The sequence below is a fragment of the Kribbella qitaiheensis genome (assembly GCF_042657745.1).
GTDB lineage: Bacteria > Actinomycetota > Actinomycetes > Propionibacteriales > Kribbellaceae > Kribbella > Kribbella qitaiheensis.
Map to the genome: position 1 here is coordinate 392,430 of NZ_JBHSKE010000034.1, position 49,505 is coordinate 441,934.

Annotated in this window: 52 protein-coding genes and 3 pseudogenes (1 of these 55 only partly in view); 27 read left to right on the forward strand and 28 right to left on the reverse strand. The window is 68.4% G+C overall.

Going from position 1 to position 49,505, the window contains the following annotated elements; genetic code table 11:
* Positions 1 to 1,114 carry the 5' portion of an MFS transporter gene (locus ACFPJ1_RS24395; RefSeq protein WP_380107280.1) on the reverse strand. 389 nt of this gene lie to the left of the window's left edge, so only the first 1,114 of its 1,503 coding nucleotides appear in the window; the start codon lies at positions 1,112 to 1,114; the stop codon falls past the left edge of the window.
* A gap of 145 nt (positions 1,115 to 1,259) precedes the next feature.
* Here ACFPJ1_RS24395 and ACFPJ1_RS24400 point away from each other — a divergent pair, with 145 nt between their 5' ends.
* Entirely contained in the window at positions 1,260 to 1,844 is a 585-nt protein-coding gene (locus ACFPJ1_RS24400) for a TetR/AcrR family transcriptional regulator (protein ID WP_380107281.1), read from the forward strand.
* A gap of 60 nt (positions 1,845 to 1,904) precedes the next feature.
* Here the strand turns inward: ACFPJ1_RS24400 and ACFPJ1_RS24405 are convergent, their stop codons facing one another.
* Genes ACFPJ1_RS24405 through ACFPJ1_RS24420 form a run of 4 tightly spaced genes read right to left on the reverse strand, consistent with a single transcriptional unit; the run spans position 1,905 to position 6,144 of the window.
* Complete coding sequence (locus tag ACFPJ1_RS24405) at positions 1,905 to 2,456, reverse strand: dTDP-4-dehydrorhamnose 3,5-epimerase family protein (RefSeq protein WP_380107282.1); 552 nt, start codon at positions 2,454 to 2,456, stop codon at positions 1,905 to 1,907.
* A 58-nt stretch (positions 2,457 to 2,514) separates the two neighbouring features.
* On the reverse strand, positions 2,515 to 3,732 hold the full coding sequence (locus ACFPJ1_RS24410) for a DUF2786 domain-containing protein (protein ID WP_380107285.1): 1,218 nt from the start codon (positions 3,730 to 3,732) through the stop codon (positions 2,515 to 2,517).
* A 46-nt stretch (positions 3,733 to 3,778) separates the two neighbouring features.
* On the reverse strand, positions 3,779 to 4,723 hold the full coding sequence (locus ACFPJ1_RS24415; RefSeq protein ID WP_380107288.1) for a sigma-70 family RNA polymerase sigma factor: 945 nt from the start codon (positions 4,721 to 4,723) through the stop codon (positions 3,779 to 3,781).
* Positions 4,720 to 6,144 (reverse strand): MFS transporter, encoded by a 1,425-nt coding sequence (locus tag ACFPJ1_RS24420; protein ID WP_380107289.1) that lies wholly within the window; start codon positions 6,142 to 6,144, stop codon positions 4,720 to 4,722. The genes ACFPJ1_RS24415 and ACFPJ1_RS24420 overlap by 4 nt, the downstream gene beginning before the upstream one ends.
* Before the next feature lie 128 nt (positions 6,145 to 6,272).
* Between ACFPJ1_RS24420 and ACFPJ1_RS24425 the strand changes: the two genes are divergently transcribed.
* Positions 6,273 to 6,566 (forward strand): hypothetical protein, encoded by a 294-nt coding sequence (locus ACFPJ1_RS24425; RefSeq protein ID WP_380107291.1) that lies wholly within the window; start codon positions 6,273 to 6,275, stop codon positions 6,564 to 6,566.
* A 161-nt stretch (positions 6,567 to 6,727) separates the two neighbouring features.
* Positions 6,728 to 7,222 carry a DinB family protein gene (locus tag ACFPJ1_RS24430; RefSeq protein ID WP_380107293.1) on the forward strand — a complete coding sequence of 165 codons (495 nt, stop codon included), beginning with the start codon at positions 6,728 to 6,730 and terminating at the stop codon, positions 7,220 to 7,222.
* A gap of 78 nt (positions 7,223 to 7,300) precedes the next feature.
* Here the strand turns inward: ACFPJ1_RS24430 and ACFPJ1_RS24435 are convergent.
* From ACFPJ1_RS24435 to ACFPJ1_RS24455, 5 genes and pseudogenes are all read right to left on the reverse strand, one after another.
* Positions 7,301 to 7,518 (reverse strand): annotated as a pseudogene (locus ACFPJ1_RS24435) (IS5/IS1182 family transposase); the annotation flags it as partial.
* Positions 7,519 to 7,573: 55 nt separating this feature from the next.
* A pseudogene (locus tag ACFPJ1_RS24440) lies at positions 7,574 to 7,762 on the reverse strand (transposase); the annotation flags it as partial.
* Between the two features lie 319 nt (positions 7,763 to 8,081).
* A complete protein-coding gene (locus ACFPJ1_RS24445; RefSeq protein ID WP_380107295.1) occupies positions 8,082 to 9,947 on the reverse strand; it encodes an HNH endonuclease signature motif containing protein in 1,866 nt (621 codons plus the stop codon).
* A gap of 125 nt (positions 9,948 to 10,072) precedes the next feature.
* Positions 10,073 to 10,303: pseudogene (locus tag ACFPJ1_RS24450) on the reverse strand (hypothetical protein); the annotation flags it as partial.
* A gap of 29 nt (positions 10,304 to 10,332) precedes the next feature.
* Positions 10,333 to 10,710 carry a winged helix-turn-helix transcriptional regulator gene (locus tag ACFPJ1_RS24455; protein ID WP_380107297.1) on the reverse strand — a complete coding sequence of 126 codons (378 nt, stop codon included), beginning with the start codon at positions 10,708 to 10,710 and terminating at the stop codon, positions 10,333 to 10,335.
* 70 nt (positions 10,711 to 10,780) lie between these two features.
* Between ACFPJ1_RS24455 and ACFPJ1_RS24460 the strand changes: the two genes are divergently transcribed.
* Complete coding sequence (locus ACFPJ1_RS24460) at positions 10,781 to 11,494, forward strand: SDR family oxidoreductase (protein WP_380107298.1); 714 nt, start codon at positions 10,781 to 10,783, stop codon at positions 11,492 to 11,494.
* A 79-nt stretch (positions 11,495 to 11,573) separates the two neighbouring features.
* Here ACFPJ1_RS24460 and ACFPJ1_RS24465 read toward each other — a convergent pair whose 3' ends face one another.
* A complete protein-coding gene (locus ACFPJ1_RS24465) occupies positions 11,574 to 12,395 on the reverse strand; it encodes an LLM class flavin-dependent oxidoreductase (RefSeq protein ID WP_380107300.1) in 822 nt (273 codons plus the stop codon).
* A gap of 73 nt (positions 12,396 to 12,468) precedes the next feature.
* Here ACFPJ1_RS24465 and ACFPJ1_RS24470 point away from each other — a divergent pair, with 73 nt between their 5' ends.
* On the forward strand, positions 12,469 to 12,750 hold the full coding sequence (locus ACFPJ1_RS24470; protein WP_380107302.1) for a BBE domain-containing protein: 282 nt from the start codon (positions 12,469 to 12,471) through the stop codon (positions 12,748 to 12,750).
* A gap of 38 nt (positions 12,751 to 12,788) precedes the next feature.
* Here the strand turns inward: ACFPJ1_RS24470 and ACFPJ1_RS24475 are convergent, their stop codons facing one another.
* The 4 genes from ACFPJ1_RS24475 to ACFPJ1_RS24490 all read right to left on the reverse strand — a co-directional run bounded on the left by ACFPJ1_RS24475 (position 12,789) and on the right by ACFPJ1_RS24490 (position 15,347).
* On the reverse strand, positions 12,789 to 13,535 hold the full coding sequence (locus ACFPJ1_RS24475) for an SDR family NAD(P)-dependent oxidoreductase (RefSeq protein WP_380107304.1): 747 nt from the start codon (positions 13,533 to 13,535) through the stop codon (positions 12,789 to 12,791).
* Positions 13,528 to 14,784 carry an AMP-binding protein gene (locus ACFPJ1_RS24480; RefSeq protein WP_380107305.1) on the reverse strand — a complete coding sequence of 419 codons (1,257 nt, stop codon included), beginning with the start codon at positions 14,782 to 14,784 and terminating at the stop codon, positions 13,528 to 13,530. Before ACFPJ1_RS24480 ends, ACFPJ1_RS24475 begins: the two co-directional genes overlap by 8 nt.
* On the reverse strand, positions 14,781 to 15,032 hold the full coding sequence (locus ACFPJ1_RS24485; RefSeq protein ID WP_380107307.1) for an acyl carrier protein: 252 nt from the start codon (positions 15,030 to 15,032) through the stop codon (positions 14,781 to 14,783). The genes ACFPJ1_RS24480 and ACFPJ1_RS24485 overlap by 4 nt, the downstream gene beginning before the upstream one ends.
* A 126-nt stretch (positions 15,033 to 15,158) precedes the next feature.
* Positions 15,159 to 15,347, reverse strand: coding sequence for a hypothetical protein (locus ACFPJ1_RS24490; RefSeq protein WP_380107309.1), 189 nt, complete (start codon positions 15,345 to 15,347; stop codon positions 15,159 to 15,161).
* Positions 15,348 to 15,522: 175 nt separating this feature from the next.
* On the opposite strand from ACFPJ1_RS24490, the gene ACFPJ1_RS24495 reads away from it, so the two are divergent.
* On the forward strand, positions 15,523 to 17,985 hold the full coding sequence (locus tag ACFPJ1_RS24495) for a hypothetical protein (RefSeq protein ID WP_380107311.1): 2,463 nt from the start codon (positions 15,523 to 15,525) through the stop codon (positions 17,983 to 17,985).
* Here ACFPJ1_RS24495 and ACFPJ1_RS24500 read toward each other — a convergent pair whose 3' ends face one another.
* Positions 17,986 to 19,563 carry a glycoside hydrolase family 10-like protein gene (locus ACFPJ1_RS24500; RefSeq protein ID WP_380107313.1) on the reverse strand — a complete coding sequence of 526 codons (1,578 nt, stop codon included), beginning with the start codon at positions 19,561 to 19,563 and terminating at the stop codon, positions 17,986 to 17,988.
* 85 nt (positions 19,564 to 19,648) lie between these two features.
* On the opposite strand from ACFPJ1_RS24500, the gene ACFPJ1_RS24505 reads away from it, so the two are divergent.
* Both ACFPJ1_RS24505 and pseI read left to right on the forward strand, forming a co-directional pair.
* Positions 19,649 to 20,173 (forward strand): GNAT family N-acetyltransferase, encoded by a 525-nt coding sequence (locus tag ACFPJ1_RS24505; RefSeq protein ID WP_380107315.1) that lies wholly within the window; start codon positions 19,649 to 19,651, stop codon positions 20,171 to 20,173.
* Positions 20,170 to 21,228: a pseudaminic acid synthase gene (pseI, locus tag ACFPJ1_RS24510; protein ID WP_380107317.1), complete on the forward strand. Its 1,059-nt coding sequence runs from the start codon at positions 20,170 to 20,172 to the stop codon at positions 21,226 to 21,228. The genes ACFPJ1_RS24505 and pseI overlap by 4 nt, the downstream gene beginning before the upstream one ends.
* Here pseI and ACFPJ1_RS24515 read toward each other — a convergent pair.
* Complete coding sequence (locus ACFPJ1_RS24515; protein WP_380107319.1) at positions 21,225 to 21,794, reverse strand: hypothetical protein; 570 nt, start codon at positions 21,792 to 21,794, stop codon at positions 21,225 to 21,227. The two genes, pseI and ACFPJ1_RS24515, sit on opposite strands and share 4 nt — an antisense overlap.
* 263 nt (positions 21,795 to 22,057) lie before the next feature.
* Between ACFPJ1_RS24515 and ACFPJ1_RS24520 the strand changes: the two genes are divergently transcribed.
* From ACFPJ1_RS24520 to ACFPJ1_RS24530, 3 genes are all read left to right on the forward strand, one after another.
* Entirely contained in the window at positions 22,058 to 23,011 is a 954-nt protein-coding gene (locus tag ACFPJ1_RS24520) for a glycosyltransferase family 2 protein (protein WP_380107321.1), read from the forward strand.
* 90 nt (positions 23,012 to 23,101) lie between these two features.
* Positions 23,102 to 23,461 (forward strand): hypothetical protein, encoded by a 360-nt coding sequence (locus ACFPJ1_RS24525; protein WP_380107323.1) that lies wholly within the window; start codon positions 23,102 to 23,104, stop codon positions 23,459 to 23,461.
* Positions 23,462 to 23,533: 72 nt separating this feature from the next.
* On the forward strand, positions 23,534 to 24,505 hold the full coding sequence (locus ACFPJ1_RS24530; RefSeq protein ID WP_380107324.1) for a hypothetical protein: 972 nt from the start codon (positions 23,534 to 23,536) through the stop codon (positions 24,503 to 24,505).
* A gap of 29 nt (positions 24,506 to 24,534) precedes the next feature.
* Here the strand turns inward: ACFPJ1_RS24530 and ACFPJ1_RS24535 are convergent, their stop codons facing one another.
* From ACFPJ1_RS24535 to ACFPJ1_RS24560, 6 genes are read right to left on the reverse strand one after another with little or no spacing between them, the layout of a single operon-like run.
* Positions 24,535 to 26,298, reverse strand: coding sequence for a serine/threonine-protein kinase (locus ACFPJ1_RS24535; protein ID WP_380107325.1), 1,764 nt, complete (start codon positions 26,296 to 26,298; stop codon positions 24,535 to 24,537).
* A complete protein-coding gene (locus tag ACFPJ1_RS24540; protein WP_380107327.1) occupies positions 26,291 to 27,121 on the reverse strand; it encodes a hypothetical protein in 831 nt (276 codons plus the stop codon). Before ACFPJ1_RS24540 ends, ACFPJ1_RS24535 begins: the two co-directional genes overlap by 8 nt.
* Positions 27,121 to 29,442, reverse strand: a complete 2,322-nt coding sequence (locus ACFPJ1_RS24545) for a glycosyltransferase family 2 protein (RefSeq protein ID WP_380107329.1) — start codon at positions 29,440 to 29,442, stop codon at positions 27,121 to 27,123. Before ACFPJ1_RS24545 ends, ACFPJ1_RS24540 begins: the two co-directional genes overlap by 1 nt.
* Before the next feature lie 60 nt (positions 29,443 to 29,502).
* Positions 29,503 to 30,288 carry an N-acetyltransferase gene (locus tag ACFPJ1_RS24550; RefSeq protein ID WP_380107331.1) on the reverse strand — a complete coding sequence of 262 codons (786 nt, stop codon included), beginning with the start codon at positions 30,286 to 30,288 and terminating at the stop codon, positions 29,503 to 29,505.
* Positions 30,285 to 31,439, reverse strand: a complete 1,155-nt coding sequence (gene rffA, locus ACFPJ1_RS24555; protein ID WP_380107332.1) for a dTDP-4-amino-4,6-dideoxygalactose transaminase — start codon at positions 31,437 to 31,439, stop codon at positions 30,285 to 30,287. Before rffA ends, ACFPJ1_RS24550 begins: the two co-directional genes overlap by 4 nt.
* An 11-nt stretch (positions 31,440 to 31,450) precedes the next feature.
* Positions 31,451 to 32,446 (reverse strand): glycosyltransferase family 2 protein, encoded by a 996-nt coding sequence (locus ACFPJ1_RS24560; protein WP_380107333.1) that lies wholly within the window; start codon positions 32,444 to 32,446, stop codon positions 31,451 to 31,453.
* A gap of 59 nt (positions 32,447 to 32,505) precedes the next feature.
* Here ACFPJ1_RS24560 and ACFPJ1_RS24565 point away from each other — a divergent pair, with 59 nt between their 5' ends.
* Positions 32,506 to 34,842: a hypothetical protein gene (locus ACFPJ1_RS24565; protein ID WP_380107335.1), complete on the forward strand. Its 2,337-nt coding sequence runs from the start codon at positions 32,506 to 32,508 to the stop codon at positions 34,840 to 34,842.
* 97 nt (positions 34,843 to 34,939) lie between these two features.
* On the opposite strand, the gene ACFPJ1_RS24570 is transcribed toward ACFPJ1_RS24565, so the two are convergent.
* Entirely contained in the window at positions 34,940 to 35,938 is a 999-nt protein-coding gene (locus ACFPJ1_RS24570) for a PseG/SpsG family protein (RefSeq protein WP_380107336.1), read from the reverse strand.
* 137 nt (positions 35,939 to 36,075) lie between these two features.
* On the opposite strand from ACFPJ1_RS24570, the gene pseB reads away from it, so the two are divergent.
* From pseB to ACFPJ1_RS24610, 8 genes are all read left to right on the forward strand, one after another.
* Positions 36,076 to 37,059 (forward strand): UDP-N-acetylglucosamine 4,6-dehydratase (inverting), encoded by a 984-nt coding sequence (gene pseB / locus ACFPJ1_RS24575; protein WP_380107338.1) that lies wholly within the window; start codon positions 36,076 to 36,078, stop codon positions 37,057 to 37,059.
* Positions 37,052 to 38,188 carry a UDP-4-amino-4,6-dideoxy-N-acetyl-beta-L-altrosamine transaminase gene (pseC, locus tag ACFPJ1_RS24580; protein ID WP_380107340.1) on the forward strand — a complete coding sequence of 379 codons (1,137 nt, stop codon included), beginning with the start codon at positions 37,052 to 37,054 and terminating at the stop codon, positions 38,186 to 38,188. Before pseB ends, pseC begins: the two co-directional genes overlap by 8 nt.
* The gene (locus tag ACFPJ1_RS24585; RefSeq protein ID WP_380107342.1) at positions 38,185 to 39,618 is read left to right on the forward strand and encodes a methyltransferase domain-containing protein; all 1,434 of its coding nucleotides are present in this window, start codon (positions 38,185 to 38,187) and stop codon (positions 39,616 to 39,618) included. The genes pseC and ACFPJ1_RS24585 overlap by 4 nt, the downstream gene beginning before the upstream one ends.
* The gene (locus ACFPJ1_RS24590) at positions 39,618 to 40,448 is read left to right on the forward strand and encodes a hypothetical protein (RefSeq protein ID WP_380107344.1); all 831 of its coding nucleotides are present in this window, start codon (positions 39,618 to 39,620) and stop codon (positions 40,446 to 40,448) included. Before ACFPJ1_RS24585 ends, ACFPJ1_RS24590 begins: the two co-directional genes overlap by 1 nt.
* The gene (locus ACFPJ1_RS24595; protein WP_380107345.1) at positions 40,445 to 41,173 is read left to right on the forward strand and encodes a cytidylyltransferase domain-containing protein; all 729 of its coding nucleotides are present in this window, start codon (positions 40,445 to 40,447) and stop codon (positions 41,171 to 41,173) included. Before ACFPJ1_RS24590 ends, ACFPJ1_RS24595 begins: the two co-directional genes overlap by 4 nt.
* A gap of 38 nt (positions 41,174 to 41,211) precedes the next feature.
* Complete coding sequence (locus ACFPJ1_RS24600; RefSeq protein WP_380107346.1) at positions 41,212 to 42,018, forward strand: class I SAM-dependent methyltransferase; 807 nt, start codon at positions 41,212 to 41,214, stop codon at positions 42,016 to 42,018.
* A 90-nt stretch (positions 42,019 to 42,108) separates the two neighbouring features.
* Positions 42,109 to 42,450: a DUF485 domain-containing protein gene (locus ACFPJ1_RS24605; RefSeq protein ID WP_380107347.1), complete on the forward strand. Its 342-nt coding sequence runs from the start codon at positions 42,109 to 42,111 to the stop codon at positions 42,448 to 42,450.
* On the forward strand, positions 42,447 to 44,087 hold the full coding sequence (locus tag ACFPJ1_RS24610) for a solute symporter family protein (protein WP_380107349.1): 1,641 nt from the start codon (positions 42,447 to 42,449) through the stop codon (positions 44,085 to 44,087). Before ACFPJ1_RS24605 ends, ACFPJ1_RS24610 begins: the two co-directional genes overlap by 4 nt.
* A gap of 85 nt (positions 44,088 to 44,172) precedes the next feature.
* Here the strand turns inward: ACFPJ1_RS24610 and ACFPJ1_RS24615 are convergent, their stop codons facing one another.
* Positions 44,173 to 44,826 (reverse strand): winged helix-turn-helix transcriptional regulator, encoded by a 654-nt coding sequence (locus tag ACFPJ1_RS24615; protein WP_380107350.1) that lies wholly within the window; start codon positions 44,824 to 44,826, stop codon positions 44,173 to 44,175.
* A gap of 50 nt (positions 44,827 to 44,876) precedes the next feature.
* On the opposite strand from ACFPJ1_RS24615, the gene ACFPJ1_RS24620 reads away from it, so the two are divergent.
* From ACFPJ1_RS24620 to ACFPJ1_RS24635, 4 genes are all read left to right on the forward strand, one after another.
* A complete protein-coding gene (locus ACFPJ1_RS24620) occupies positions 44,877 to 45,317 on the forward strand; it encodes a pyridoxamine 5'-phosphate oxidase (protein ID WP_380107352.1) in 441 nt (146 codons plus the stop codon).
* Positions 45,318 to 45,552: 235 nt separating this feature from the next.
* Positions 45,553 to 45,915, forward strand: a complete 363-nt coding sequence (locus ACFPJ1_RS24625; protein ID WP_380107354.1) for a hypothetical protein — start codon at positions 45,553 to 45,555, stop codon at positions 45,913 to 45,915.
* Positions 45,887 to 46,318, forward strand: a complete 432-nt coding sequence (locus tag ACFPJ1_RS24630; RefSeq protein WP_380107356.1) for a hypothetical protein — start codon at positions 45,887 to 45,889, stop codon at positions 46,316 to 46,318. The genes ACFPJ1_RS24625 and ACFPJ1_RS24630 overlap by 29 nt, the downstream gene beginning before the upstream one ends.
* Positions 46,319 to 46,535: 217 nt before the next feature.
* Positions 46,536 to 46,691, forward strand: coding sequence for a hypothetical protein (locus ACFPJ1_RS24635; RefSeq protein ID WP_380107358.1), 156 nt, complete (start codon positions 46,536 to 46,538; stop codon positions 46,689 to 46,691).
* Between the two features lie 168 nt (positions 46,692 to 46,859).
* On the opposite strand, the gene ACFPJ1_RS24640 is transcribed toward ACFPJ1_RS24635, so the two are convergent.
* Positions 46,860 to 47,318: a tetratricopeptide repeat protein gene (locus ACFPJ1_RS24640; protein WP_380107360.1), complete on the reverse strand. Its 459-nt coding sequence runs from the start codon at positions 47,316 to 47,318 to the stop codon at positions 46,860 to 46,862.
* 261 nt (positions 47,319 to 47,579) lie between these two features.
* Here ACFPJ1_RS24640 and ACFPJ1_RS24645 point away from each other — a divergent pair, with 261 nt between their 5' ends.
* Positions 47,580 to 48,275 (forward strand): sensor histidine kinase, encoded by a 696-nt coding sequence (locus tag ACFPJ1_RS24645; protein WP_380107361.1) that lies wholly within the window; start codon positions 47,580 to 47,582, stop codon positions 48,273 to 48,275.
* A 296-nt stretch (positions 48,276 to 48,571) separates the two neighbouring features.
* Here the strand turns inward: ACFPJ1_RS24645 and ACFPJ1_RS24650 are convergent, their stop codons facing one another.
* Positions 48,572 to 48,808 (reverse strand): hypothetical protein, encoded by a 237-nt coding sequence (locus tag ACFPJ1_RS24650; RefSeq protein WP_380107363.1) that lies wholly within the window; start codon positions 48,806 to 48,808, stop codon positions 48,572 to 48,574.
* Here ACFPJ1_RS24650 and ACFPJ1_RS24655 point away from each other — a divergent pair.
* Positions 48,734 to 48,967 (forward strand): response regulator transcription factor, encoded by a 234-nt coding sequence (locus ACFPJ1_RS24655; protein ID WP_380107372.1) that lies wholly within the window; start codon positions 48,734 to 48,736, stop codon positions 48,965 to 48,967. The two genes, ACFPJ1_RS24650 and ACFPJ1_RS24655, sit on opposite strands and share 75 nt — an antisense overlap.
* On the forward strand, positions 48,898 to 49,323 hold the full coding sequence (locus ACFPJ1_RS24660; RefSeq protein ID WP_380107364.1) for a DUF3040 domain-containing protein: 426 nt from the start codon (positions 48,898 to 48,900) through the stop codon (positions 49,321 to 49,323). Before ACFPJ1_RS24655 ends, ACFPJ1_RS24660 begins: the two co-directional genes overlap by 70 nt.
* Here the strand turns inward: ACFPJ1_RS24660 and ACFPJ1_RS24665 are convergent.
* Positions 49,229 to 49,505, reverse strand: a 277-nt coding sequence (locus tag ACFPJ1_RS24665) for a hypothetical protein (RefSeq protein WP_380107380.1), incomplete at its 5' end; no start/stop codon positions are given. The two genes, ACFPJ1_RS24660 and ACFPJ1_RS24665, sit on opposite strands and share 95 nt — an antisense overlap.

The window sequence follows — 49,505 nt, forward strand, 5'->3', positions numbered from 1 at the left end:
CCACCACTCCGCTGAGGTAGCTGGTGTCGACTGTGGCGCGGGTCAGCCAGAGCATGCCGAGCAGCACCGAGATCGAGCCGGTGATCATCAGCCGACCACCGTCGATCCGGCCCAGCAGACGCGGTACCACCCGCGACGAGGTGAACAGCAGACCCGTCAGCGGCAGGAACGCCAGGCCCGCGGCCAGCGGACTGAAGCCGAGCACGCCCTGCATGTACTGGGTCAGGAAGAAGAACATCCCGAACATCGTCCCGACCACCAGCAGCATGGTCAGGTACGCCGCGACGCGGTCCCGGCTGCCGAACAACCGCAACGGCACGATCGGGTGGCTCACCCGGCGCTCGATCAGCACGAACGCCACCAGCAGGACCAGGCCCGCCGCGAAGGCGCCGAGCACCTCGGGCGACGTCCAGCCGACCTCGGCGACGCGGATGAAACCGTAGACGAGCGAGGTGATGCCGAGCGTGGAGGTGAGGGCGCCGGCGACGTCGAACTTGCCCGTCTCGGGCGGGGTCTCGCTAAGCACCTGCCGGGCGGCTACTACCAAGCCGATGCCGATCGGCACATTGATGAACAGGCCCCAGCGCCAGGACACCCAGTCGGTGAGCATGCCGCCGACCACCAGGCCGACGCTCGCGCCACCGGACGAGACCAGGCTGTAGAGACCCAGTGCCTTGAGCCGCTCCGGACCTTCCTTGAAGGTGAGCATCAGCAGAGTCAGCGCGGCCGGAGCCGCGATCGCGCCGCCGATGCCCTGCAGGACGCGGGCGCCGAGCAGCAGCTCGGCGGACGGGGCGAGACCACCGAGCAGCGAGGCCGCGGTGAACACGCTCACGCCGGTGATGAAGACCCGGCGACGGCCGAGCAGGTCACCGGCCCGCGCGCCGAGCAGCAGGAGACCTCCGAAGGCGAGGGCATAGGCGTTCTGCACCCAGGACAGACTGGACGGGCTGAAGTCGAGCGCGTGCTGGATCTTGGGCATCGCGATGTTCACCACGGTGCCGTCGAGGATGACCATCAACTGGGTGATCAGGATGACTGCGAGAACTACTCCCGGCCGCCGCGCGGGCGTGCCGGTATCGGCGCCGGACGGCGCCGCGGATGTTGCCGCCATAGTGTGACTTGCTCCTTACCCCGAAGGGGCTAGAGTGGAATCAGAATGAAGTGGAGCGCTCCTCCGGATACGATACGGAGGCTACCTCCGTTTTTTCAAGCGATTTTCAGGATGACTTTTCCGCGACGGCTGCGAGGAGGCCGGAATGATGTCGACACCGTTGCCGACCACGCGGCCGGCCCGCGCCGACGCGCGGCGGAACTACGACCTGCTGGTGTCGGCCGCGCGGGAGGCATTCGCCGAGCACGGCACGGACACCTCGCTCGAGGAGATCGCCCGCCGGGCCGGTGTCGGCATCGGCACGCTGTACCGGCGCTTCCCCAACCGGACCGCCCTGCTCGAGGCGGTCTACGTGGACGAGATCCAGTCCGTCTGCGACCGCGCCTACGGTTACGCCGACAAGCTCGGGCCGTACGACGCGCTGGCGGCCTGGCTGCGCAGCTTCGTCGGCTACAGCATCTCTAAGAAGAGCCTGGCCGGTGAGCTGACAGTTGCGCTGGGCAAGGACTCTGAGTTCTTCACGGCTTGCAAGGTGAACGTGCGCGAGGCCGGTGAGCTGCTGCTGAACGCCGCCAAGAAGGAGGGCACGGTCCGCGAGGAGCTGCAGCTGATGGACATCCTGCGGCTCGTCGGCGGCATCACCATGGGCCGCGACATGGACCGCGATCAGGCCGAGCGCCTGCTCGAGATCGTCCTCGCCGGCCTGAAGCCGGCCACCGCCCCCGCCTGAATCCCGATCGGCGGCGCGGGCTGAAGCCGGTACTGCGGCCTCGGCCGCCGCGCGAGTCGGCTAGTCCAGCTTGATCGGGGTCAGGGCGTCCAGGAACGGGGCGGTGGCGTCCTTCTCGGTGTAGAGCAACTGGTCCTTCGGCAGCGGCCACGGGACGGCGATCTCCGGGTCGAACAGGTTCAGCGCGATGCGCTCCGAGTCCGGCGTCCAGTGCTCGTTCAGCAGGTAGGTGTAGATCGTGTTCGGCTCGAGCGTGCAGAAGGCGTGCCCACAGCCGCGCGGCAAGTAGACCCCTTGGGCCGGCGTCAGCTCGAACGTCTCCAGTCGCCCGAAGCCCGGGCCTTCGCGCAGGTCGACGATCGCGGTGAACAGCCGTCCGGCTGCCGGGGAGATGTACCGATCCCAGGGTTCGGCATGGATGCCGCGGGTGATGCCGACGTCGGCGGTGTAGGCGATGTTGTTCTGGACGAACTCGACCACCGGCAGCCCGAGCTTCTCCAGCTTCTCCCGCTGGAAGCTCTCCTTGAACCAACCGTCGCCGTTCTCGATCACCTCAAGCTCGAAATGCAGCAGGCCCGGGATTGTGGTCTCGCTGAGCTGCGGTCCGGTCACGGCCGCCAACCCTAGCGGGCCTCGCGGCCAGCTCCGCGCGGGTCTGGCGGCACCCGGACTAGCGGGGCACCTGGCGGCGGGTTTCGAGGTGGGCCAGGTCGGCCGCGGTCAGGCCGGCGGCCCAGCCGGCGCCGTTGGTGATCCTGGTCCGCCGGACCACCGTGTCCGGGAACAGCTTCGTGAACAACGCGTCCACCTGCTCCTCCCGCTTGCTCAGCACCGGCAGCAGCCGCCCCGCGTCCACCTCCGGTACGGCGGCCTGCGTGGCTTCGGTGGTCCTCTGCAGCCGCTCCCCGATCCGCTGGGCATAGGCCATCAGGAACGACTGCCGGAACGAGCGCGTGCGGGACTCGCCGCGATGGCCGACGTGCTTCCCCGCCTCCAGCATGGCCCGATTCGCCTGTACCAGCAGGGAAGTCGCAAGCAGCTCGGTCAGTTGGAGGTCCAGCTCGGCGCCGACGATCGTGACCACGGCGAGCTGCTCCATCGAGACCGTGCGGCACCGGTTCGCGCTCGCCACCGCCCCGACCAGCTGCGCTTTCGCCGACACGTAAGGGGTTTCCACCCAGATCCGGCGGGCACCCGAGTCGTCCGGGAGATCCAGTTCCGGATCCGCGTCCACCAGGGCCCGGTCGAGCGAGAACTTCGCCATCAACTCCTGGGCCTTCGCCGACAACGCCTCCGCCTCTTCGGGGAAGTCCGTCCCCTCCGCCTTCGCCAGCAACGCCCGGATCCGCGCCAGCACCTTCCCACTCGACGCCGGTACTGCGGACGCGGCGCGCGCCGACACCGGAGTACCGGGGAGTGGGAACAGGCGGGCCAGACCCGGGAGGGTCTGGAGGAATCCGGCCAGGGCGAGGGCGGTGTGCAGGGCGAGGTACCGGCCGAGTCGCTGGTCTGCTCCCCAGTTGGTCAGATCGAGCGCCGACTCCGGACGCTTCACCCCGAGATCGGCCAACTGGTCGAGCCAGCGCGGGTCGATCGCCGAGTCGGGGTAGGACCGGTGCTCGGAGGCGATCACCGCGAGCAGCAGTGGTTCGACGGCCGGCTCGAGCTTGCGTCGAGCGTGCTGGACGACATCGGCCGGGGTCCAGCCGCGCTCCCAGGCCGAGCGGATCAACCCGTGCAGGAAAGCCTGCAGGCACCGATCCACCTGAGCTTGGTCGCGCTCGTCAAACCCACCGAGGCGCGCCAGATAGCCATCGGCGCGGCCGTCGTCGAGCGCCACGGCGGCTGAGGCGGACGGCAGCAGCTGCAGAATCTCCTGATCGCTCACCCGGCAAAGTCTGACACCCGGACCCAACCCGCCGCCCGCCGCGACCTCAGTCCTGTGGATAACGGTCGATCGGGAACCCGAAGGCCGGGAACAACGCCGGCTGGTGGAACGACAGGACGGAGGTCACGCCCGCTTTGGTGAGGGTGAGCACCTGCAGGGAGTGGCCGTGGAATCCACCATCGCGCCCGCGGGTGTACATCGCGAAAGCGGGCTGCCCGTTCGCTGCCGTCTCCACCATCATCCGCTTCCCTTCCCCGGGCGGAAGCTTCGCCTTGAGCAACCGCAGGACATCCACCCGACCGCTGAACCAGGTCGGGATCGGCGGCATCTCCCACCGGGTGTCCTGAGTCAGCAACCCTTCCAATGCGACCAGGTCCGCCTGCTCGAAGGCCTTGGCGTACTGGTCGAGCAGCGCACGGCGTACGGGCTCGTCCGGCTCGCTGAACTCGTCCTCGGCGGGTGAGAGTCGGGCAAGCTCCGCACGCGCCCGCTGGAGCGAACTGTTCACCGCAGCGGTGGTCGTCTCCAGCAATCCGGCGACCTCAGACGCCTGCCAGGCAAGGACATCCCGCAAGATCAGTACTGCGCGCTGCCGCGGCGGCAAGTGCTGCAGCGCCGCCACCATCGCCAGCCGGAGACTCTGCCGGGTTCCGACCACGGCAGCCGGGTCCAGCAGGTCCGGGAACGGTTCGAGCCAGCTGACCTCGAGCGACTGAGGCTCGATCTCGTCAGGGTCGTTGCCGGGGGCACCGAGGGCCGACGGGACGAGCCGGCGACTGCTGTGCTGCAAGGCGTTCAGGCAGACCCGGGTGGCGATCCGGTAGAGCCAGGTCCGGACCGACGAGCGCTGCTCGAAGTCCGCGAACCCCCGCCAGGCGCGCAGGTACGTCTCCTGCACCGCGTCCTCGGCGTCGTGCAGCGACCCGAGCATCCGGTAGCAGTGCGCGACCAGCTCACCGCGGTACTGCGCGAACTCGTCCTCCAGGTTCATCCCAGCTCCTCAACCGGCTCCTGCCGGGTGCCCACCAGCTCGGTACTGCGCGGCGCGCTGCTGCGCCGCCCTGTGATGGCAAGCCCTGCCGCAGCTCCGACCAACGACAGTACGCCGCACACGGCCAAGGCTCGGGTGAATCCCGTGCTGAACGACTCGTAGCCGCCGGCGGCGGCGAACACCGCGGCCAGCACGGCGACTCCGACGACGCCTCCGAGCTGACGCATCATGCTGTAGATGCCGGAGGCGATTCCGACGGCCTCACGCGGCAGTGCACCGATGCTGGCGCTCTGCGTCGCCGGCATGGCCATGGACACGCCGCAACCGGCTACGACCAGCGGTAGCACCAGCTCGGTGTACTGGACTGTGTTCTTGCTGACTTCGCTGATCCAGAACATCCCGACTGCTTGCAGAGCCAGTCCCGCCACAACGAACGGGCGCTCGCCCAGGCGGTCGACCAGGCGGCCCGCGATGGGTGCGACGAGGAAGAGGGTCGCTGTCCACGGCAGGAGCTGCAGGCCGGCCTTGAGAGGACCTGAGCCGAAGGTGACCTGCATGTACTGGGCCAGGAAGAACACTGCGCCGAACAACGCGGCAGTGAGGAAGAAGCCGGCGCTGTTACCGGCCGAGAAGGGCCTGGAGCGGAAGAACTCCAGTGGGACCATCGGGTGCTCCGAACGGGCCTCCCAGACCAGGAATCCCACCAGCAGAAGGACTCCCAGAGTGAACGAGGCGAGCACCTCCGGGCTGGTCCAGCCCGCGACGGCTCCGCGGACGACGCCCCAGACGAGGCCGAGTACTGCCAAGGTGATCAGGGTGGCGCCGCCCAGATCGAGCCGGCGGGCGACACCTCTGCTCTCGGGGATGTGACGCAGTACGAGCGGGATGGCGACGACGCCGACCGGGACATTGATCCAGAAGATCCACTGCCAGGCGAGGCCTTCGGTGACTGCGCCGCCGACCATCGGGCCGCCGAACACCGCGAGACCCGTGACACCGCTGAAGATGCCGATAGCCCAACCGCGTCGCTCCGGTGGGAACGCCGCGCCGAGCAAGCCCATCGAGAGCGGCATCACGACGGCCGCGCCGATGCCCTGGACTGTGCGGGCGGCGATCAGCCACGGCACCGAGGTGGCGAGCGCGCAGCCGATCGAGGCGACCGAGAAGAGCGCGAGGCCGGCCGCGAACGTCCGCCGGCGGCCCCACCGGTCACCGATCGCGGCCGCCGTCATCAGCAACATCGCGAAGCTGAGGCTGTAGGCGTTCACCGTCCACTCGAGCTGCTCGATCGACGCGTCGAGGTCCTGCCGGATCGTGGTCAACGCGGCGGCCACTACCAGCACGTCGAGCGCCACCATCACTGAACCGAGCGAGGTCAGCGCCAGCACCCAGCGCTGCTCGGTGGTCGTTCTTTCCTTCATCAGTGGTCCTCCAGAGATTTCGCTGTCACTGGTACTGACAGCGGCGGCGGACCGAACTCATCGCTGCGATGAGTTCGGGTGCCGGGGGCGGTCTGAAGGAGTGAGAGCACTTTCTTCGGAGGAGAACCATGAACGCAGCAGTGATCCGCTACCGGACCAAGCCGGAAGCAGCCGACGAGAACCAGCGACTGATCGAGAACGTCTTCGGCGAACTGGCCCTGAAGACGCCACCCGGCCTCACCTACACCGCCGTCCGCCTGGCGGACGGCGTCACCTTCGTCCACGTCGTCGACGGCGAGGGCGTCCCCGACCTGACCGCCTTCCAGGAGTTCCAGCGCACCTTGCCCGACCGTCTCGAAGTCGCCCCCGCCCGCGAGGAGGCCACCGTCGTCGGCACGTACTCCGCCGAGGTGCTCGTCTAACGTACGTTTCAAAAGTAGTCAGAGCGGTTGCGGCGACTGGTCCGCTTCGCCGGCGAACGAAGACCGATCCTGCCGGCGCCTATGGTGCGTTTCGGGCTCGCTGGACCACAGGTGTTGTCGTACGTCGATCGTATTGTCGGCGCATGGTATTTACGTCGCCTGTGGAGCGGGCCATGCCGAATCGTCTGGCTGACGAGCGCGACGCGCTGACACAGCAGCTCGACTTCCACCGCGCCACCCTGCTTCGCAAGCTGGAAGGTCTCGATGGCGAGCCGCTGCGTCGGCCGATGACGGCGTCTGGACTCAGCCTGCTGGGGTTGGTGAAACACCTGGCCGAGACGGAGCATGGCTGGTTCCTCAAGATCTACGGAGGGTTGCCCGAGCCAGATCTGTTCTCGACCGACAGTGACCCAGATGCGGAGTTTCGCGTCGGTCCCGATGAGACGGCCGACACCTTGGTCGGGCAGTACCTACGGACTTGCGAGCGGGCCCGGGCCGTCGTGGCCGCCGGCGGGCTCGACGACGTGGTCACGACGCCGTGGGGCGCGGAGGTCAACTTGCGGGCGATCCTGGTTCATATGGTCCAGGAGACCGCGCGGCACAATGGTCACGCCGACATCATCCGAGAGGCGATCGACGGCACAACAGGCCATTGAGGCCCGTCTCACAACTGGGTCGGAGACACTCGTTGATCGCGACGGTGTGGAGGGTGTGGCCTGGTCCCGCACGGCGAGTTTGTCGTATCGCGTCGCGATGGCGCGTGGCGTTTGAGCCGGTTTGATACCGCTCTCCACGGCGTGGCGCTGCTTGTAGATGTCCGGGTCGAAGCTCGGGGTCGTCCGCCCTTCGAGCCCTTCTTGCGGCGATTCGCGGCCTGATCGGCCTTGATCGGGATGGTCGCCTTGATCCCACGTCGACGCAGATAGTCGCGGTTGGCGTGGGAGGTGTAGGCCTAGTCGGCCGGGACCCGGTCGAGTCGGGTGCAGAGCCGTCACGACCCGCCGCCAGGTTCCGTCCCGCTGCCAGCGGCGGAACAGGCCGCACACCGTCTGCCAGGGTCCGTACGCCGGCACGTCCCCCCAAGGCGCACCCACCCGCACCCTCCACCGGATCCCGTCGATGGGTTGCCGTTTCGTCCACGTCGGCGGACGTCCTGACTTGCGCCCTTCGGCAGCAGCGGCTCCAGCACCGCCCACGGGCGTCGGTCAGATCGAACCGCCTCGTCAGCGGTGTGGTGGCCACGAGGTCTCCGTGCTGATGGTCGTCCTGGTCGACAACCCATCTACCGGGTAGGTCACCGCCGACGACAACTACATCTGAATCTGCCAGCCACGCCCAGCTCCAGTGGAACGTCGTGTCAGCCCGACAGACCGGTAAGTGCCCTCACCGACTTTCGAAACACGGCGTAGCCCCGTCGGACATCCTGTCGTGTCGCAGGTACTTGCCGTCGCGGAGTCGTGCGCCTGCGGCTATGGCGGCGGACAGCCCAGCCCGGGACCTCGGACTTGGTGGCGGTCAGCCCGGTCGGGCACAGGGTGGTTCTCCGCGGCGGCTTGTGGTCGGGATGGTGGGAGTTCGCCGCCGTGGCTTTGATTGGGGCAGCCAACCGGAACCACCGTCGGCGCCAGCGGCGATGGGCGAGGTGGTCGCATTGGCCGTTTCCATGTCCTGTGGGTCGTGGTCGCCCCACGGATCGAACCCTACGGCCGTGCCGTCCGTGGCGGTCCGCGCCAGGTCGCCAGGCGTTGGCGTGTTGGTGCCGGTTCCCGAGCAGGGTGGATCGGTGTCACCCCAGGGATCGAACTGAGCGACTGCACCAGTCGCGGCGGTCGTGGGTGGCGGCTGGTGGGCGCTGTTTCGGGCATGGCTGGGCAGCAGCCCGCGGCCGCCGTAGCTGCTGCTGGCCGGTGTGCTGCTGGCAAGACTGTGAATGGGTCTGCGGTAGCGGGTTCGGGTGGGGTTGGGGTCGGCCCAGGCGGGTCTGGCGACGGTGACGGTGCCGTGGTGGAGGGTGATGTGCCAGTGGCCGTGGTGGGTGTCGATGTGGTGGCGGCGGCACAGCAGGACCAGGTTGGTCAGGGCGGTGGGGCCGTTGTCGATCCAGGAGATCAGGTGGTGGGCGTCGCAGAAGATCGGTGGGGCTTTGCACACGACGCAGCCTTTGTCGCGGGCGTTGAGGGCGCGGCGCATGGCGCGGTTGACGAAACGCTGGGCCATGGCGACGTCGAGGGGTTCGGAGTTGGCGCCGAGCACGATCGGGATGATCTGCGCCTCGCACGCCAGCCGCCGGATCGCGCCGGCGGACAGTCCCTCGCCGTGGACCAGGGTCCCGACCGCGTGGGCGCCTGCGTCGGTGAGGTCTTTGAGGTCGATGGTGATCGTGATGTGCGCCTTCGGGCCGTGCCCAGCCTCCGCGATAGCACCACTGCCTGCTGCACCACTTCCTGCAGCACCACTCGCGGCTGCACCGGTCTGGGCGGCGCTACCGGCCGCCTGTCGAGTGCCGTTGCCGCTTGGCGAGCCCGCGGTCTCCGCATAGTCGAGAGTCGCCGCTGCCGTGTCGGCTGGATCGGCTGGGCCGGCTGCGGTGGTGATGGCGTTGGAGGCGACGTTGAGGACGTCGGTGAGGGCGTCGGCGCGCCGCTTGTCCGGTGAGCGCGGGTCCAACTCGCCGGTGACGGTCTTGCGCGGCTTCGAGCCCTCCAGGATGAGGGCCTGGAACAGCTCGGCGTTCTCGTTGGCCAGGTAACCGCTGAACCTCACCCCCCGGTCCGCGGTCCTCAGCCGCAACTCCTCCCGCGCGTAGGCCTTGTCCTCCTCCGGCGCCGGCCCGTCGGCATCCAGCAGGTCCCGGACCCGGCGCGCCGCCTTGCGCAGCTCCGACGGGTTGAAGTGACGCCCCAAGGCGACGAGTTGTTCCTCGGCCACGGCCAGGTCCTCGACCGCGACGGTCTTGGGGACGTTCTCGAGTTCGGACACGATCGCCGCGGCCTGCGCCGGAGACAACACCACCGCATCGGCTTCGGCCTCCACGCCCGGCTCACCGTCCAGTTCGCTGCCCGGCTCGTCCTCGTTGGCGTCGGCCGGATCCCCGACGCCGGTGGCTGGGAGCGCGTTGGTGACGGCGGGGTACTTCTGGAGCGCTTTGGCCAGGCTGAGATCACGCTTGATCACGCCCGGGTCGAGACGGTGCCGAAACGCCAGCAGCCGGGCGGTGTCGCCCGCGCCCAGCGTCGCGGCGTGACCGGAGGCGTCGTAGTCGGCCAGGAGCTGCAGGCGGTAGGTCTGCAACCGGGAGATCTCAGCCTGCAGGGCGTCGAGAGCTGCCAGCTGCTCGCTGGCACTCATCGACCACACCGGCCGCTCACCCAAGATCTCCATACCCCAGACCCTAGACACCGGCTCCGACAGTTTCTGGTCCGGAAGGCCCTTATTTGTAAGGGATTCCGAAGATTGGCCGAAATTAGGTGTAGGCATCGGATCCGGACGAGTTGTTCACAACCCACCTACAGCTGTGGACGTGGGCGAGAACGGTTTCCGACCACGCGCCGATTGCAGTATGCGGCGAGGGTGTCGAGGATCTGGCCGGCGGTCTTGGTCCAGATGAAGGGTTTGGGGTCGGCGTTCTAGACGTTGATCCATTGGCGGACGTCGGCTTCGAGTTCGGGGATGCTGCGGTGGGCGGAGCGGCGGAGTCTGCGGTTGGTGAGTTCGGCGAACCAGCGTTCGACCAGGTTGGGCCGCGCGCCCAGCATGACTGGCCCATTCACACCGTGTCGGCGTACGTCTGGTCCTCGTGACGGGCCCGGGCGGCTTCGATGTCGGGGACGTGTTGTTCGGCCCAGAGTCGTACGGCGCGAAGCGGGACGAGGAGGGAGCGTCCTAGTGGCGTCAGGGCGTATTCGACATGTGGCGGGTTTTCGTCGTACTGGTGCCGGCTGATCAGGCCGTCGACTTCGAGGGAGCGGAGGGTCTCGGTCAGGACCTTCGGGGTGATGCCTTGGATGTGTGCTTTGAGGTCGGTGAAGCGGCGGGGGCCGTCGGCGAGGGCGTTGACGACGAACACGGTCCAGCGGGCGCCGATGCGGTGGAGCACGGTTCGGCTCGGACAGGTCGCCGCCATCACGTTGTACGCCTTGCCCATGGGTGCTCCCAGTTCCGTTGAAGATACCGGTATCAAATCCATACCGTGAGATCCGATCCTACGAGAAGGAGTGACGAAAGTGGAGCGGATCCTGGTCATCGGCGGTGCACGGGCGCTGGGGGCGGCAGTTGCGCGGCGTGCGGTGAAGGACGGGTACGACGTGGTGATCGGTGCACGTGATCTGGCTGCCGCCGAGGCGCTGGCGGCCGAGCTCGACGCGACCGCGGTGCGAATCGATCTGCAGGACGAGACGACGATGGCCGCCGCGGCGGCACGGCTCGCGGATGGGATCGATCACATCGTGACGACCGGTTCGGCGCCGCACGACGTGCGTGCTGTCGAGCTGGATCACGACAAGCTGATGGCCGCGTTCACGGCGAAGGTGATCGGACCGATGCTGGTCGCCAAGCACTTCGCGCCGGTGCTGCGGCCGAGCGGGTCGATCGTGTTGTTCTCCGGGGTCGTCGGGTGGCGGCCGGGACCAGGCTCGCTGGTCAAGGGGGTGACCAACGGTGCGGTCGAGTATGTCGCTCGCCATCTCGCGGCGGACCTCGCTCCGGTGCGGGTCAACGCCATCTCGCCCGGTGTCGTCGACTCGGGTGCTTGGGACCGGTTGGGCGACGGCAAGGCCGGCTTGCTGGGCAAGAGTGCCGCCGGAACGCTGGTCGGACGGTACGGCGAGTCCGACGACGTCGTCGACACGGTGATGTGGCTACTCCGCGCGGGCTTCATCTCCGGCGAGACAGTCCACCTCGAGGGCGGCGCCCGCCACAAGACCTCCTAGTGTCACGCGAGCCCGTCAGCTGCTGAGCACCTTCGCGTTCGCGAGTGCCTCTGCGAGGGCGGGCGAGATCTGCAACTGGTCAAGCAAGACCCATAGTCGCGAAGCCCGCGGACAGACGGTCGCGGATCTGCTGCATGCGCTCGGTGGAGTTGTGCGGCATGTCCCAGCGCGTCTCCAGCCACCAGGTTGCGCCCGCCTCCGCCCACCGCGCGACGTCCGCAGCCGCAGCCGCCGGGTCGTCTGCCGGCGTCTCGCCCTCGGCCACCACGTCCAGGCCGGGGGCGGCGCCGCGCTCGTCCAGCCACGTGCGCAGGGACCGCAGCTCCTCAGGCGAGGCCTCCCCCTGGTACTGCGGCAGCACCCCGTCGCAGCGCAGTACTCGCCGCATTGACTTGGGTCGCGGCCAGGCACCGACCACCCAGATCGGGATCCGCTCCTGCACGGGCCGGCCCACCTGGGTGAGGTCATCGCGGGCGCACTCGTAGTCGTAATGCTTGCCGTGATAGCTCAGCCCGCCGGCCCACAGCTCCCGGATCAGGTCGATGCCCTCGTCCATCATCGAAGCCCGCGTCCTGAGATCGAGCTCCTCGCCGGTCAGCGGCAGATCCGTGTCGACCGCGCCCAGCCCGACAGCCAGGATCGCCCGTCCACCGGACAGCTGGTCAAGCGTCACCACCTGGCTGGCCACCTTCCAGGGCCGTCGCCACGGCAAGGGAGTCAGCATCGTGCCGAGCTTGATCCGCTGGGTCCGCGCGGCCATCGCCGACAGCAACCCCCAGGCATCAACCCCGTACGCCGCCTCCCACACGAAGACCCCGTCCCACCCCGCCTCCTCGGCCAGCACGGCCTGCTCCAACTGCTCCACGGCCGTACCGCCCGGCAGGATCACCCCATATCTCATGCCCCGTTCCTACTCCTCCCCACGGACATTCCCGGCGTCGGCGAGGGAGTGGATTCAAGGCTGACTGAAGGGGATGGTGACAGGGTGTGGTACGCCGCGGTTCGCGTGCTTCATGGTCGGGGTCTGCCAGGACGCCGAGTCGTTGCCGGCCGAGCAGGCGTGGGTGCGGTCCTTCTGGCAGGACCTGACTCCGCACGCGATCAGCACGGGCGGCTACGTCAACGCGCTGGGCGACGTGGACCAGGATCGCGTGCGCGCGTCGTACGGGAAGAAGTACGAGCAGCTGGCCCAGGTGAAGGCGGAGTACGACCCGGACAATGTGTTCCATCTGAACGCGAACATCAAGCCTGCTTAGCGATCCGGCTCAGCGGGTGAGGCGAGGACGGCGTCGCCTCAGATGGAGGCGGCGCCGTCGATCACCAGGGCCTGGCCGTTGATGTTGGTGTTGTCGAGCAGCAGCATCCGGACCACCGGGACGACCTCGTCCGGCTCGGTCAGGTGACCGGTCGGGGTCCGGCGGACGATCTGGTCGAGCTGGGTCTGGCCGAGCACCGCCGACATCTCCGAGGCGAAGAAGCCGGGGGCGACCGAGTTGGCCAGCACCCGGCCGCCCAGTTCACGCGCGAGTGACCGGGTGGCCGAGTCCATGCCGCCCTTCGTCGCGGAGTACGCGACCAGACCGGGGAAGCCGCGCTGGGCGCAGATCGAGGTGACGTTGACGATCCGGCCCTTGAGGCCTTTCGCCAGCAGGCGGCGCAGTACGAACCGGGTCAGCACCAGCGGCGAGGTCAGGTTCGTCTGGATGATGTTCGCGAGTTGTTCGGCCGAGGTGTGCACGTGCAGGGAGTCCTGGCCGATCGCCGCGTTGTTGACCAGTCCGTCGATCGGGCCGAGCTTCTCCTCGACCTCCTTGACGAAGGCCTGGGTCGCCTTGGCGTCGTTCAGGTCGACCGAGCCGACGTGCACCTGGTCGGGGTACTTCTCGGCCAATGCGGTCAGTTCCGGCGTCACCGTCCGGGCGAACGCGGCCACCTTCACGCCGCTGGCGACCAGGTCGCTGACGATGGCCAGCCCGAGCCCCCGGGAACCACCCGAGACGAGGACCACCGACGACGGCGGCACCAGAGTGGATTCAGACATCGCTCTTCAACGTCTCCTTCTGCGGGATCGCGTCCAGGAACTTGATCCGCCGCGGTACGCCGTAGTCCGGCAGGCGGTTCGAACACCACTGAACCAGGTCGGCGTCGGTGATCGGGCCGAGGTCGGGGCTCGTCACCACCTCGGCGGCGACCATCCGGCCGACCAGCGGGGCTTTGCGGGCGAAGACCCGGGCCCAGGCGACGGCCGGGTGGCCCATCAGCACGTTGCGGACCAGGCCGGCCGAGACCTTGGACCCACCGACGTTGATCTCGTCGCTGTCCAGCCGTCCGGTGATCAGCACGCGGTCGTCGACGAACTCGACCCGGTCACCGGTCCGGACGGCTCCGTCGAGACCCGCGCCGTGGTGCGGTGAGGTGATGATCAGTTCGTCCTTGTCCACCGAGAGGGTCGGCCGCTCGGACTCGGGATCGGGCTCGCGATCCAGCCAGGCCCGGGGGAACCCGGCCTTGCCGTCGTGCACCACGATCGACGCGCCGACCTCGGAGGACGCGTAGATCCAGGAGATCCGCGCCTGCGGGAAGATCTCGCGCAGCCGGTCCAGGATCGCCTGGTCCACCGGCTCACCGCCGAGGGTGATCTGCTCGAGCGGCACCTTGGCGAGCGCCTCGGTGTCGCGGTAGATCGTCTGCCGCCAGAAGGTCGGCGTCCCCGAGGCCGCGGTGACGCCGTGCTCCGCGGCGATCAGCGGCCAGGTCTCCAGCTCGGAAGGCTCGATCACCACCAGGCCCTGGTCCGCCTGGGTCAGCGAGATCGTCACCACCTGCCACCAGGCGTAGGTGCCCGGGGCGTAGGGGAGCAACCAGGTGCGCGGTTGCTGCTGAGTGGTCACCGTGGTCAGGGACTCGAGGGTGTGACCGATGCGCTTCGGGCGACCCGTCGAGCCGGACGTGAGCAGCCAGACACGGCCGGACTCCTCCACCCGCTTGAGTTTCGCCGGGGTCACCGAGTGCTCGTCGCCCTTGGCGATCACCACCGCGAAGCCGGACTCGCCGAGCTCCTCGCGCATGCTCAGATCCACCCGCGAGCTGGTCGCGACCAGCAATTCGGTGCCGTGCACGGCGTGATGCCGGACCGCCGCCAGAGCGTCGGCTCCGTTGTCCACCAGTACTGCGGCCGGCGACGGCAGCTGGGGCAGTTTGTGCAGGGTTCTCCAGGTCACCGTCCGGCCACCGGCGACGACGGTGTTGTCGTCGCCGATCAGGGCGGTGGTACGGCGCCGGGCGGTCACGCCGACTGGAGCTGCTCGATGAAGTCCAGCACGTCGCCGACCTTGACGATCTGGCGCAGCCCGGGGGCATCGAAGTTCAGTTCGTCGCCGATCTCGTCCTCGACCCGCAGGGCCAGCTCGGAGAAGTCCAGCGACCGGAAGCCGATCTCCCGCAGATCGGCACTGTCCTCGGCCGGCAAGGTCTTGCCCTGCGCCTTCATCACCGCTCCCATCAGGTCCCGGATCTGCTCCCGCGTCAACTCAGCCATGGCCACAGAGCCTAGGGCATGGCTGTTCATCCCCTGCAGTCGCGAGCAGAGGCGTTCGACACGGTCGCTCCGTGTGCTGGCATGACGACAGCGATGCGTCGAGGTCGGAAGTGGCCGCCGCATGGCCTACGGGACTTCCGGGGAGGCGTCGGGAACGGGGTCGGGGACGTCCCGGTCGCGGGTCAGCCGGCGGCGGACCCGTTTGACCCGGTCGCGGATCTCCCAGCCGATCAGCGCGATCATCGGGGTGGCCGCGGCGAGCGCGGCGAGCAGGATCTCCTCGACCGGCAGACCTGCGATGTGCTGAGCGGACATGAGGACCTCCCGTGCGCTGCGTGACGGACCGGGGGGAGTTCGCCTACTCAGTGTAGGCGGGAGTGCCCGGCGGGTAAACGGCTCATACACTGGGGCCCGATTTGCCATCAGCAGGGAACTTTCCGTCGTCCGGGGCCCTCATTCCGTGTGCAAGGACGAGATCGAGAGGAGCGGGATGACGAGACCGGGACGCGGGGCGCGCCTTGCCGCGATGGCGAGCCTGCCCGTGCTGCCGCTGGCCTGGTTTCTCGCCCTGCGGGACCTTCCGGTCTGGATGTCCGCGGCGTACCTCGGCTACCTGCTGATCGTGATCGCCATCCCGGGCACGCTCTTCTGGCGACGGCTCACCGGCGGCACCGGCTGGTTCGCGGTCGACGTCGTGCTCGGGACCACGTTCGGTCTGGCCGTCGAGGCGCTGCTCTACCCGCTCGGTAGATGGGTCGACATCCCGCTGATCGTCCTGGTGATGCCGGCTCTGGCCAGCGGCATGTACCGCGGGTTGCCGCGTCGCCGCCTTCCCGACCGGCCGACCCCGTGGTGGGCCATCGCCGGAGTGATGGTGTCGGTCGGGGTAGCTGCCGCGTGGTTCGTCCGGGTCGGCTCCCGCCTGATCCCGTTGGACGGCCCGGCCGCGCTCCGCCCGGACTCGGACGCGCAGTACAACCTGTCCATCGCGGCCGAGCTGACCCACCACTTTCCGCCGCAGATCCCGTATGCCTCCGGGCGGCCGCTCACCAGTCACTGGGGAGCGTTCGACCACATCGCGTCCGCGCACTGGACCACCAGCATCGAGCTCGACGTACTGACCTTCCGGATCGTGCCGTTCGCCATGCTGCTCCTGACTGTGCTCGCGGCGGCTGCGGTCGGCATGGTGCTCACTGGCCGGGCCGTGGCCGCGCCGATCGCGGCGGGCCTCACAGTGGCCGCTGGTGACCTTGCTGGGTGGCCGTGGGCCATCACTGGGCGGCTGTACAACGACAGCCCGTTCTCCCTGGGCCAACTGACCAGCCCGTCGCAGGCGTTCTCCACAGTTCTTGTGCTGCCTCTGCTCGCTGTCACGGCCCTGCTGCTGCGGCGAAAGCCCGGACAGACACGGCTGCAGCTCGCCGGGCTGTTCGTGGCCGCAGGGATCCTGATCGCGGCGCTTGCCACCACCAAGGCCTCAGCACTGCCCGTGTACGGCGCTGGGCTCGCCGCGGCCTGGGTGTACCTGACAGTGCGCGCCGGACGGCTCAACCTGCGTTCTCTGGTGCTCGCGGCCGCAGTGGCAGCCTCCTACCTGTTCACTTTCTTCGTGGCCTTGCGCGGCACTCCGTCGATGGTGACCTTCGAGCCGGCCAAGACATTCCGTCACCTGCTCGACGAGATGACGACCGAGCGGACCACTGCTGCCCTGGTCGTGGTTGCGGTCGTCGTGGCGATCGGCTGGCTGATGCCTGCCGCCGGCGCTCTCCTGATCCGGCGACGTCTCCGCCGCGACCCGATGCCCGTGATGCTCCTGGTCTCTCTGCTCAGCGCTGTCGTCGCGGCCAGCCTGCTGTACGACAACGGCCAGGCGCAGTTGTTCTTCGTCCGCAGCGGCTTCATCTACGGCGTTCTGCTCGCCACCTGGGGCCTGGGCTCACTCGACCGCCGCCAGTACTACGTCGCCGCGCCGGCGCTGCTGATCGGAGTCGCCGCGATCTACTGGGGCCGCTATCGCTCCGAGGACTCCTGCGGTGGGCCGGACTGCCTCGCGCAGCCTCTGGCGGTCGCGCTCGTCACCGCGGCGGTCGGTGTCGGTGTGCTCGGGCTGCTCGTCCGGGGAGCCCGACGGACCTGGGCGGTGATCGCTGTCGCGGTTGCTCTGGGCATGACCGTGTCTCCGACCGTCGCGTCCCTGCACGAGTTCGCCACACCCTCGCTGACGGCGTACGAGTCGGTGGCGCCGGGTGGGATCGAGGCGGCGCGGTTCATCCGCCGGAACTCCGGGCCGAGCGACCTGATCGCGACCAACATCCACTGCCGGGACGCCGGCGCGGAGAAGTGCCTCACCGGGTCGTACTGGATCCCCGGGTACGCCGAGCGGCGCGTGCTGGTCGAGGGCTGGGCCTACACGACCAGGGTGGACGACACCTACACGAAGGACGAGCGGGTCCAGGGAGCCTTCTGGGACCAGGAGATGCGCCGGCTCAACGACGAGGCGTTCACCGCGCCGACGCGGGAGATCCTGGAGACGCTGCGGACGAAGTACGGCGTGCAGTGGCTGCTCGTCGACAAGCGGGTCGGCGAGCCGCCGGAGGACCTGGAACGCCTGACGGAGCTCCGGTTCGAGTACGGCACCGTCCGGGTCTACCAGCTCTTCCCGCCGCCGACCGGCAACCCGACGCCGACCCCGCCACCGACCGGATTCCCGAGCGGGTCGCCGTCCGGCTTCCCGTCACAGTCCCCGAGCGGGTTCCCGAGCCAGCCTCCGAGCGGATTCCCGTCGCCGAGTGGTTCGCCGTCGCAGTCGCCGGGCGGGTTCCCGATCCAGTCGCCCGGCGGTCTCCCCTCGACGCCGGGCGGACTCCCCAGTCGGCCCCAGGTCGGTTTCCCCTCGCAGACGCCGTCGCCCGGGTTCACTCAGCCGACTCCGCCTTCCAGTGGGAGCTTCTGATCAGCCCACGCTGATCGTCGGGATCGGCAGGCTCTGGTTCCACGTGCGGTCGAGGGCGGTCACGGAGTATAGGTAGTGATGCCCCTTGACTGCCGTGGTGTCGACGTACGTCTGCTGACCGCCGGTCGACCGCAGCGTCGCGATCAGGTTGCGCGCGTCGTTGTCCGCGCACCAGTCACCCACCGTCAGGTCGCGCCGGTAGACCGCGTACGACGTGGTCTCGGCCGACGTGGCCCGCCACTGCAGCCGCACCCCGGTGCTGGTCCTGTCGGAGCGCAGCGAGCGCACCGGCAGCGGTGCACGGGAGTCCAGCGAGGGCATGGCCGGGATCAACGCCGGACGCGTGTACCAGTTGCTGCTCAGCAGACTGGTCGCTCCGAGCCGGTCGGCCCGCACGTCCTTGGCGGAGAAGTAGATGTCGCCCTTGACCTCGGGAATCGTGGCATTGAAGGCCAGGTGGTCGCTCAGCTCGGCCGGGTCGGACCAGTCCGGCGACTGCGTCGAGGTACCGACCTTGTACGTCGCCTGGCCGATGTAGAGGTGGACGTCGGTACCGCGGACCTGCTCCGCCCACCACGGCACGATCTTGTTGTAGTCCGCCGGAGCGAAGCCGCCGGCCCAGTAGACCTGCGGCACGATGTAGTCGATCCACTCTTCGCGCACCCAGCGCCGGGTGTCCGCGGCGAGGTCGTCGTACGTCTGGACCCCTGCGGTCGTGTCGGAGCCGAGCGGGTCGGTCCCGGCGTTCCGCCAGACGGCGAAGGGCGAGATGCCGAACTTCACCCACGGCTTGGCCGCCTTGATCCGGTGCTGCAGTTCCTGGATCAGCAGGTTGATGTTGTTCCGCCGCCACTCGGCCACCGTCGGGAAGCCGGCCCCGTACTGCGCGTAGGTGGCCGCGTCGTCGAAGACCTGGCCCGCCACGGGGTACGGGTAGAAGTAGTCGTCGAAGTGCACGCCGTCGAGGTCGTAGGCCGACACCGCGTCCATGATCGCGTCCTCGACGAGCTTGCGCGCCGCCGGGATGCCCGGGTTGTAGTAGAGCTTGCCGCCGTAGGTGACGACCCAGTCGGGGTGCTGGCGGGCCGGGTGCGCCGGGACCAGGGCATTGAGGTCGGTGCCCATCGAGAGCCGGTACGGGTTGAACCAGCCGTGCAGTTCGAGGTTCCGCTTGTGCGCCTCGGCCACGGCGAAGGCCAGCGGGTCGTAGCCGGGGTTCCCGCCCTGCTGGCCGGTGAGGTACTGCGACCACGGCTCGACCTTCGACGGCCAGAACGCGTCCGCTGTCGGCCGGATCTGGAGTACCACGGCGTTGTGGTGCTGCCGGACGGCGTCGTCGAGCCAGCCGATCAGCTCGGCCTGCTGCTGCGCCGCGGTGAGCCCGGTCCGGGAGGGCCAGTCGATGTTGACCACCGACGACACCCAGGACGCGCGGAACTGCCTCAACGGAGTACTGGCGTCGGGGGCACAGGAAGAGTCTGCCTGCACCGGCGACGCGCCGGCCGCAGTACTGGGCAGGGTGCTGGTCAGCAGGGCTGCCGCCACTGCGAGAACGCCGACGATCCGCCAGACTCCCATGTCATTCTCCGACTGATTCGTGGATGAGGTCGAAAAATAGTTACACAGTTGGGCCGCGCGTAGAAGGGGTCGGTACGGTTGGCACATGCTGCGCTCGGCCACCGACCACGACGTCGACCTCATCCGGACCCTGCGCAACCAGCAGGCCAACCGCGAGGTCAGCGTCAACTCGCATGAGATCTCCCCCGACGAGCACGCCGGCTGGTGGGCCAAGGCGAGCGTCGACCCGACCCGGCGGGTGCTGATCTACGAACGCGACGGCACTGTCGCCGGCGTGGTGAACTTCTTCGACCTGGAGCTCGACGCGGCACCGCGGACCGGGGCCTGGGGGTTCTTCCTCGACGCCGACGGCCTGGCCGAGCGGGGTGAGACCCTGCCCGCCTGGATCGAGGTGATGAAGGACGCCACCGGGTACGCGTTCGACGAGCTCGGCCTGGACGAGCTGACCGGCGAGGTGCTCGAGGACAACGCGGTGGTCCGGCAGATGAACCGGCGGTTCCGCTTCACCGAGGGGGAGCCGCAGACCCGGTACGCCGATGGTCGCGAGATCACCGTGCTGCCGATCAGCCTTCTCAAAACCAACCGGCGCAAGCCGAAGGGAAACTCATGAGTGCCAGCAAGACCATCGACTTCGGCGGCGTCCCGGTCGGACCGGAGCACCAGCCGTTCGTGATCGCCGAGATGTCGGGCAACCACAACGGCGATCTCGAGCGGGCCAAGGACATCGTCCGCGCGATGGCGGACACCGGGGTGCAGGCGCTCAAGCTGCAGACCTACACCGCCGACACGATCACCCTCGACGTCGATCTGCCCGCCTTCCGGCTGCCGTCCGAGCACGAACTGTGGGGCGGCGCCCGGTTGTACGACCTGTACGACGAGGCCCACACGCCGTGGGAGTGGCACGAGCCGCTGTTCGAGCTGGCGCACTCGCTCGGCATGCTGGGGTTCTCCTCGCCGTTCGACCCGACCGCGATCGACTTCCTGGAGAAGCTGCACGTCCCGGCGTACAAGGTCGCGTCGAACGAGATCGGCGACCTGCCGCTCGTCCGCGCGATGGCCGAGACCGGCAAGCCGATCATCATCTCCACCGGCTCCGCGACGCTGACCGACATCGACGCGGCGGTCCGCGCGGCCCGCTCCACCGGCAACGAGCAGATCGTCGTGCTCTCGTGTACGGCGAGCTACCCGGCCCCGCCCGAGCAGTCCAACCTCCGTGGCATCCCTGTACTCCGGGACGCGCTCGGCGTACAGATCGGCCTGTCGGACCACACGATGGGGATCGGCGCGTCGATCGCGGCGGTGGCGCTCGGTGCGACGGTGATCGAGAAGCACGTGACGCTGTCCCGCGCGGACGGCGGAGTCGACTCCGCCTTCTCCCTGGAGCCGGCCGAGATGAAGCTCCTGGTCGAAGGCACCAAGGTCGCCCAGCAGGCCCTCGGCGAACCCCTGATCGGCCCGAAGCAGGCCGAGCAGAACGTACTGCGCTTCCGCCGCTCCCTCTACATCACCCGCGACGTCAAGGCCGGCGAGAAGGTTGCCCCCGACAACGTCCGCTCGGTCCGCCCCGCCGGCGGCCTCCCCCCGGACGCCTTCACCTCCGTCGAAGGCCGCCCCTTCCGCACCGACGCCCCCGCCGGCACCCCCCTCACCTGGGACGTCCTCTAACCCAACTTCCCCTTCGCCCGATCCCGCACGAGTCGGGCGAAGGTCAGGAAGTCCACCTCGGTACCAAGCGGTCCGAAGAGCCTGACCTCGCTCGCATACGTCGCGGTGTGGAACATCAGGATCCGCTCGGTCCAGGTGTTGCCCGCACGCGGGTAGCTCCGGACGATGTAGCGCGACGCCGGGCCGAACTCGGCCAGAGAACGCTCTGTGATCGATGCCCGCTCCGAGCCAGGCTGCAGCGAGATCGTCTCGCACTCCGGCGCCGGCTTGATGCGTGACCGCTGGTATCTCTCGGCCTCTGCGCCACCGAGCTCGTACAACTCCGCCTCGATATAGGCATCACCATCGGATGTCTGGACGCTGTAGGCGCTGAACGCAGCGGGTGTGTCCGACCGGAAGTCGACCATGCCCTCCGCTGGGAATCCGCCGGTCTGGATCGACGTCCGGCAGCTCTCGGGCTCCACCTGGCGGCCTGCCAGCGGATCCTCGCGTGACCTGTGGTTGAGCAGACTGATGAAGTAGTAATTGATCTCCAGGCGATGCTGCTTGTAGGCGGCCGGGACCACGGTCTCGAGCAGATCATTGTCGAATCGGAAGGTCGGAGCGGAGCCGTCTGTCGGCCTGCTGGTGGTCGGCGAGGTCGTTGGCGAGCTTGAGCTCGGATCTGCTGCTGACTCTGTCGCTGCCGTGGATCCGCTGCACCCGGTCAGGGCCAGCAGCAGGAGAGGAGCCAGGCAGTGCAGAGGGGAAGGTCTGGCAAGGGTTTTCATCAATGGAATAATCGCAGCGTTTGAGCTGCCGTTACTCGTTGGATTCGGGAAGGTTTGTTGTGCTGGTTTCCGTCGTGGTGCCTTGTTATCGGTCGGGTGCCACGTTGCCGCGGTTGGTGGATGAGCTGAACCAGGTGTTGCCGGGGGTGACGGCCGGGTTCGAGATCGTGCTGGTGGTGGACGGGAGTCCGGACGACACCTGGCAGGTCGCGAGTGAGCTGGCGAACAAGTACCCGGAGACGCGGGCGCTGCGGCTGGCGCGGAACTACGGGCAGCACAACGCGTTGATCGCCGGCGTCCGCAGCGCGCGGTACGAGGTGGTCGTGACGATGGACGACGACCTGCAGCACCCCGCCGACCAGGTGCCGGTGCTGCTGCGTGCCCTGACCGACGACATCGACCTCGTGTACGGCGTACCGGCGGACGAGGAGCACGGGCTGGTCCGGAGCTTCTCGTCGCGGCTGGTCAAGGCGGCGATGGCGTCGACCATGTCGGTGCGCAACGCCCGGTCCATCAGCGCTTTCCGGGCTTTCCGGACCTTCCTGCGGGACGGGTTCGACGGGCTCGACGGGCCGCACGCGTCGGTGGACGTGGCGTTGTCCTGGTCGACCACGCGGATCGCACAGACCACGGTCCGGATGGAGACGCGGTCCGACGGACAGTCGAACTACACGACGTGGATGCTGATGAAGCACGCGCTCACGCTGATCACCGGGTACTCCGTGGAGCCGCTGCGGCTGGTCGGCTATCTCGGCTTCATCTGCGCGGTGTTCGGCGTCGGGCTGTTCGGCGTGATCATCTACAAGTACGCCACCGGCGCGACCACCGTCGCGGGGTTCACCACGATCGCGTCCATGGTCGCGTTGTTCTCCGGCGCCCAGATGCTCGCGCTCGGCGTCCTCGGCGAGTACGTCGGCCGGCTGCACGCGGGCTCGATGGGCCGGCCGACCTACGTGATCCGGGAACGCACCGACGTGGACGCGCACCCGGACATCAAGGGTGAGGGCGACTGACCCGATGGAGTACCTGCTGTTCCCGGGCGGCACCACGTCCTGACGCGGTTCCAGGCCGAGTTCCTGCAGGCAAAGGCTCAGGACGCCACGGTGATCTGGGCGGTGACGTCCTCGAACCACCACACCACCAAGCGGAACCCGGTGCCGTTCGACCGGCGGGAGGCGGCGATCGAGCGGTTCAGCGTCGCGACCGGGATTCGTTCGCTGGTGGTCGGGGTCACCGACGCACCGCCGACAGACGACTTCGCCGACGTGACGATCAAGGCCGTCGAGGCCGGCACGGACGACCGGGTTCGGCTGGATCCGGCCAACACCGTCGTCGCCTGCTCGACCTCCGCGGTCGTCAAGCTGTACGAGCAGCTCGGCTATCCGGTGATCGGCGTCGAGCCGCCCGACGAGCCCAGACCGTGGGACGTCCTGCTACTGATTGCTGCAGGCAACAACACTTGACGGGACCTCGCGCATCCGGCGACGGTCGACGTCTTCGATCGGTACCGGCTGGACGCGGACATCCAGCGCTGCGTGAACGACCCCGTGGTCGGCGACGACGGCGGACTCACGACGACGCGCGACTACAAGACCTACGCGGACGCCTTCGAGACCGCCGCCGACCGCAAATGGCTGCAGATCAAGGGCTTCGTCCGCCCCGGCCGGATCCTCGACATCGGCTGCGCGACCGGCGCCACCCTGCAGCTCGTGGACGCCGACCCGCGGTTCCACGAGTCCGACCTGATCGGGGTCGAGGTCGCCCGGCACCTGTACGCCGAGTGCGTGCACAAGAAGGAGCAAGGGCTCTTCCACAACCCGAACGTGTACTTCTACCAGCGCAACATGCTCGGCTCCGCGGTCTTTCCGGCCCGCTCGATCGACACCACCCTGACGCTCGCGCTGACCCACGAGGTCTGGTCGTACGCCGACGGGTCGCGCCCGGCGACGGTGCGACGCTTCGCCGACGGGTTGTTCGCGCACACCGCGCCAGGCGGAGTCTGGGTGAACTCGGACGTCTGCGGACCGGCCGAGCCCGACCGGCCCGTAGTACTGGAGCTCGACGACAGTGACGGCGCCAACCCGGCCGACGTGACCGACCTCGGGGTGCTCGCCGATCCGGCGGCGTACATGGGCGGGTTGTCCACCAGGGCGAGGCTCTTCCAGTTCGCACGTGACTTCCGGCGGAACGCCTCAGTGCCCTTCGAGTACTCCGAACGCGACGGCAAGCCGGTACTGCGGCTCGCGGACGCGATGGACTTCCTGACCCGCAAGGACTACGTCGACAACTGGCTGAGCGAGACCCACGAGCAGTTCTGCGGGCTCGACTTCACCGGCTGGTGCGACATCGCGAAGCAGGCGGGCTTCACCGTCGACCCGGCCTCGAAGCCATGGCGCAACGACTGGGTGATCACCAACCGGATCGCGCCGGTCGCCTCACTCACCAGCCCTGACGGGACGCCCGTCGACTGGCCTGACACCCACCAACTGCTGATCGCCCGCCGCTGACTCGTTGCGTCCGAAGGTTCTTCGGACGGTCAGCCGAGGCGGTTGCGGACGATTCGCTTGAGGCGGCGCTTCACCTTGCCGGCGAACTTGCGCGGGTTGCGAATCGTCGCCGCCCTGCGCACCAGCGTGACGACCGCATAGGCCCGCGAGCCGCGCAGCCTCGCCCGCTCCGCGTTCACCTTCTGCACCTGCAGCCGCATCTCGCGGAGCCGGTTCTCGCGCGTCTTCAGCGCCTTGTCCCGGAACCCGAGCGTCCGCTCCAGCCCGAAGATCTGCCCCTTGAGCTCGAACACTTCCTGCTGCGCCCGCTCAGCATCCGCCAGCGCCGTCCGTACGTCGGGGGTCTGCGAGGCGTCGGCCGGAATCCCCAGCGCGGTTGCCAGTGCCGCCGCCAGCTCCTTGCCCCGGGCAACTTGTGCGACAGAGGCCGACGGCGTCTCAGGCTTCGTCGCCGCCACCGGAGCCGGCGCCTCGACACCGGACATCCCCAGCCACGCGGACACGAGGTCGTCGCCGACCATCCACGGCGGCCACGGGTGACGGCGGTGCCCACCGATCAGCCGATCGTGGAACCGCCACCAAGCAGCCGCCAACACATCCGCGGCACGCTCGTCACCAGCTGTCACCCACGGCGAAACCCCAGCCGCAAACCCATCCCCATCCACCACCACGTCATCCCACCGCAGTACCAGCCGCGTCGAGTCCTGCGCCCGAGCCCACTCACCTAGCCGAGCGGCCAACGCCCGGAATCCCGGCACGTCTTCAGCAGCAGCCAGCCGGAGCAGCAACGTCTCGACAGACACCCCTCCCGGAACCACAGCTGGAACCACCGAAGCGTCGAAGGCAACAGCACCCTCGATGGTGCCATCGCCCGCGGTGACGGCAACCGACCAACTGTCGCCGGAACGGTCGAGGGTGAGGACCGAGGGGTGGTTCGGGGCTTGGCTGTAGAGAGGGTGAGGGATCGGGGCTGTGGTGGCGATCCAGCCGGAGGAGGTCGAGCCGAGGAGGGCAGCGCGCGTGGCTGAGTCGGCAGCCTCGTCGATCGGGGCGAGCAGGGGGATCGCGGTTGCGGCAGTCTCCAGAGCTTCCAGCGCCAAGCGGGCCGGCAGTTGGCCCGGGCGGGCGGTTGCGGCCGTGTCTGAGTCGATCAACGTCAGGACCGTGTCCTGGGCGGAGAAGGCCGCGTAGGCGTGAGCGTCGGCGAAGCCCACTCGCGACAGCTCAGCAAGGAGCTGGCCGGCGGAAACCGGGCGGGTGGGGTCGTCGTGGAGCGGACGCCAGTCGTCGTCGGCGTGGCGGTCCTGAGGCAGACGGCGATCCAGCAAGTTGGTGAGGGAGAACTCGTTCTCCAGCCCGAGCACGACGACCGCTGACGGCGAGGCGACCGCGGCCAGGGCGTCGAGGCGGGCGGACCAGTTCAGGTCGTCGCTGTCGTAGCCGAGGACGCGATCCAGACCGTCGGCGGCAACCACCACTTCGAAGGCGGCCGGCTCCAATCCGTCCAGGGCGCCCGCGATGACCTGGAGCTTGTCGCCGAAGCGCTCTGCCAGCGTGTTGGCGTCCGAGACCGACCGGACCAGCATGGTCGTCTCCGCGGCCTTGGCGACGATCGCCTCGACCAGGTCGGCGCTGTGCGGGCCGACGACGAGGGTGCGTGCCCCAGAAGGCAGGACGTCGTCCAGCAGTGCTCGCAGCACCGGTCCCTGGACGGCCCCCCGCTTGCCGTCGTAGTCGCTCCACGGTTGCATCTCACCGCGAACCACTTCGACGGCCAGCTGGTTGTCAGACACGCTCTCTCCAATCGAACAGCATCCGCAGTTCCGCGGGCGGCATCATCCACGGCACGCCCAGTTCGAGGTCCGTCGTCGCGCGGGCGGCGGCCAGGTCGATCTCCTTGCCGAGCATCTCCGGCCACAGCCTGGCGATCCGGCTCTGCCCGCCGAACAGCGGGTTCTCCCCTTCCATCTCCATCGAGTCGCCGTACACGGCAGGCTCGCAGCCCGCGGCGATACCGTAGAAGATGGCGGTCGACAGCCGGTTCGCGGCCACCCGCTTGTGCTTGCGCAGCTCGGTGAGCTGCTTGTAGAGGAACCGCGGGTCCGTGCCCTCGTACGAGAAACCCCGGCGGCCGAACGACACCACCCGGAAACCGGCGTCCTCGTAGGACTTCCGGATCTCCGGCCGCTCGTACTCCGTGTAGTACAGGCTGAAGGTGACCGGGCCGGGCTCGGTCTCGCGGATCTCGTCGATCAGGCGCTTGTGGTCGCCCTGGATCTTGCCGCCCTCCCAGCCGTGGAAGAGGAACCACAGCGTGCCCTCGCGCTCCTCCTCCGGTACGGCGCCGAGCTCCGGCTCCAGGTCGAGCAGGTACAGCCAGGGCGCGCCGATGCTGTGGTAGTTCCGCCGGCCCAGCGCGTGCCCCCGGCGGCGCGGCGCGTCACTCCAGGTGAACCGCCAGGCGCCGTCGAAGAACTCGTGCACCGGGTTCCAGCCGTCCGCGATGTTCCAGCCGTGCTGCAGGTAGCCGCGCAGCCGCGGCGGAGCCTGGTCGTCAAGACCGGCGTACCGGGCCAGGATGTGGGCTTGCCCGTAGTAGTGGTTGTGGTGATGCATCAGCGAACCTCGACGTGAAGTGTGCCTGCGTGCGGACGGATACCGGCGACGTGGCCGCTCTGCTCGACCTCGATCGGCAACCGGCCGGCGAGGAACGGCTCACACTGCACAGCCTGGGCCGAACCGTCCGGTGTCGTTGCGAACAGCACCCAGTCCGCCAAGCTGGCCAAGGGATCCACGGAGTGCGCGACCACCTCGTCCGGGATCAGCTCGGTCAATCCGACCGAGGCCACCCACTCCCCGGACGCCGAGACAGTACTGCGGCAAGCGACGTCCACGTGCTCGTCGGAGTCCTCCAGGAACCGCCGCCAGCTGAACGCGCCACCCCCGGTCAAGAACCCGGCGATCCGCAATTCATTGCTCTCAGCAACTACTTCGCAGTGGTCGGCGACCACCCGGGTCGGGCCCTCGTGCAGGTTGACGTACCCACCGGTGGACCGGGTGAGCGTGACGAGGCGACCCTGGTCCAGGTGGCTCACCGCCCGCTCGCCTGCGGTCCAGAGCAGCAACAGCTCGACCCCGTCGGAACCGAGCATCCGGAAGGCCCAGGTGGTCCGCTGGGTGAACGGGTCGTCCGGGCTGGTCTCGGCGATGATCGGACCGAACGGGATCCGCACGCTGAAGTCCCGCCCGGACCACTCGAGCGGCAGCACCTGGCCCAGACCGGACAGGGGCCGGGTCACCTGCAGCCGGGGATTCTGCAGGTCGGCCGGCACCCGCCCCCGCAGTACGAGCGCGTCGGAGGTCTGCTCGGCCGAGGTCAGGCGGCACGGGTCGACCATCTTCCGCAGTACGAAGGCGCCGTCCGCGCCGGGACCGGGCTGGACCCAGGTGGTCTCGTCGATCCAGTTGCCCGGCGGCCAGCCGGGACTGCCCGGACGCTGACCGCGGAGCCTGCCTTGCTGCCGCAGCCGCCCGGACTTCATCCGTACCGCGAAGTACGCCGGGGCCGCCGTGTCCGCGAGTTTCGCCAGCAGGCGGCGGTCGAGGCGCACCTCGAAGCCGACCAGAGTGGAGTCACCGTGCGAGTCCGTCGCGGCGTACCGGCGGACAGGCAGCGGGATACTGCTCCCCGCGACGACCAGCGAGATCCGCAGGCTGGACGACGCAGTGGTCTCCAGGTGCCGGATCTCGGCGGTCCCCTGCACCGACAGCACGTCGTCCTGCCAGGCGACCCGGTTCACGGTCGTCGCCAGCGTCAGATCCTTCTTCGGCAGTTGGTAGAGGGTCCGCGGTACGGCGGTGTTCGGCTCGTGCACGCCCGGATAGTTGTGCTCGAACTGCCACCGCCGGCCGGCCTTCGGGATGGCGCGAGCGCCACCGCGGAGGCCACCGTCGTTGCGGAAGTGCGCCAGCCGGCGCAGCAGGTCCACGTCGCCGGCGCGGAGCGCGGAGTGCTGGATCTGGTCGTAGCTGTGCGCGCGGACCAGGACCGAGGTGTCCAGCCGCTCCAGCAACCGGCAGGCCAGCAGGACCAGGTTCTGCTCCTCCGCGGGCGGCACCGCGCCGAACGCCATCACCAGCGTCAGCATGTCGATCTGGGTGAAGTGCGAGTGCACCCGGCGCCGGATCTCGCCCAGCCCCTGGTAGGCGCCGCTGTCGATCAGGTCCATCACCAGTTCGGCGGAGCGGACCCGGTCCTCCAGGTTGCCGAACTGGAACTTCTGCTGGGTGATCGACTCGCCCGACTCCCGCTCCCGCCAGTAGTAGACGGGGGCGGCGAGCGCGTCCACGGTGACCGCGTCCAGGTGCGCCTTCAGCGTGACCGGGTAGTCCTCGTACCGCATCGCGGGGAACTCGTAGCCGTGCTCGTCCCAGAAGGACCGCCGGTAGACCTTGTTCCAGACCATCCGGTCCAGAATCAGGTCCGGCGTCTCGAGCACGTGGCCGGCCGGCCGGTTCTTCGCGAACGGCAGCCGGTGGATCCACGACGGCCGGACCCCGGCGCTGTTGTTGAAGCGCCGCGCGTTCCCGCCGGCGAAGGACGAGCCGGTCTCGTCCAGCGACCGGATCAGCCGCTCGAACCCGTGCCGGCTGACCAGGTCGTCGCTGTCGACGAAGGTCAGGTACTCGCCCTGGGCATGCCGGACCCCGGTGTTGCGGGCCGGGCCGAGGCCCTGGTTCTCCTGCTCGACGATCCGGAACCGGGTGTCACGGCCGCACAGGTCCTTGGCGATCGCCGCGCTGTCGTCCGGGGATCCGTCGTCGATGAGGATCGCCTCGAAATCCGTCCAGGTCTGCCGGGCGATCGAATCGAGGCAGTCCCCGATGTAGTCGCCGACGTTGTAGAAGGGCACAACCACGCTCAGCCGTGGCGTCACAACCGTGTATCTCCTCGGCTCAGTCGACTTCGGTCAATGATGCTAGCAGTCTGTCTCTGATTACTGACGCGGTGTCAGCGGTAGGTCGGGCCCGACCAGATGGACCGTCAGCAGCGTGTAGATCGGCTCGAACCCATAACGTGCCCAAGCCCTTTGTACCCCGGTGTTGTGGCCCTGGGTGGAAATGACGAGCCGACGGGAGGTCGCGGCGTCCTCAACGGCGGCGAGCAGGTGCCCGTACCGGCCACGACCCTGCTCGGCCGGGACCACGCCGGCCAGTTCGATCTCGGTCCACGACCGCTGCTGGTCCACCGTAGCGAGCGCGAGCACCCGCCGGTCCGGGCCTCGCAGTACGACCGCGCCCTGGTCCTCGACACTGCGCCGGGCCCACTCCTGGTACCCCGCGAGCGCCTGGTCCCGCGCGAACAGCGGGTTGGCGCAGTAGTGGTTCCCGTAGTCGCCGAAGATGTCGCCGACCAGGTCGTCCACCAGGTCGTCCACCAGGTCGTCGTCGACCGCCGGCTCGAGCGTCGCGGCGAACCCGGCCAGCGGCGCCGGGCGGCGGCCTTTGCCGACAGGGAGTGACCAGTAGACGAGGCTGTCCGCGAGCAGCGCCGTCCGCGGACCACCCGCCAGCGCCGCGAACCACGAGACGTCGCGGGCCGGATAGCGCAGGATCACCACGTCGGCCGTCGACTTGTCGACCGCGGCGAGCACCTCCGGCAGCGGCGTACCGGCTGAGGCCGAGATCGAGATCCGGTCGACGGAGACGCCGAACCGCCGGGACTCATAGTCACCCGGCCGTATCGTCAGCTCACCCGCCTCGAGGGCGTCGTACCAGGTCATGCCGGACTGAACGAGTAGGAGTGCACTCCGTCGATCACTCGGTTCTGCTCCTCCTCGGTGAGCTGGCTGTACAGCGGCAACCGGACCAACGAGCCGCTCACCCGGTCGGTGACGGCGCAACCACCCGGCCCGACCCGGCCGTACTTCTCGCCTGCCGGGGACGAGTGCAGCGGAACGTAGTGGAACGGCGCGCTGATGTTGCGCTCACGGAGGTGGGCGATCAGGCCCTGCTGGTGCTCGTGGGACGGCATCAGCAGGTAGTACATGTGCGCGGGATGCACGCAGCCCGCGGGAACAGTCGGTACGCCGACGCCGTGCGACCCGGCCCAGTCGGCCAGCGCCTCGTCGTAGCGCTGCCAGCAGGCCAGCCGCGGCGCGTGGATCTCGTCGAAGTGCTCCAGCTGAGCGGCCAGGAAGGCGGCCAGAGGATCGGCCGGGAGATAGCTGGACCCGATGTCCACCCAGCGGTACTTGTCGACCTGACCGCGGAAGAACTGGCTGCGGTTGGTGCCCTTCTCCCGGATCACCTCGGCCCGGGCGAGCAGGTCGGCGTCGTTGACGACCAGCGCGCCACCCTCGCCGCAGTGCACGTTCTTGGTGCCGTGGAAGGACTGCGTCGCCATCAGCCCGAGCGAGCCGAGCGGGCGGCCGTGGTACGAGCCGCCGAGGCCGTGCGCGTTGTCCTCGATCACCGGCAGTCCGTACTTCGCGGCGATCGCGAGCACCTCGTCCATGGCGGCGGCGACCCCGGCGTAGTGGACCACCACGATCGCCTTGGTCCGCCCGGTGATCGCCGCCTCGATCCGCGTCTCGTCGAGGTTCAGCGTGTCCGGCCGGATGTCCACGAACACCGGTACGGCGCCGCGCAGCGCGTAGGCGTTCGCGGTGGAGACGAAGGTGAACGACGGCATGATCACCTCGTCGCCCGGCTCCAGGTCGAGCAGCAGCGCGGTCATCTCCAGCGCGTGCGTGCACGACGTGGTCAGCAGCGAGCCGACGCCACCGGTGAGTTTGGTGATCAACTCCGTCGCCCGGGCGGTGAATGGGCCGTCGCCCGAAACCGCGGCCGAGGAGAAGGATTGGTTCACGTAGACGAGTTCGTCACCCGCCACGTATGCCTTGACGAAGGGGATCGGTGACAGGTCCGGCATAGGCAGGGAGCCTACCTTTGCTCCGGCGACTGCCCGTCGATCGCCTCCGCGTAACTGTGGTGCCCGGGGTCCTCCAGGCTGTCGTAACCCACCAGGAACTGCGGCCGCCGCTGGCTCGACTGGAACAGCCGCGCCACGTACTCCCCCAGCAGCCCCAGGCAGAGCAACTGGATCGCCCCGATCACCCCGACCGCGAGCACTGTCGACGTCCAGCCGGGGACGCTGTTGCCGGACAGCTTGATGATCAGGGCAGCGACCACCACCCCGATACAGAGCAGCCCGCCGAGTAACCCGAGCCAGGTGGCCAACCGCAGCGGAGCGGCCGAGAACGCCGTCACGCTGTCGAAGGCCAGCCTGAACATCTTCGACCAGTTGTACTTCGTCACGCCTGCCGCCCGCTCGGCGCGAACGTACTTCACCTCGGCACTCGGGAATCCCAGCCACGGAATCACCAGCCGGAACACCCGGCCGTCCTCGGGGAGCCCGTTCACGGCTTCCACCACGCGGCGCGACACCAGCCGGAAATCGCCGGCGTCGAAAGGTATTTCCATGCCCACGAGGCGACACATCAGCCGGTAGTACATGCGAGCCGTGGTCCGCTTGGGCCAGGAATCACTCGACCGGTCGGACCGTACGCCGTACACGACGTCGACGTCCTTCTCCCGCGCGGTGGCGAGCAGTTCCGCGATCGCCTCGGGCGGATCCTGCAGGTCGGCGTCGATGGTGACCAGGTAGTCACCGCGAGCGCGGCGGAACCCCGCGGACAGGGCGGCCTGGTGACCGGAGTTCCGGAGCAGGCGGACGAGCCGGAGTTGCGGCCAGGTGGCGCCGGCCTCGCGGAGCAGGGTGGCCGTGGCGTCGCGGCTGCCGTCGTCGACGACCAGCACCTCGTAGCTGATCCCGAGCCCGTCGAGCAGCGGGTGCATCCGTTCGAAGAAGATCGGCAGCACCTCTTCCTCGTCGTACATCGGCACGACGACGGACAGCACGGGGTGACTGGTTGGCATGCGGACCTCCTTGCGGTGAGATTACTCGGCGTGGGGCCCAGCACGGATACCCTGCCTTCGTGTCAACCGTGACCGGCATCGCGCCCAGCCGCCCAGGCGCCCCGGAGCGGGAGAAGAGCCGGCCGTCCTGGCAGCCTCTCGTCCCGCACCTGGTCAAGGCCGCCGCCGGCCTCGCGGTGGCCTGGCTGGCGATCTGGCTGATGGCCGGGCACGCGTCCGCCGACAGCATCGTGTCGCTGGTGCGGTTCTGGATTTTCGGCATCACCCTGCCGGGCACGATCCTGTGGCGGCTGGCCAGCCCGTTCCGGCACAACCTGATCGAGGACATCGCGGCCGGCTCCCTGGTGGGCGTCTCGGTGCTCCTGCTGGTCTACATGGCCCTCGCACCGATCGGCCTGCAGGAGTGGGCCTGGCTGTGGGCCGCGCCCGTGGTGATCGCCGCTGTCTGCGTGCCGTCGTGGCGCCCGCGCATCCTCAGCCGGGTCGAGCGGCCGGTGAGCCCCATGACCGCCTGGCTAGTCGCTCTGGCCTTGGCCCTGCCCTTGTACGGGATCGGGCGCTACCGGAATCTCGTGCCCGCGCCGTACACAGATGCGCGGTCCAATTCGCCCGACATGGCGTTCCACCAGGCTCTCGCGGCCAGCGCGAGGTCCGACTTCCCCCTGCAAGCGCCGTACGTGCAGGGCGAGCAGATGGACTACCACTACTTCTGGCACCAGTTCACGGCCGCGGTGTCTTGGGCGACCGGGATCAACCTGACCGATCTGGTCTACACGATCGGCTGGGTGCCGCTGCTGCTCGCGGGGACCGCGCTGATCTTCGCGCTGACCGACCGGCTGGCTCCGGGATCGCGCTGGGCCGGTCCGCTGGCGATCGCGGTCGCCTCGATCGGCGGCACGGTGAACGCGTACCCGTCGGTGACACTGCCGGCCGAAGGGCTCATCACCTACGTCTGGGGCAGCCCGACGCAGAACCTCGGCGGCGCGCTGATCGTGCTGCTCGCGGTGATCGGCATCGACCTGCTGCGGGGCCGGAGCGGGCCCGGGACCTGGGTCCTGTTCGTCGTGATCGCCGCGGCGGCCTCGGGGTCGAAGGCGACCGTGCTGCCGCTGATCATCTGCGGGCTCGCGCTGGTCGTCTTCGTCCGGCTCTGCTACGGCCGGTTCGCCAAGGTCGCGCTGCTCACAGCGGCCGTACTCGGCGGATTGTTCGCGGCTTCGATCGTGGTGGTCTTCGGCATGCACTCGTCCGGACTGGCGGTGAAACCGTGGATCACCTTCGCCAAGGTCGGCGTCTATCCGCTCGTCGCGGAAGCCCTGCCGCCCGGCCAGCTCGACCACACCGCGATGTGGATCACCGCGATCACCACCTGCCTCGGCCTGGTCCTCGGCACGGCCGGTCTGCTCGTCCTCACCGGTACCGCGGCTCGCTGGTTCCGCGATCCCGGGATGATCTTCCTGGTCGGGATCTCCATCGCCGGGTTCAGCGGGATGGTGCTGACGGATCAGCCCGGCACGAGCCAGTTGTACTTCCACCGCACCGCCGTACCGATCATCGCGGCGCTGGCCGCGGCGGGCGCCTGGATGCTGGTGTTCTGGTTCGCCGACCGGCGGTCTGACCTCGCCGTGCTCGCGTCGATCGTGGGTGGCATCGGCGCGACCGCGCTGGCTCGCGCGATCGTCAAGGCACTCCCGTCGGATGGCAGACCCTTCCGCAAACCGGACGGGTCCTTGACCGGGCTGATCAGCCCGTGGTTGTGGACGATCTGCCTTCTCGCCCTGGTCGCGGTGCTCGTCACCGTGGTGTGGAAGCGGGTCGCCAACCGCAGGGGCCGTCCGACCAGGATCGCGATGGCGTCCTTCGTCCTCGCCGGGATGGGCGCGGGCCTGTTCCTGCCGCTCCAGGCGATGACCGAGTACGCCCCGGTATCGCTGGCGCCGCAGACGGACAAGCAACTGCTCGGCCCGAGCCGGAGCCAGACCGCCGCGGCCCTCTGGCTGAAGGACCACGCCGCCCCGGGTGACCTGATCGCGACCAACGCGCACTGCGCGATGAAGAACACCAACGGCTGCGACGCCCGGCACTTCTGGATCTCCGCGCTGACCGAACGGCACGTGCTGCTGGAGGGCTGGGCCTACACGAACACCCTCAACGACCTGGTCGCCGGCACCGGGCTGGGCCCGAACGGGTTGCCGTTCTGGGACCAGGCGAGACTCGAGGAGAACGACCGCGCGTTCATCTCCCCGAGCCGGGACAACCTGCGGGTGCTGCGGGAGAAGTACGGCGTCCGCTGGCTCTACGCGGACCCCACCCAGACGCTCCTGTCGCCCAACCTCGGCGCCTTCGCCACGCTGCGCTTCAAGGCCTCCGACGCACTGGTCTACGAACTGCCCTGAATGAATCGCTCCGAATGAACCGCCCTGAGGAACTGCACTGGTTGAACTGCACTGGGTGACACCTCAAGCAGTTCGTGCGGCTCCGGCATGCCACCGTCTACGAGATCAGGTGAAACAGGGCGTCGGCGACTCGGACCCTGCCCTGACCGTCCACCAGCTTCCAGCCGGCCTCGGCGATCCTGGCGCGTTCCACCGGATCCGTGAGGATCGGCCGGAGTACGGCGGCCGCCGCGGCTGGATCTGCCTTCAGGTCTGAGAGCACTCCGACTCCGACAGCCGCGCCGGTGGCGACCGCCCGTTCGTAGCCCATCTCCTGGTTGTCCACCACGCACACGAGGCCTGCCGTCGCCCCGAGGCACATCAACTCCCAGGTCGACGTACCGGACGCGCTGACGACCAGGTCCGAGGCCACCACGGCCCTGGCGAGCTGGGAGGTCGGGCCGATCACCTCGACCCGCTGGCCAGGATTCAGCGGTACTGCGGTGATCGCCTCGGCCAGGTCGTCGTCCGGAGCCACCACGAGGGCCTCGAACGGCTCCCCCGTCGCCGCGAGGGCCGCCGCGACGTAAGGACCGGCGCCGTACGCGTCGGTGCCCCCGAAGAACGCGAACACCTTCGGTACGCCGTACCGCCGGGGCTCGGGTGGTTCGACCGGACGGAGGGTGAGGATCTCGTCACGCAAAAGCACGTAGTCCAGGCCGGCGAGCCGGATCGCGCCCTCGGGGAGCTCCGGCTGGTCCAGCTCGGAGCCCAGGTTCTGGTCCACGAACACGTCGGCCTCGGCGCCGCGGAAGTCCCCGTCGACGATCGCGAGGGTGGAAATGCCGGACCTGCGCACTCCGGTGAACACCTCGCCCGGAAGGTCGTACGAGTCGAAGACGACGGCGTCCAGCTCAAGCCGCCGGAACAGCTCCACGTGCTCCTCGGCGGTCCAGACGGCTGGCTCCACCTGGATGCCCCGGGCCAGGATCTGGTCGTTCGCCCAGGGCACCGTGTGGCTGTCGCAGACGAAGACCACTTCGGCCCCGCGCAGCCGCAATTCCTCGGCCAGTGCCAGGCCCCGCATCACGTGTCCGATGCCCCGTCTGGGCCCCACGTCACACCTGACTCCGACCCGCCTCTGTCCAGTCACGCCCCAGACCGTATCCGGTCCTGCTGGAGCCTCCAGCTAAGGTAGCCACTTGCGTGGCATGGTCGCGCGGTCCAGAACGCACATAAGAAGGGTCACCCGACGTGTCCATCCTCACCGGCTCAGACATCCTCGTCACCGGAGGCACTGGGTCCTTCGGCAAGGCGTTCATCCGGTTCGCCCTCGACCAGCTCGACCCGCGGCGGATCATCGTCTTCAGCCGCGACGAGCTGAAGCAGTGGGAGGTTCGGGGGTACTTCGGCGACGACCCGCGGCTGCGGTTCTTCATCGGCGACGTGCGCGACCGGGCCCGGCTGAACCGGGCGATGCACAAGGTCGACTATGTAGTGCACGCGGCCGCGCTGAAGCAGGTCGACACCGCGGAGTACAACCCGTGGGAGTTCGTCCAGACCAACGTTGTCGGCTCACAGAACGTGATCGAGGCGTCCATCGACTCCGGCGTCAAGAAGGTCGTCGCGCTGTCCACCGACAAGGCCTCGAGCCCGATCAACCTGTACGGCGCGACCAAGCTGACCGCCGACAAGCTCTTCATCACCGGCAACCACTACGCGGCCGCCTACGACACCCGCTTCAGCGTGGTTCGGTACGGCAACGTGATGGGCAGCCGCGGCTCGATCATCCCGAAGTTCCGGGCCCTGCACGCGGCCGGCCAGTCGCTGCCGATCACCGACCTGCGCTGCACCCGGTTCCTGATCACGCTGCCGGAGGCGGTCGAGTTCGTGGTCGACTCGTTCGAGCAGATGATGGGCGGCGAGCTGTACGTGCCGCGGATCCCGTCGATGAAGGTCACCGACCTGGCCCAGGCGATCGCGCCGGGCGCGAAGATGCACGACGTGGGGCTGCGGCCGGGCGAGAAGCTGCACGAGGAGATGATCAGCCCGGAGGAGGGCCGCCGCGCGCTCGCGATCGGTAACCGCTACGTGCTGCAGCCGGACCTGGCGACCTGGGGCTACACCCCGCCGCCGCACGGCACCCCGGTGCCCGACGGCTTCCACTACGCCTCCGACACCAACGACCAGTGGTACACGATCGACGAGATCCGCAAGATCCTAGAGAGCGATGTCTGATCCGATGCTTCCCTACGGCCGCCAGTCGATCTCGGCGGAGGACATCGAGGCGGTCACCGCCGTCCTCCGCGGCGACTGGCTCACCACCGGACCCGCCGTCACGGCGTTCGAGACCGCCATCTCCGAGCTGACCGGCGGCCACCGCGCGGTCAGCTGCACGTCGGGCACCGCCGCCCTGCACATGGCATACGCCGGGCTCGGCGTCGGCCCGGGCGACGAGATCGTGACCACCCCGATGACGTTCGTCGCGACCGCGTCCTGCGCCGCGATCCTCGGCGCGAAGGTGGTCTTCGCCGACGTCGAGGAGGACACCGCGCTGCTCGACCCGGCGGCCGTCAAGGCCGCTGTCACCGAGCGCACGAAGGTGGTCGCGGCCGTCGACTATGCCGGTCACCCGGCGGACTACGACGCCCTGCAGCCGATCGCGGACTCGGTCGGCGCCATGACGCTGGACGACGCCGCACACTCGGTCGGCGGCTTCTACCGCGGCCGCCCGGTCGGCGACCTGGCCGATGTGACCACACTGTCGTTCTTCCCGACCAAGAACCTGACCACCGGCGAGGGTGGCGCCGTCGTCGCCAAGGACCCGGCGGTCGGGCAGCGGGTGCACGAGTTCCACTTCATCGGACTGGTCCGGGACCCCGAGCGGTTCGAGATCACCGACGAGGGTCCCTGGCACCAGGAAGTTCACGAGTTCGGCGTGAACTACCGCCTCACCGACATCGCCTGCGCGCTCGGGTTGTCCCAGCTGCGCAGGCTGGCGGCGTTCAAGCAGCGCCGGGCCGAGATCACCGCGCGGTACAACGAGGCCCTCGGTGCGGTCGACGGCCTCCGTACTCCGGTCCAGCGCGCGGACGTGGACCCGGCCTGGCACCTCTACCCGGTCCGCGTCCTCGGCGGCCGCCGGCGGGAGGTCTTCGAAGGCCTGCGGGCGGCCGGGATCGGCGTCCAGGTGAACTACATCCCGGTCTACTGGCACCCCGTGTTCGCGAACCAGGGCTACCAGCGCGGCATGTGCCCGAACGCGGAGCAGTTCTACCGCGAGGAGATCTCGCTGCCGATGTTCCCGGACCTGACCGACTCCGACGTCGACCGGGTGATCGACACGTTGACTAAGCTGGTCCAGTGACGAGTCTGGTCATGGTCGGCGCCGAGATGCTCAACTGGTCCGACCTCACTCCTCTCAACGGACGTCCCGCGACCGGCGGTCGCGTTCCAGCCGCTCTGCTCGACGCCGTGTTGAAGCCCACGGACTCCGTGCTGGTGGCCGGTCCGCATTCGCTCGACCTGCTCGAGCAGGTTGTCGGCGCGACCGCTTCCGTGGACGCGCTGGTCCGGTCCGCTCCGGACGCTGAAGAGATCGCCGCCCGAATCCCCGGTCGCGTCTACTGCGGAGCCCTCGACCGCTTCAGCTCCGAAGACGCGTACGACGTGATCGTGGCGCTGGACGGGTTGCATCGGCTGGTGGGACCTGACACCCCGGTACTGACCTGGTTCGACGCACTCGCCGCACTGAGGAAGCGGTTGGCGCCCGAGGGCAGGCTGTTGCTCGCGGCCGAGAACTCCTTCGGCATCGAGCGCTTGATCCAGCCGAACCTGGCCACCGTCGCGAACGACCAGGCCTGGCCCCGCGACCTCTTCGGCAGCGTCGAACCTCCGGCCGGGCTCAAGGCTGTCCAGGACGCCCTTGGCACGTCCGCGACGACGTACGCCGTCTATCCGGACCTGGCGGACCCCTCGGTCGCGCTGACCGGGACCGATACCCCGCTGGCCGGCGTGACGATCGCCCGAGCGGTCGCGTCGCGGTACACCGGCCCGATGATGTCCGATCCGTACCGCCTGATGCAGGACGCGATCGCCGCCGGCCTCGGCACGGAACTGGCCCCGGGCTGGTACTTCGTGATCGGCGCCGCCGACGTGCCTGACGTGTTGCCCGGTGATGCCGTGCCGACGGGTTCGGGCATCCTGCTGGAGGAGTACCTGCTCGATGCCCTCCGGGTCGACGACCAGGCGGCGATCCGGCGTACGGTGCCCGGCTATGTGTCGTGGTTGCTGGCGCAGGACACCGAGATCGCCTCGATCGCGTCGGCGGACAACGTGATCGTCGACGGTACGTCGTACCAGGTGTTCGGGGACGGCGAGCCGGTGGAGGGTCGCGGCGAGGCCCTCGTGGTCTCGCAGTTGGCGCGTTTCGTGCGGCGCTCACTGGAAGCCGGATCGAGGCAGTCGTGGACGGTCGGCGAGAGCACCCGCGGCCTGACCGCGCTGTTCGCGTCGATGGCCGGAATCACTCTGACAGAGGCACTCTGGGCATCCGTTGCCCCAGGCAATAAGCAGCCGCAGCCGGTCGGGAGTGCGGAGCAGGTCGCCACCATCGCCCGGCTCACCAAGGAGCTGTCCGAGGCAGCCACGCAGGCCATCTACTTCGAGCGTCAGCTGAGCAGCATCCGCCGGTCGCGTGCGTACCGGATCGGCATCGCGGTGATGAACCCGGCGAAGGTGGTCGTCAGACGGGCTCGCCGCAGGGTCAGGCGGGTTCGCCGCAGGGTGGGTCGCTGATGCACCACGCGAACCACTTCTACGGCCACGCGCACGTGATGGCCTCGTACGCCGGGCTGCCCGGCGCGCCGGGCATCTGGGGCTACCTGCAGCACGGCTGGAACATCCTCGACGGGTTCGCGTTCGGCACCGCCTTCGTCGACGGGATGCCGAAGTTCGTCTGGTCCGACAGCGTCCGGCGGCGCGGCTGGTCGATGGGGCTGCGCAACTACTCGGTGATCGGCGCCACCTGGCTCTACCTGCTGAAGGTGCACCCGGAGCTGGCCACCCCGGCCAAAGATGCCGCCGGCACCATCTTCTACCCGTTCCACGGCTGGGAAGGCCAGCACGTGCTGGGCGATCACGGCCGGATCGTTGCCTCGATCAACGAGCACGAGAAGGGCCCGGTCACCGTCTGCCTGTACTGGAACGAGTACGACAACCCGGCCATCCGGCAGGTCTACCAGCAGGCCGGCTTCCGGGTGATCACCCACGGGTACCGCGGGCTGCACTGGCTCGGGACCGACGCGGACTTCCTGCTGAAGCAGCTCCGCGAGGTCCGCAAACACCGCCGCGTCGCCTCCAACCGGCTCAGCTCCGCCGTCCTGTACGGCGCTTCCCTGGGCCTGCAGCCCGGTGTGTACGGCGACCCGATGCTGCTGGAGAACGAGCATCCGTCCTTCGGCGGCCAGGCCCGGATCAAGCGGCTGTGGCCCGAGATGAACCAGCCGTACGTACCGCTCGACCAGGCCCGGGAGTTCACCGATACCGAGCTCGGTGTCGAGCACCTAGCCGGTCCGGCGGAGATCCGTGAGTTGTTCAGGTGGACCACGTTGAAGGCGGTTTCGTGAAGATCGGCATCATCACCCAGGCCCGCGCGACGAGCACCAGGCTGCCCGCGAAGGTGCTGCTGTCCGCCGGCAAGCGGACCTTCCTCGAGCACCACCTGGACCGGCTGGCCCGCACCGGGCTTCCGGTGATCGTGGCAACCACCACGAACGCCGACGACGAGCCGATCGTGGCGCTGGCCGGCGAGGCCGGGGTCCCGGTCTTCCGTGGCAGCGAGCTGGACGTGCTCTCCCGATTCGCCGGCGCGGCCCGCGAACACGAGCTGGACGCGGTCGTCCGGGTCACCTCGGACTGCCCGCTGATCGACGAGGAGGTCGTTGCCGCGGGCGTCGAACGGTACCGCGCCGAGAACGACGAGAACCTGTACGTGTCGAACTGCCTCGAGCGGACCTACCCGCGCGGGATGGACTACGAGGTGTTCTCGGTCCCCCAGCTGCTCGAGGCCGAGGCCCGGGCCACCCTGCAGGCCGACCGCGAGCACGTCACGTCGTACCTGCACCAGAACCGCGGCGGGGACGTCCGCCTGCTCAACCTCCCGTGGCAGGGCGGCGGCTCGCAGTACCGGCTGACGCTGGACACCGAAGACGACCGGCTGCTGCTGACCACGCTGATCGAGGACTACGCCGCGACCACGCTGAACTGCGCCGATCTGGTCGAGATCATGGCCGCGCACCCCGAGCTCGCCGCGCTCAACGCGCACATCGAACAGAAGAAGCTCGGCGAGTAACGCCCCGCAAGGCGGTGGCTACGGCATGATTTGCCGTGATGACCACCGATGACTCAGGTCCTGATGCCGGTCGCGCGCGATCCTTCGGCGCCGTCGCCGCCGCGTACGACGCGGGCCGGCCGACGTTCCCTGCCGACGCGCTGACCTGGATCCTGGGTCCCGGCCGGCTCCAGATCCTCGATCTCGGGGCAGGGACAGGCAAGCTGAGCAAGGCCGCCGCGTCGCTCGGGCACGACGTGGTCGCGGTCGATCCGTCCGAGGAGATGCTCGCGCTGTGCCGGCGCGTTCCCGGCATCGACACCATGGTCGGAGCCGCCGAGTCCATCCCGCTGGCGCACGCCTCGGTGGACGCGGTGCTCGTCGGACAGGCCTTCCACTGGTTCGAGCACGCCCGCGCGCTGCCCGAGATCGCCCGGGTACTGCGGCCGCACGGCGTACTGGGACTGCTCTGGAACAACCACGACACAGTAGTCCCCTGGGTCAGGCGGCTGCACCGGGCGATCATCGGCGAGGACTTCCTGGCCGGGAACGACGAGTTCGACCCGATGCCGATCCTGCTCCAGTCGGACCTGTTCTCGATGGTGGAGACGGCCCGGTTCCGGCACTGGCACGACCTGGACCGCAACGGGCTGCGGCAACTCGCCCAGTCGCACTCGCGGGTCGCCGTGCTGACCGAGTCCCGGCGGGAGTCGGTGCTGGAGCAGATCGACGCCATCTACGACAGCACCGCGAGGCCACCGGAGCCGCTGCGCGTTCCGTACTTCACCAACTGCTACCGCACCCGGCCCAGCGATCTCGCCAACTACCGCCGCACCCTGGACGCGCCCCTCGCACCACCGCTGTGACCTGAAACGTTTTGGTTGCATTCGGTCACAAACGCTCGACAAACGGCTAACGTGCACCTGTTCGCCTTCCGACCGAAGGGTGCAGTGCAGATGTCTGAGGAAGTAGTGCACGACCGCGAGGCTCGTGCGTATGAGGCTGTGCACGAGGCGCGCGACTTCCAGGAGCTGAAACGCCGGTACAAGAACTTCGTGGTGCCCTGGACCATCACGTTCATGGCCTGGTACCTCCTGTACGTCGCCTGCTGCAACTGGGCGCGTGACTTCATGAGTCACCAGGTGGTCGGGCACATCAACGTGGCGCTGATCTTCGGGCTGCTCCAGTTCGTCTCGACCTTCCTGATCGCGGCCCTGTACGGACGGTTCGCGAACCGGAGGCTGGACCCGCTGGCCAGCGGGCTGAACGCCAAGTACAAGAGGGAGCGCCGCCGGTGACCAGTCTTCTCGTCCCGTTGGCGGACGCCGAGCCGGGTAACCAGGCCCTCACCATCTCGCTGTTCACCGCGGTCGTCGCCGTCACGCTCTACATCACCTGGTGGGCGTCCCGGCAGAACAAGACGACCGCCGACTACTACGCCGCCGGCCGCAACTTCAGCGGCTCCCAGAACGGCCTGGCCGTGGCCGGCGACTACATGTCCGCCGCGTCCTTCCTCGGCATCTCCGGCCAGATCGCGCTCTTCGGGTACGACGGCTTCCTGTACTCGATCGGCTTCCTGGTCGCCTGGCTGGTGGCCCTGTTGCTGGTCGCCGAGCTGCTGCGGAACTCCGGCCGGTTCACGATGGCCGACCAGCTCGCCTTCCGGATGCGGCAGCGGCCGGTCCGGACCGCCGCCGCGACCTCGACGATCGTGGTCTCGATCTTCTACCTGCTGGCCCAGATGGTCGGCGCCGGTACGCTCGTCGGCCTGCTGCTCGGCGTCACCGGCGACACCCTGAAGGCCGGCGTGATCGTGCTGGTCGGCGCGCTGATGATCATCTACGTGACCATCGGGGGCATGAGGGGCACCACCTGGGTGCAGATCGTGAAGGCCGTGCTGCTGATGAGCGGCACTCTGCTCATCACCTTCCTGGTGCTGCTGAAGTTCCACTTCAACCCGTCCGAGCTGCTCGGCGCCGCCGCCGAGAAGTCCGGTAAGGGCGAGGCGTTCCTGCAGCCGGGTCTGCTGTACGGCAAGGACCTCGTCGGCCAGATCGACTTCCTGTCGCTCGGCCTCGCGCTGGTCCTGGGCACCGCGGGTCTGCCGCACATCCTGATCCGCTTCTACACCGTGCCGGACTCCAGGTCAGCCCGGAGATCGGTGCAGTGGGCGATCGGACTGATCGGCGCCTTCTACCTGATGACGCTGGCCCTCGGGTTCGGCGCCGCGGCGCTGCTCGACACCGGCAAGGACAGCGCGGTGGCGGCCGCGAAGGGCAACACCGCGTCGGTACTGCTGGCCGAGGTCGTCGGTGGTGGCGCCGGCTCGATCGGCGGCGCGATCCTGCTCGCGCTGATCGCGGCCGTCGCCTTCGCCACCATCCTGGCGGTGGTCGCGGGCCTGACGCTGACCTCGGCGTCGTCGTTCGCGCACGACCTGTACGTCAATGTCATTGCCAAGCGCAAGGTCACCGAGAAGGAGGAGATCCGGGTGGCCCGGTTCGCCGCGATCGGCATCGGCGCGATCTCGATCGGGCTGGCCATCCCGGCGCAGAAGCTGAACATCGCGTTCCTGGTCGCGCTCGCCTTCGCGGTCGCGGCCTCGGCGAACCTGCCGGCCCTGCTGTACAACCTGTTCTGGAAGCGGTTCAACACCTCCGGCGCGGTCTGGAGCATCTACGGCGGCCTGATCTCCGCCGTGGTGCTGGTGATCTTCTCGCCGGTCGTCTCGGGCACGCCGACCTCGATGATCACCGACGCGGACTTCTCCTGGTTCCCGCTGTCCAACCCGGGCATCGTCTCGATCCCGCTCGGCTTCCTGCTCGGCGTGGTCGGCACCTACCTGGGCACGGACAAGACCAGCGCGAACCGCTACAACGAGCTCTCCGTCCGCGCCCTGACCGGCGCCGGCGCCGAGACTGCCTCGAAGCACTGACCGATCCTCCGCTGGACCCTGAACGGCGCACGTTTCGTCGAAGCGTGCGCCGTTCAGGGAGAGGACGCGGCAGCGGCCAGTCGGGCTAGTTGGGAGCAGGTGTCGGGCCGATGCGGAAGAGCTTGGCGAAGCGGGCCAAGGCGGCAACGGATCCGTTGGTGCTGACGATGCCCGCCTTGAGGGCCGCCTTGGCGTCGAGTTCCCCATTCAGCAACGGGCTCAGCGGCGCGTAGGCCTCGATCGCGAGATCCGCGTCCGGGAGCGGACCCGGCGCTGCCTCCAGTGACTCCCCGTCGACGATCGCGTGCACGACCACCTCGCCGAACCGCAACTCGTACGTCGCCTTGGCGTCCCCCGGCTCGAAGGTGGATCGCAACGCCATCACCAGCGTCTCCGCCGTGGCGATCTCGCCCGGTCTGAGCTCGCCGAGTGACCGCGCTCCCCAACGGCCCAGGGCGAGCACAACCTGGTCGAGATCGGCGCCGTACGGGGTGAGCTCGTAGACGATCGCGCCGGACGGCCTGGGCTGGATCCGGCGGGTGACGATGCCCGCCTGCTCGAGCTCCTTCAGCCGGGTGGCGAGCACGTTCGTGGGGATCTTCGGCAGCCCGGCGCGCAGATCCGTGTACCGCTTCGGCGCGACCAGCAGGTCCCTGATGATCAGCAGCGCCCAGCGCTCCCCGACGAGTTCCAGCGCGCGGGCGACCCCGCAGTACTGGCCGTAGGTCTTGGTCGTCATGTTGCCTACTCTACTTGACAGATCATGCTTGCTTTTATGAAGCTTACTACATGACAACAATGACGAAGCAGCAGCGCGAAGAGTTTCTGGCCGACCCCCACGTGGGCGTCCTGAGCGTGGCAGGTGGCGCCGGCCAGGCACCGACCAGCGTGCCGACGTTCTATGCCTACGAGCCGGGCGGCGAGATCACCATGTTCACCGGCACCCAGCGGCGGGCGCCGAAGCGGATCGAGCGGATCAAGGAGGCCGGCGTGGTGACGCTGGTCGTCCAGCGGGAGGCGATGCCGCCGGCGTACGTGACCGTCGAGGCGGAACTCGTCACGGTCGCTCCGCCGACGCCCGAGCAGATGCTGACGATCGCGCGGCGCTACATGCCCGAGGAGCACGCGCAGGGTTACGTCCAGGGCGAACTCGGCGACCCGGACAACCTCGTCATCCTGCTCACCTTCCGGCCGGTCCGCTGGTTCAGCTCGGACACCTCGACCGATTGACCGTCACGAACCGTTGACGCTCGCGTAGCCGTGCCGTAACAATGAGCCAGCGCTGCGCAAGAACTTAGCAAAAGGCGAGCAACTTCCAGAGTTTCTCTGCAATTTCTTGGCAGCCGTGATCCCCTGCGCCCTCACCAACCGCCCATCAGGAGAGGCCCCCGGATGCCATGAGAACCAAACCGCAGAAATGGCGGCTGCTGGCCGTCGTGCTCACCGCCGGGCGGCTCGGGCGAGCATGCTCACTACGGCGGAGCCGCCGGGAAAATCGTCTGAGCAGGCCGCGACAATCCCACCCCTGCTGGAAGAACTCCTCCGACCCCACATTGCTGTCAGCGATGCTCTTTCCAACGTCGATCCAGCGGATCTGGCCGCGCTGGCTGCTGACATTGCGGATCGACAGGCTGCGGCCGACCTCGATCCCGACCTACTCGTTACCAATGTTCGCAAGCGTATGCTCGCCGCCCTCTCGGAGAGTGAGGACTTCGCCGGCGAAGTGATGGTGGCCGCGACCACCGTTCTCGACCAGGTCATCAAATTCGTGGCGCGGCGTCTGAACACAAGAGTCGACCATGAAGTACCTGTTCAGCCCGGACGCTAACGAACAGGACCTACACACCGACCTCTACGACTGGCTCTCCGCTGGGCCGCTCAGCAGCCTCACGAATGTTGAGGTGCACGAGGTCGGCGCAGGCCGCGTCGACATCCAAGTCCAGTTCTCCGGCTTCCACTTCTACCTGGAACTAAAGGCGGATGACAGCGCAGTCCCGATCCAGGACAAAGCTAAATACATCAAGCAGACCGTCAGCTACCAGGCCGCGGACATCCGCATCGGCTTCCTCGTCGTCCTTCGCCTGACCCCGCCGAAAGACAAAGGACCCTCGCTGCACCTGACCGATATGGTGTCGCACACAACTGTGAGAGTCCAAGGTAGTGCGTCCGACCGTCACGTCGTGATGCTCGAGGTGGCAGGCAATCAAACCAAGCCCTCATCTGTGCGCTGACCACCGAGAAGTACGCCCGAGCCCAGCCGGGCTTCCGCGACTATGCGCTCCACCCTGCCACCGAACTCGGTTCCGAGGTCAAGCGACGCCCGGCCTGCGATGTGCGCGACTTCGTCGCTACCTGGCGTTTGCACTCCCACCGAAGCGAGAGGCCCCGCTGTCAGCCCCTGCCGAGGTCGACGGCACGGCGCACGATGAATATGGCGACCCGCCAACGATGTTCCTGGTCACAACAGCGCCGGTTGCGGACGCCTTCGACACCGTGTCGCGGCTGTACCCCGACAAGATCGTCGTCCAGATCTCGACCGACGGGCTCTGCACGGTCGGTGGGACGATCCTTGCCACGCAGCAGCAGCCGAAGACCCAGACTTGAGGCTCGATGCCACAGGCGCGGCAGATCCTGCCTGGATGACTGCCGCCTCGGCCGTCTCCACATCGGCACGGGCCAAAGAATTATGAACCCGAAAGCGGTTCCGTGTTCTGCCAGCGGCCAACTCGAGCGCCGTCGCCATGAGCGACAGCAGCTTCGGCGGTCACAAGACTAATCCCTGCTCCCCTCGCGTCTGATTTGTAGTTGACGAAGATTGTCCAGCGCGTAGGGAAGGCCCGACTCGCGGAACCATCGTTCGGCATCGTCGAGCTCACCGCTCCAACTCAGTACGACTCCGAGGTTGTTCATCGCGTCCCTGTGGCCAGCTTCGGCCGCCTTGCGGTACCAATGCGCGGCCTCGTGCTGGTGTTCAGGCCGATCGAGAAGCAGGTTGCCGAGGTTGTTCATCGCGTAGTCAAGGCCGGCTTCGGCCGCTTTGCGGAACCGTGCCTCGGCCTTGGCGAAGTCCCCGCGCTGTTGCTGCATAACCCCTAGAGAGTTCATCGCCATCAGGTCGCCCGAGGCAGCGGCCTTGCGATACCAGTGTTCGGCCCCAGCGTAGTCACCGCGTCCGCTTAGACGATGGCCGAGCCGACTCATTGCGTCGACGTGACCCGCTTCGGCGGACATGCGGTTCCACGCCTCCGCCCCATGCCAGCCACTGTGAGCCTGCATCCAGGTTCCCAGGTTGTGGCACTCCAGGATCAGCCGCCAACCCGCGATGCCCGACAGTTGGATCTACTCACCACCCGGCCCACCGGAGCACGTCCCCGGGCTCAACCAGGGGAGTCGACCCGGGTATCCCCGGGGACGACGCGCGCCGATCGGCGCGAGGGTTGTCACATCAGCGCACCGCACGGGTCGCTTCAGAGAAGAATGAGAACCCATGTCATGAGCACGACAGCTGCGAAAGACGGCACGGATGGCTACTACACGGACTGGCGCGAGGGCCGTGACGTTACGTTCTCGCGACGGCAGGGCGTGCACGACCGCTTGACTGGGGCGCAGCTTGCCGAGCATGCCGCCCGGCTTGCTCGAAAGAACGAGGCGCTGGAGGATTTCGCGGCACTCGTTGCGCACGACGTGAAGTCTTCGCTCCTATCCGTCCTGATGAGCGACGAACCGCGCAAGGTCCTGATGCGGGCGCTAGAGATAGTCGACTCGATCCTCGCGGCGACGCGCGCCGATCGAGCTGATGGTGGCGCAGCGCAGGGAGCCGACTGCGTGCGACAGGCCGCCGCCGACCTTGGAGATATTCGCGCTGAGGTCATCACAACAGTGACCGGCGAATTCCCGATCTCGCCGGCTGCCCTTCGTATCGTGCTACGGAACCTGTTGGCGAACGCCGTCGCGGCGGGCGCAGGCCGCATCTTTGTCTCGGCGGTTGCTCGCGGGGATCGGCGTGTGCTCGTCGTCGATGACGACGGCGTCGGGCTCGGGTGCACCGACCGTTACGCGACCGGTGGTCACCTGGGCCTCGCCTTGTGCCGTCGCCTGGCCGCCCGGTACGGGGGCGTGCTGGAGCTCAAGCCGCGAGCCAGCGGTGGAACGCGCGCCGTACTTGTCCTCACCCAGGCCGACCGATGATCCAGGTCCTCCTCGTCGACGACCACGCGCGCTTCCGTTCGTCGCTGCGCCTTCGGCTTGAGCACGAAGACGGGGACCGTACCCGTCGGCTACGCCGGCACCGCCGAGCAGGCGGTCATCAAGACACATGCCTTGCAGGCCCGATGTGGTCTTGCTCGATCTGGTCCTGCCACGAAGGAATGGCTCCGACATCATTCCGGGCCTGCTGAGACTGTCCCGGCGCCGAAGGTCTTGGTCGTTTCGTCGCACACCCAACCGACGTCGGTACGGCAGGCGATCACCGCCGGCGCGCGCGGTTATGTGCCCCAGCGAACGTCTGACACCGAGTTGATCAAGGCGGTCCGCCAGGTCGCCCCGGCGAACGCTACGTCGATCCCGATCTGGGAGCGCAGTTCGTCATCGCGGATCGGCAGCCGGCGCTCGAACCGATCAGCGATCGTGAGCGCGAGGTTCTCCATCTGCTCGCGCTCGGTTACACGAACCAGGAGATCAGCAAGAAGCTCTACATCTCGCGGCGAACGGTCGATACGCACCGCGCACACATCATGCGGAAGCTCAGGCTCGACACCCGCGCCCAGCTAGTCCTGCTCGCACTCGCAAGCGGCCTGATCGGCGCGTCGCGATGTTCGCAACCGTCGGCAAGCCCGCGTCGCCCAAACTCAACGCGACACGACCGGCGTGCTGCCAACTGAGACCCAGCCACGTAAGGGGAGATATTCCATTGACCAGGGACGCCGAGCAGCGCCAACTGGCCGAGATTGAAAGTGGACTGCGCCGCGACGACACGGCCTTCGTGCGACATTTCGACAAGCGGTCGCTCACACCGCGGAGGCGCCACGTCGGGGCGAAACTCGCAATCCTGGTTGTGTCGGCGGTCCCTGCGGTCGCCCGGGTTCTCGGCGGGTGCCGGGATGGCAGTCATCGTGCTATCCGTCATCGGCAGCATCGCTATCTCATCGGTCTATGGCGATGTCGAGCACAGCAAGGAGGTCGAGATGATCCGCCAGCTTCGCACTACCAGATCGGCAATACCGCGCAAAGCGTGTAACTTGCGCGGGCGCATCGTAGATCTCCAAGGTCAGCCACTCACCCACGCCCACGGCCCGCCCCCGACCCACCTCAGCGCCCCACACCACGCGACCACCGGCCAACGGTGGATCGAGGCTGATATGTAGGGCCTTCTTGTCAAGTGGGCAGGGCGAATTGGTCCTGAGTTTCGGGTCAGGACAG

Excerpts from the sequence above, each read along its gene's own strand:
- ACFPJ1_RS24455 (WP_380107297.1), bottom strand. The coding sequence starts at position 10,710 with ATGGGCAAGGCGTACAACGTGATGGCGGCGACCTGTCCGAGCCGAACC.
- ACFPJ1_RS24605 (WP_380107347.1), top strand. The coding sequence starts at position 42,109 with ATGTCTGAGGAAGTAGTGCACGACCGCGAGGCTCGTGCGTATGAGGCT.
- ACFPJ1_RS24645 (WP_380107361.1), top strand. The coding sequence starts at position 47,580 with ATGAGCACGACAGCTGCGAAAGACGGCACGGATGGCTACTACACGGAC.
- ACFPJ1_RS24475 (WP_380107304.1), bottom strand. The coding sequence starts at position 13,535 with ATGTCTGAATCCACTCTGGTGCCGCCGTCGTCGGTGGTCCTCGTCTCG.
- ACFPJ1_RS24485 (WP_380107307.1), bottom strand. The coding sequence starts at position 15,032 with ATGGCTGAGTTGACGCGGGAGCAGATCCGGGACCTGATGGGAGCGGTG.
- ACFPJ1_RS24600 (WP_380107346.1), top strand. The coding sequence starts at position 41,212 with ATGACCACCGATGACTCAGGTCCTGATGCCGGTCGCGCGCGATCCTTC.
- ACFPJ1_RS24620 (WP_380107352.1), top strand. The coding sequence starts at position 44,877 with ATGACAACAATGACGAAGCAGCAGCGCGAAGAGTTTCTGGCCGACCCC.
- ACFPJ1_RS24465 (WP_380107300.1), bottom strand. The coding sequence starts at position 12,395 with ATGAGATATGGGGTGATCCTGCCGGGCGGTACGGCCGTGGAGCAGTTG.
- ACFPJ1_RS24550 (WP_380107331.1), bottom strand. The coding sequence starts at position 30,288 with ATGACCTGGTACGACGCCCTCGAGGCGGGTGAGCTGACGATACGGCCG.
- ACFPJ1_RS24425 (WP_380107291.1), top strand. The coding sequence starts at position 6,273 with ATGAACGCAGCAGTGATCCGCTACCGGACCAAGCCGGAAGCAGCCGAC.
- ACFPJ1_RS24400 (WP_380107281.1), top strand. The coding sequence starts at position 1,260 with ATGATGTCGACACCGTTGCCGACCACGCGGCCGGCCCGCGCCGACGCG.
- ACFPJ1_RS24415 (WP_380107288.1), bottom strand. The coding sequence starts at position 4,723 with ATGAACCTGGAGGACGAGTTCGCGCAGTACCGCGGTGAGCTGGTCGCG.
- rffA (WP_380107332.1), bottom strand. The coding sequence starts at position 31,439 with ATGCCGGACCTGTCACCGATCCCCTTCGTCAAGGCATACGTGGCGGGT.
- ACFPJ1_RS24495 (WP_380107311.1), top strand. The coding sequence starts at position 15,523 with ATGACGAGACCGGGACGCGGGGCGCGCCTTGCCGCGATGGCGAGCCTG.
- ACFPJ1_RS24635 (WP_380107358.1), top strand. The coding sequence starts at position 46,536 with ATGTTCCTGGTCACAACAGCGCCGGTTGCGGACGCCTTCGACACCGTG.
- ACFPJ1_RS24470 (WP_380107302.1), top strand. The coding sequence starts at position 12,469 with ATGGTGACAGGGTGTGGTACGCCGCGGTTCGCGTGCTTCATGGTCGGG.
- ACFPJ1_RS24500 (WP_380107313.1), bottom strand. The coding sequence starts at position 19,563 with ATGGGAGTCTGGCGGATCGTCGGCGTTCTCGCAGTGGCGGCAGCCCTG.
- ACFPJ1_RS24590 (WP_380107344.1), top strand. The coding sequence starts at position 39,618 with ATGCACCACGCGAACCACTTCTACGGCCACGCGCACGTGATGGCCTCG.
- ACFPJ1_RS24660 (WP_380107364.1), top strand. The coding sequence starts at position 48,898 with ATGTTCGCAACCGTCGGCAAGCCCGCGTCGCCCAAACTCAACGCGACA.
- pseC (WP_380107340.1), top strand. The coding sequence starts at position 37,052 with ATGTCTGATCCGATGCTTCCCTACGGCCGCCAGTCGATCTCGGCGGAG.
- ACFPJ1_RS24625 (WP_380107354.1), top strand. The coding sequence starts at position 45,553 with ATGCTCACTACGGCGGAGCCGCCGGGAAAATCGTCTGAGCAGGCCGCG.
- pseI (WP_380107317.1), top strand. The coding sequence starts at position 20,170 with ATGAGTGCCAGCAAGACCATCGACTTCGGCGGCGTCCCGGTCGGACCG.
- ACFPJ1_RS24490 (WP_380107309.1), bottom strand. The coding sequence starts at position 15,347 with ATGTCCGCTCAGCACATCGCAGGTCTGCCGGTCGAGGAGATCCTGCTC.
- ACFPJ1_RS24420 (WP_380107289.1), bottom strand. The coding sequence starts at position 6,144 with ATGAAGGAAAGAACGACCACCGAGCAGCGCTGGGTGCTGGCGCTGACC.
- ACFPJ1_RS24630 (WP_380107356.1), top strand. The coding sequence starts at position 45,887 with ATGAAGTACCTGTTCAGCCCGGACGCTAACGAACAGGACCTACACACC.
- ACFPJ1_RS24615 (WP_380107350.1), bottom strand. The coding sequence starts at position 44,826 with ATGACGACCAAGACCTACGGCCAGTACTGCGGGGTCGCCCGCGCGCTG.
- ACFPJ1_RS24560 (WP_380107333.1), bottom strand. The coding sequence starts at position 32,446 with ATGCCAACCAGTCACCCCGTGCTGTCCGTCGTCGTGCCGATGTACGAC.
- ACFPJ1_RS24505 (WP_380107315.1), top strand. The coding sequence starts at position 19,649 with ATGCTGCGCTCGGCCACCGACCACGACGTCGACCTCATCCGGACCCTG.
- ACFPJ1_RS24540 (WP_380107327.1), bottom strand. The coding sequence starts at position 27,121 with ATGCATCACCACAACCACTACTACGGGCAAGCCCACATCCTGGCCCGG.
- ACFPJ1_RS24445 (WP_380107295.1), bottom strand. The coding sequence starts at position 9,947 with ATGGAGATCTTGGGTGAGCGGCCGGTGTGGTCGATGAGTGCCAGCGAG.
- ACFPJ1_RS24640 (WP_380107360.1), bottom strand. The coding sequence starts at position 47,318 with ATGTCCGCCGAAGCGGGTCACGTCGACGCAATGAGTCGGCTCGGCCAT.